This window comes from Streptomyces sp. NPDC002088, from assembly GCF_040296605.1.
Taxonomy (GTDB): Bacteria; Actinomycetota; Actinomycetes; order Streptomycetales; family Streptomycetaceae; genus Streptomyces.
The window spans coordinates 1-48,791 of record NZ_JBEOXO010000046.1 but is presented as its reverse complement, the minus strand read 5'-3'; the positions used below and the strand labels follow the sequence as shown (position 1 = coordinate 48,791).

The 48,791-nt window shown below is 69.8% G+C and carries 40 protein-coding genes and 7 pseudogenes; 28 read left to right on the top strand and 19 right to left on the bottom strand.

Translation table 11 applies throughout. The features are described 5' to 3' along the window. Positions 1-1,351 (bottom strand): transposase (locus tag ABT114_RS47360; protein ID WP_351152731.1); only part of this gene is annotated, 1,351 nt, incomplete at its 3' end. Positions 1,352-1,889: 538 nt separating this feature from the next. Here ABT114_RS47360 and ABT114_RS47355 point away from each other — a divergent pair. The 4 genes and pseudogenes from ABT114_RS47355 (at position 1,890) to ABT114_RS47340 (ending at position 5,646) form a co-directional block, all read left to right on the top strand. Beyond that, positions 1,890-2,411 carry an SMI1/KNR4 family protein gene (locus ABT114_RS47355; protein ID WP_351152729.1) on the top strand — a complete coding sequence of 174 codons (522 nt, stop codon included), beginning with the start codon at positions 1,890-1,892 and terminating at the stop codon, positions 2,409-2,411. Beyond that, a pseudogene (locus tag ABT114_RS47350) lies at positions 2,380-2,945 on the top strand (hypothetical protein). Before ABT114_RS47355 ends, ABT114_RS47350 begins: the two are co-directional and overlap by 32 nt. A gap of 238 nt (positions 2,946-3,183) precedes the next feature. After that, a complete protein-coding gene (locus tag ABT114_RS47345) occupies positions 3,184-3,621 on the top strand; it encodes a VOC family protein (RefSeq protein WP_351152727.1) in 438 nt (145 codons plus the stop codon). A gap of 660 nt (positions 3,622-4,281) precedes the next feature. After that, positions 4,282-5,646 carry a glycoside hydrolase family 26 protein gene (locus ABT114_RS47340; protein WP_351152725.1) on the top strand — a complete coding sequence of 455 codons (1,365 nt, stop codon included), beginning with the start codon at positions 4,282-4,284 and terminating at the stop codon, positions 5,644-5,646. 600 nt (positions 5,647-6,246) lie between these two features. Here ABT114_RS47340 and ABT114_RS47330 read toward each other — a convergent pair. Next, positions 6,247-6,932 (bottom strand): annotated as a pseudogene (locus tag ABT114_RS47330) (CoA transferase). 192 nt (positions 6,933-7,124) lie between these two features. Between ABT114_RS47330 and ABT114_RS47325 the strand changes: the two are divergent. The 4 genes and pseudogenes from ABT114_RS47325 to ABT114_RS47310 form a co-directional block, all read left to right on the top strand. Further along, positions 7,125-7,355, top strand: a pseudogene (locus ABT114_RS47325) (acetate--CoA ligase family protein); the annotation flags it as partial. Between the two features lie 110 nt (positions 7,356-7,465). Further along, positions 7,466-7,951: a hypothetical protein gene (locus ABT114_RS47320; protein WP_351152745.1), complete on the top strand. Its 486-nt coding sequence runs from the start codon at positions 7,466-7,468 to the stop codon at positions 7,949-7,951. A gap of 97 nt (positions 7,952-8,048) precedes the next feature. Next, positions 8,049-10,430, top strand: a complete 2,382-nt coding sequence (locus ABT114_RS47315) for a tetratricopeptide repeat protein (RefSeq protein WP_351152722.1) — start codon at positions 8,049-8,051, stop codon at positions 10,428-10,430. A gap of 578 nt (positions 10,431-11,008) precedes the next feature. After that, on the top strand, positions 11,009-11,362 hold the full coding sequence (locus ABT114_RS47310; RefSeq protein WP_351152720.1) for a hypothetical protein: 354 nt from the start codon (positions 11,009-11,011) through the stop codon (positions 11,360-11,362). 349 nt (positions 11,363-11,711) lie between these two features. Here ABT114_RS47310 and ABT114_RS47305 read toward each other — a convergent pair. Continuing rightward, positions 11,712-11,840, bottom strand: a pseudogene (locus ABT114_RS47305) (IS3-like element ISMyma3 family transposase); the annotation flags it as partial. 217 nt (positions 11,841-12,057) lie between these two features. Between ABT114_RS47305 and ABT114_RS47300 the strand changes: the two are divergent. After that, the gene (locus tag ABT114_RS47300; protein ID WP_351152739.1) at positions 12,058-13,146 is read left to right on the top strand and encodes a MerR family transcriptional regulator; all 1,089 of its coding nucleotides are present in this window, start codon (positions 12,058-12,060) and stop codon (positions 13,144-13,146) included. 175 nt (positions 13,147-13,321) lie between these two features. On the opposite strand, the gene ABT114_RS47295 is transcribed toward ABT114_RS47300, so the two are convergent. The 4 genes from ABT114_RS47295 to ABT114_RS47280 all read right to left on the bottom strand — a co-directional run bounded on the left by ABT114_RS47295 (position 13,322) and on the right by ABT114_RS47280 (position 15,904). Next, positions 13,322-13,501, bottom strand: coding sequence for a hypothetical protein (locus ABT114_RS47295; protein ID WP_351152717.1), 180 nt, complete (start codon positions 13,499-13,501; stop codon positions 13,322-13,324). Positions 13,502-13,635: 134 nt separating this feature from the next. Next, positions 13,636-13,824, bottom strand: a complete 189-nt coding sequence (locus tag ABT114_RS47290; protein ID WP_351152714.1) for a hypothetical protein — start codon at positions 13,822-13,824, stop codon at positions 13,636-13,638. A gap of 316 nt (positions 13,825-14,140) precedes the next feature. Next, positions 14,141-15,052, bottom strand: a complete 912-nt coding sequence (locus ABT114_RS47285) for an SDR family oxidoreductase (protein ID WP_351152712.1) — start codon at positions 15,050-15,052, stop codon at positions 14,141-14,143. 75 nt (positions 15,053-15,127) lie between these two features. Beyond that, complete coding sequence (locus tag ABT114_RS47280) at positions 15,128-15,904, bottom strand: SDR family oxidoreductase (protein WP_351152709.1); 777 nt, start codon at positions 15,902-15,904, stop codon at positions 15,128-15,130. Positions 15,905-15,982: 78 nt separating this feature from the next. On the opposite strand from ABT114_RS47280, the gene ABT114_RS47275 reads away from it, so the two are divergent. Genes ABT114_RS47275 through ABT114_RS47260 form a run of 4 tightly spaced genes read left to right on the top strand, consistent with a single transcriptional unit; the run spans position 15,983 to position 19,456 of the window. After that, complete coding sequence (locus ABT114_RS47275; protein WP_351152706.1) at positions 15,983-16,756, top strand: enoyl-CoA hydratase family protein; 774 nt, start codon at positions 15,983-15,985, stop codon at positions 16,754-16,756. Positions 16,757-16,770: 14 nt separating this feature from the next. Then, the gene (locus ABT114_RS47270; protein ID WP_351152737.1) at positions 16,771-17,625 is read left to right on the top strand and encodes a CoA transferase subunit A; all 855 of its coding nucleotides are present in this window, start codon (positions 16,771-16,773) and stop codon (positions 17,623-17,625) included. Beyond that, complete coding sequence (locus tag ABT114_RS47265) at positions 17,622-18,395, top strand: CoA-transferase subunit beta (protein WP_351152703.1); 774 nt, start codon at positions 17,622-17,624, stop codon at positions 18,393-18,395. The genes ABT114_RS47270 and ABT114_RS47265 overlap by 4 nt, the downstream gene beginning before the upstream one ends. Then, positions 18,392-19,456 carry an NAD(P)H-dependent flavin oxidoreductase gene (locus ABT114_RS47260; RefSeq protein ID WP_351152700.1) on the top strand — a complete coding sequence of 355 codons (1,065 nt, stop codon included), beginning with the start codon at positions 18,392-18,394 and terminating at the stop codon, positions 19,454-19,456. The genes ABT114_RS47265 and ABT114_RS47260 overlap by 4 nt, the downstream gene beginning before the upstream one ends. Positions 19,457-19,879: 423 nt before the next feature. Here ABT114_RS47260 and ABT114_RS47255 read toward each other — a convergent pair whose 3' ends face one another. From ABT114_RS47255 to ABT114_RS47240, 4 genes and pseudogenes are all read right to left on the bottom strand, one after another. Continuing rightward, positions 19,880-21,037 (bottom strand): acetyl-CoA C-acetyltransferase, encoded by a 1,158-nt coding sequence (locus ABT114_RS47255; protein WP_351152697.1) that lies wholly within the window; start codon positions 21,035-21,037, stop codon positions 19,880-19,882. Between the two features lie 33 nt (positions 21,038-21,070). Next, positions 21,071-21,658, bottom strand: coding sequence for a TetR/AcrR family transcriptional regulator (locus tag ABT114_RS47250; RefSeq protein WP_351152734.1), 588 nt, complete (start codon positions 21,656-21,658; stop codon positions 21,071-21,073). Positions 21,659-21,715: 57 nt separating this feature from the next. Continuing rightward, entirely contained in the window at positions 21,716-22,504 is a 789-nt protein-coding gene (locus ABT114_RS47245) for an SDR family oxidoreductase (protein WP_502988521.1), read from the bottom strand. Between the two features lie 2 nt (positions 22,505-22,506). After that, positions 22,507-22,827: pseudogene (locus ABT114_RS47240) on the bottom strand (acyl-CoA dehydrogenase family protein); the annotation flags it as partial. A 139-nt stretch (positions 22,828-22,966) separates the two neighbouring features. Between ABT114_RS47240 and ABT114_RS47235 the strand changes: the two are divergent. The 4 genes from ABT114_RS47235 to ABT114_RS47220 are packed head-to-tail and all read left to right on the top strand — an operon-like array spanning position 22,967 to position 26,731. Further along, complete coding sequence (locus ABT114_RS47235) at positions 22,967-23,848, top strand: enoyl-CoA hydratase (protein ID WP_351152691.1); 882 nt, start codon at positions 22,967-22,969, stop codon at positions 23,846-23,848. Next, positions 23,848-25,017, top strand: coding sequence for an acyl-CoA dehydrogenase family protein (locus ABT114_RS47230; protein WP_351152688.1), 1,170 nt, complete (start codon positions 23,848-23,850; stop codon positions 25,015-25,017). The genes ABT114_RS47235 and ABT114_RS47230 overlap by 1 nt, the downstream gene beginning before the upstream one ends. Then, positions 25,017-26,006, top strand: a complete 990-nt coding sequence (locus ABT114_RS47225) for an acyl-CoA dehydrogenase family protein (protein ID WP_351152685.1) — start codon at positions 25,017-25,019, stop codon at positions 26,004-26,006. The genes ABT114_RS47230 and ABT114_RS47225 overlap by 1 nt, the downstream gene beginning before the upstream one ends. Beyond that, positions 26,003-26,731 (top strand): acyl-CoA dehydrogenase family protein, encoded by a 729-nt coding sequence (locus tag ABT114_RS47220; RefSeq protein ID WP_351152682.1) that lies wholly within the window; start codon positions 26,003-26,005, stop codon positions 26,729-26,731. The genes ABT114_RS47225 and ABT114_RS47220 overlap by 4 nt, the downstream gene beginning before the upstream one ends. Here the strand turns inward: ABT114_RS47220 and ABT114_RS47215 are convergent. Next, positions 26,685-28,196 (bottom strand): glycoside hydrolase family 71 protein, encoded by a 1,512-nt coding sequence (locus ABT114_RS47215; RefSeq protein ID WP_351152680.1) that lies wholly within the window; start codon positions 28,194-28,196, stop codon positions 26,685-26,687. The two genes, ABT114_RS47220 and ABT114_RS47215, sit on opposite strands and share 47 nt — an antisense overlap. Before the next feature lie 569 nt (positions 28,197-28,765). After that, entirely contained in the window at positions 28,766-29,770 is a 1,005-nt protein-coding gene (locus ABT114_RS47210) for an LCP family protein (protein ID WP_351152678.1), read from the bottom strand. 525 nt (positions 29,771-30,295) lie between these two features. Between ABT114_RS47210 and ABT114_RS47205 the strand changes: the two genes are divergently transcribed. Then, on the top strand, positions 30,296-31,699 hold the full coding sequence (locus tag ABT114_RS47205) for an exopolysaccharide biosynthesis polyprenyl glycosylphosphotransferase (protein WP_351152675.1): 1,404 nt from the start codon (positions 30,296-30,298) through the stop codon (positions 31,697-31,699). Positions 31,700-31,773: 74 nt separating this feature from the next. Here the strand turns inward: ABT114_RS47205 and ABT114_RS47200 are convergent. Continuing rightward, positions 31,774-32,618 (bottom strand): annotated as a pseudogene (locus tag ABT114_RS47200) (GDP-L-fucose synthase family protein). Positions 32,619-32,758: 140 nt separating this feature from the next. On the opposite strand from ABT114_RS47200, the gene gmd reads away from it, so the two are divergent. From gmd to ABT114_RS47185, 3 genes are all read left to right on the top strand, one after another. Beyond that, a complete protein-coding gene (gene gmd, locus ABT114_RS47195) occupies positions 32,759-33,772 on the top strand; it encodes a GDP-mannose 4,6-dehydratase (protein ID WP_351152672.1) in 1,014 nt (337 codons plus the stop codon). Between the two features lie 235 nt (positions 33,773-34,007). Then, positions 34,008-36,731, top strand: a complete 2,724-nt coding sequence (locus ABT114_RS47190; RefSeq protein WP_351152669.1) for a LamG-like jellyroll fold domain-containing protein — start codon at positions 34,008-34,010, stop codon at positions 36,729-36,731. Positions 36,732-36,857: 126 nt separating this feature from the next. Continuing rightward, positions 36,858-37,547, top strand: coding sequence for a hypothetical protein (locus ABT114_RS47185; protein ID WP_351152666.1), 690 nt, complete (start codon positions 36,858-36,860; stop codon positions 37,545-37,547). A 65-nt stretch (positions 37,548-37,612) separates the two neighbouring features. Here the strand turns inward: ABT114_RS47185 and ABT114_RS47180 are convergent. Beyond that, positions 37,613-37,810 (bottom strand): annotated as a pseudogene (locus ABT114_RS47180) (transposase); the annotation flags it as partial. A gap of 196 nt (positions 37,811-38,006) precedes the next feature. Between ABT114_RS47180 and ABT114_RS47175 the strand changes: the two are divergent. The 5 genes from ABT114_RS47175 to ABT114_RS47155 all read left to right on the top strand — a co-directional run bounded on the left by ABT114_RS47175 (position 38,007) and on the right by ABT114_RS47155 (position 43,872). Beyond that, positions 38,007-38,987: a threonine ammonia-lyase gene (locus ABT114_RS47175; protein WP_351152664.1), complete on the top strand. Its 981-nt coding sequence runs from the start codon at positions 38,007-38,009 to the stop codon at positions 38,985-38,987. Between the two features lie 84 nt (positions 38,988-39,071). After that, positions 39,072-40,094: an IS110 family RNA-guided transposase gene (locus ABT114_RS47170; protein WP_351152661.1), complete on the top strand. Its 1,023-nt coding sequence runs from the start codon at positions 39,072-39,074 to the stop codon at positions 40,092-40,094. Positions 40,095-41,256: 1,162 nt separating this feature from the next. After that, the gene (locus ABT114_RS47165; protein ID WP_351152659.1) at positions 41,257-41,379 is read left to right on the top strand and encodes a hypothetical protein; all 123 of its coding nucleotides are present in this window, start codon (positions 41,257-41,259) and stop codon (positions 41,377-41,379) included. Positions 41,380-41,587: 208 nt separating this feature from the next. Continuing rightward, on the top strand, positions 41,588-43,084 hold the full coding sequence (locus ABT114_RS47160) for an IMP dehydrogenase (protein WP_351152656.1): 1,497 nt from the start codon (positions 41,588-41,590) through the stop codon (positions 43,082-43,084). Positions 43,085-43,206: 122 nt separating this feature from the next. Further along, entirely contained in the window at positions 43,207-43,872 is a 666-nt protein-coding gene (locus ABT114_RS47155) for a hypothetical protein (protein WP_351152654.1), read from the top strand. A 59-nt stretch (positions 43,873-43,931) separates the two neighbouring features. Here the strand turns inward: ABT114_RS47155 and ABT114_RS47150 are convergent, their stop codons facing one another. After that, positions 43,932-44,633, bottom strand: a complete 702-nt coding sequence (locus tag ABT114_RS47150) for a 2-phosphosulfolactate phosphatase (protein WP_351152653.1) — start codon at positions 44,631-44,633, stop codon at positions 43,932-43,934. Between the two features lie 434 nt (positions 44,634-45,067). Here ABT114_RS47150 and ABT114_RS47145 point away from each other — a divergent pair, with 434 nt between their 5' ends. Then, positions 45,068-45,406: a helix-turn-helix domain-containing protein gene (locus ABT114_RS47145; RefSeq protein ID WP_502988520.1), complete on the top strand. Its 339-nt coding sequence runs from the start codon at positions 45,068-45,070 to the stop codon at positions 45,404-45,406. Between the two features lie 334 nt (positions 45,407-45,740). Here the strand turns inward: ABT114_RS47145 and ABT114_RS47140 are convergent, their stop codons facing one another. Genes ABT114_RS47140 through ABT114_RS47130 form a run of 3 tightly spaced genes read right to left on the bottom strand, consistent with a single transcriptional unit; the run spans position 45,741 to position 48,190 of the window. Next, on the bottom strand, positions 45,741-46,313 hold the full coding sequence (locus tag ABT114_RS47140; protein ID WP_351152650.1) for a transcriptional regulator: 573 nt from the start codon (positions 46,311-46,313) through the stop codon (positions 45,741-45,743). 45 nt (positions 46,314-46,358) lie between these two features. Then, positions 46,359-47,879: a helix-turn-helix domain-containing protein gene (locus ABT114_RS47135; RefSeq protein ID WP_351152647.1), complete on the bottom strand. Its 1,521-nt coding sequence runs from the start codon at positions 47,877-47,879 to the stop codon at positions 46,359-46,361. Further along, on the bottom strand, positions 47,876-48,190 hold the full coding sequence (locus ABT114_RS47130) for a helix-turn-helix domain-containing protein (protein WP_351152645.1): 315 nt from the start codon (positions 48,188-48,190) through the stop codon (positions 47,876-47,878). The genes ABT114_RS47135 and ABT114_RS47130 overlap by 4 nt, the downstream gene beginning before the upstream one ends. Before the next feature lie 308 nt (positions 48,191-48,498). On the opposite strand from ABT114_RS47130, the gene ABT114_RS47125 reads away from it, so the two are divergent. Continuing rightward, positions 48,499-48,714, top strand: coding sequence for a hypothetical protein (locus ABT114_RS47125; protein ID WP_351152642.1), 216 nt, complete (start codon positions 48,499-48,501; stop codon positions 48,712-48,714). The last annotated feature ends 77 nt before the right edge of the window (positions 48,715-48,791 follow it).

The following is a 48,791-nucleotide window of genomic DNA, read 5'->3' as shown; positions in this document are numbered from 1 at the left end:
CCGCGATACCCGCCCGCGCACCCAGATGCCCGATCGCCTCGGCCACCATGCCGCGCACCTGCCCCGACAGGCGGGCATTACCGCGCCGGTGGCCATGCGCCTCCAGGGTGGTGAGGTCTTCCAGGTAGATGACACTCGCGCCGAGCGCTGCTGCCTGGTCGACGGCCCAGCCGGCCGCCGCCCAGGCCAACGCATGGTTCAGATGCCGGATCCGGGCACACACCCGCCCATGCTCGACCTCCAACACCCGCGCCCGGTCGAGGTACTCACCCCAGCGAAGGTGCGGGGAGCCGAGCCCGTCCGCGAGCGCCCAGTGGTGATCACGTTTGGCGGCGAGGTGCTCACGCACGCCGCGCAGCCGGTGCAGGGCGGCACTGACCGTGGTGGCATCGAAGACCAGCGGCCGCCCGTCGGTGACCACCCGCTTGCTCTGTCCCTTGCCGGTCAGGCGGCCGAGGACGCCGGTGAGCAGGGTGTTGACGCCCCAGTCGAAGCCGAGTGCCACGGCATGCCCGCTCGCCTTGACGGGCGGGGCGGGCCGGGAGTCCGGCAGATCCACCGCGATCCGGCCCTGTGGAGTGGGGCGCAGGGTCGGGGTGTGCAGCACCGCGTCCGTGGTGACGGTGCCGGGCAGCCGGATGTCGATCACGTGCCAGGCCCAGTCCCGGCCCGTGGCAGGGACAGCGTTCAGCGGAAGCTTGAGACGCAGCCGGGCGGTGGTCTCGTCCACCCGCACAAGGGTGACCTGCTGACGGTCCATCGCCGCAAGGAGCACCTGCGGTGCCACCTGCGGCGGGCCCTCCAGCACGCACAACCCGGCGGGAAGCTTCCCGTGCCCGGCCGCGTACGCGCGGATCTGGCGGGTGCGGTTGCGGATCTCGGCACCGCTCACCCCGGCGGGCAGGAGTTTCCGCAGCGCCGACCATTCCGCCTCACTGCGCCGACGGGGGTCGGCGGGCCAGGTGGCCAGGACCGCGGTCACGATGGCGCGGCGGTGCAGGGCCAGCCGCAGAGTCCGGGCCGCGTACTCCTCGGCCCCCCGCCGCACTCGGTCCGACACATACACCCCGGCCGGGGGTGTGACGTCCTGCGGCCAGTTGAGGCGGCGCATCGCCATCCACCCCTTGGACGGCAGCACCTCACCCCGCTCATCCACCCCGGCAGCCAGCACGTCCAGCGAGGCCTCATCCCACCGGGAAGCCACCAGAGCACCCGTCAGCCCCCGGCTCAACTCGGCCAGAAAACCCACCCGTTCGAACAACACGCCCTGCCCGACCCGCTCACCACTGCTCTCCAGGACACCACCAAAGGCGGTACAGGTCGCCGTCGCCATCAACCCGGCCACACCCATCACCCCCCTTCCTTTCCGCACGATCCCGGTCAGTCTCCCGGAGCGGCCCGCCCCCGGCGCTTTGATCGGACTAACGAACGACCCTCACACAAGGACACGGCCTCGCCGTGTCCCGTCGATCCGCCCGAGCCCCCCAACCCCGAGCGGCACCGCAACGCACGGGAAACCACGACCGTCGCCATCCCGCGACGCAGCGAAGGAGCAACACCTCCACTCGCAAAAACAGCGGAAGCCGTTACCAGGCAGGAGGAAACGGGTGGCAGAGTCCAAGGAACCGTCCCGATGACTCGAAGCAGCATCAACCAGCCTACTTAAGCCAAACCCCAACAGTTGAAGACCCTGCCTCCTTGACCCGTCAGTGACTCGTGGCGGGGCTGGTTCGGTCGTGCTCGTATACGGAGACCCTCACTCGCCCGTTCCTGCCACCGTTACGGTGGGGATGGCCATGTACGGACCCCGGGGGAGCGAGGTGACTTTCTCCTGTACTGCGGTCAACTCCAAGACAGGCATCCGCTCGACGTGCTAGAAGGACCTAGTGGTGGCAACGCTTCCAGAGATCACAGCCCTGTTGGGCGAACCCCGGTTCAACTGGTCGGATCCGGCTCCATGGATCGAACTGGAGCAGGAACTCGGTATCGAATTACCGGCAGACTTCCGTGAGATCGTGGACGCCTACGGTTCGATCGAGATCAACAGGCAGTTGTATCTGAAGCACCCCGCCGGCCATCTTCTGCACAGTCTGGGAGAAAACATCAGGGGGGATCTCGAGCTCTGGCGCGAGGAGGACATGGCGGAGTTCCTGCCGAGTCCGGTGGGGGCGAACCCCGGGGAACTGATGCCGGTGGCGTCGGCCACGACGGGCGAGGCGGTTTTCCTTCGCATTCCCGACAACCCCTCGTCGCCCTGGCGCATCGTGGTCCAGGAGTTCGACAGTCCGGCCTGGACTCTCTACGAGATGACGTTCAGTGAGTGGTTGCTGGCTTATCTCAAGGGCAGGGACGTGACGTTGTGTTCTCGCAACTTCGCGCTTGACGGCCCGGTTTACGAATTCCTGCCCTGAAAATAAACGCGAACTACTGTGGAGCAGCTCCGCGGTGAACACCTGGAACGCCCGGCGTGCGTCGGTGCTCTCGTGGCTGGGCTGGTGCGATGAGCGCGGGTACGACGGCCCGGCGGACCCGGCCTGGGCGAATCGGCTTCCCCTGCCGGACTCCGAGACCATGCTGCCCCGCCTTCTCAAGGGCCGTACTCGCGGCCCGGTGTTCGTCACCCACCGCAAGCCAGGTCCCGGCAAGGTCGTCAGCCCGCGCGACATCTGCCCGGACACCGGGCTCGCCCGCCTCTCCTACGGGCAGGCCCGGATGCTTTTGGACGAGCACACGGCCCTGGGCGGCGAGCCGGGCACGGGTGGGATCTGCATGAGTGGCGACACTCCGGCCTGACCCACCTCGGCGAGGGTGGGACGAGCCTGCTCATGCTGACGGCGAAGTCCCGGCACAAGAAGGCGGAGAACGCGCGGAAGTATTTCCACCCCTCCCCGGAGGCGATCGCCAACGTGACCAGCCTGCTCGCGCTGGGCGACCGCCGACGCTGAGCACGGGCGGGTTGCCTCCCATACGCTCCTTCGTTGCACTGGGGCATAACTACAACTCGCCTGCGCGCATGCAACGTTCCCGAAGTCCGCCAGGACCTCCTCCAGCGGGGACACTGTCAGGATCGTCATCGACGGCTCAAGGTCCCACTCAGTGCCAAGAGTTGGCCGCAGGCGCCGCAACCTGGCCAGGAGCCGGGCCCATGGAGTCGACGAAAGACCCCGCCTCTACGATGGACCGATGGCGTCGATCAAGCAGATCCAAGTCACCTTCGACTGCGCAGAACCTGAGCGCGTCGCTCGTTTCTGGTCCGAGGTGTTGGGGTACGTCGTACCGCCGCCACCGGAGGGGTTTGCTACTTGGGACGACTTCGATCGCGCAATGCCGCCTGAGCATCAGGGTCCAGCGTTCGCATCGTGCACTGATCCCTCAGGTGCGGGCCCCCGACTGTTCTTCCAGCGAGTCCCCGAAAGCAAGGTCGTCAAGAATCGGGTGCACCTTGACGTGCGGGTCGGCACCGGGCTCGTGGGTGAAGAGCGCCTGGCCGCACTTGAGGCCGAATGCACACGACTGGTCGCGCTCGGCGCGGTACGCGTGCGACTACTGCTTGCCGATGGCGTCAACGAGTCGTGCCTCCTCATGCAGGACATCGAGGGCAACGAGTTCTGTCTCGACTGAGTGGCCGCGAACGTGGCACCTTCGCGAGTCGACTGGTGCAGTTCGCCATCACGAGGGTCGCCGTCCCGCGGCACGCCAACGGTCCTGATCCAGAACACCCTTCGGTGTCCACGAGCAGGGACCGGTGCGGGGTGGGCGCCGACCGCGTCAACGACATCAACGACGACCAGCTGAGGGTGATCCGGACACTGCTGGGCACCCTGCTGCTGATCCGCCGGCCCGCCGACGCCCGGCGCGGCCTGTGGCGGTCCGAGGAGGTCCGGCCCGCCCCCGACGACGACGGTGGGGCCCGGGACACCACTGGCCGCGTCTACCGCCACCAGTGGTTCGTACGCCCCCCACCGGCGCACGTATCCCGGCCAGGACGACCCGAGTGGCTACTCCCGCAAGTGGGTGGGCCCCTAGCTGGTCACCCCCGCCGGGTGCGAGGATGCCCCCCATCCTGGTCAGGGAGTGGGTCGTCAGCGTCCTGCGCCACTGACGACCCGTCGCCGGGCCTCATCCCTCGTCGGTGGCGTCCGGATCGCGCAGCGGACGCAGCGCCGGATCCTGCCCGTCATCGCCCGCAAAGGCGCCCCAAGGGCGAAGATCGCGGACTGTTCCAGAAGCCGACCCAGCCGTAACCTGGCGAAGTTCCACCCCTTTCTTGGAGGTTGAGTCTTGCGAAGACGTACGTTCGTCACTGCCCTCGGCGCCACAGCCGCCGCGTCCGTCGTACCGGGGGTGGCACGGGCCGCCGCGTCGCTCATCGCACCCACGCTGACGGACCGGGACCTGGCGGCGTCGATGAACGCGCAGGCGGTGTACAAGCACCTGGTGTCGCTGGAGAACGCCGCGCGCTCCGGGAATGGCCCGATGACGATCATCGGGCAGCACATCGAGACCCAGCAGGAGCTGTACAACGCGAGCTACGGGGACACGGGCGGCACGACGTTCTCCGGTTACTACTACAAGAAGGCCGCGGACATCACGGGCAAGCTGTCCGGCTTCATCGAGATCGACCTCGGGCCCGGGTACGGAGCGACCGGCTGGGGGACGTACGCGGATCGGTCCTACAACCGACCGCTGGGGCTGCCGACGGGGCAGCGGGCATGGCAGTACACGGACGACGCCGTCGACCTCGCCTTCGGCGTGTGGAAGGGGCTGCCGCGCGCGGCGGACGGCTCGTACAATCCGGACGGCACCATGACCCGGCTCGACGGCACCACCGCGACCCTCACCAACGGCGGCGCGGCCTCCGGGATCGTGGGCATGAGCTTCCACCAGCCGTACCCCGGCTCCTCGGTGAAGTCCTGGAGCCGGGTCCTCACCCAGGTCGAGGGGGAGCACCCGGGCGGTTACGAGTCCTACCCGGTGGCGACGCTCACCACCGACCAGGCGTGGTTCGACCGTGTGGTCGACTGGGAGTCGGACACCGACGAGTACCGGGCGCTCCTCGCGGACCTGGGCTTTCTCGCGGCCGCGCTCTCGTACTTCGCCGCATGGGACGTGCCCGTACTGCTGCGGCCGTACCACGAGATGAACGGCGACTGGTTCTGGTGGGGAGGGAAGACCCCGGCCTCGTACAAGAAGCTGTGGCGGATCACGTACGACTACCTGGTGAAGACGAAGGGCCTGCACAACCTGATCTTCGTCTGGTCGCCCGGCGCCTGGGACCCGCAGGGGGACGATGTGCCGTGGGACTACTACCCCGGGGCCGACCTCGTCGACGTCGTCGGCGTCGACGACTACAGTCCGTCCGCCTCGGACCTCACGCACGTGTACTACACGGGGCTGGTCGACTACGCGAAGCCGCGGATGCTCGCGGAGACGTACAACGTGCCGATCACGGCGGCCGGTTCCAACGCGCTGACCCGCAGTCCGTGGGTGATCTGGAGTACCTGGGGCTCCGGACTGACCAAGACGGCCATCAACACGAACGCGGATGTGAAGGCGACGTACTACGCCACGGACCAGGTGTACACGGGAGGCTCGGGCACCGGGTTCGGGCAGAACTTCGCCTGGGGCTCGATCCACGCCCACTGACCGGCGGCTCAGGCACAGGCGGCCGTGAGCGGCTCCGGAGAAGTGGACGGTCCGCGATTCACCTCCGCTCACGATCACGGGCCAGTCATCACCAGCGACAAACCGCATCTCAGACGTGAAGATCACGATCTACGGCTGGAGTACTTACTCCAGAGGACTTCGACGCTTTGCCTGCTCAGAGGGCTGTGCGGTGAGTGTAATGGGCTGATGCCACATCAGGGGCGGTCCCATGAGGACCGCCCCTCGATCGTGTGCAGCCCACCACACTCCGTACCGAGGTAGACGTAGCGCGCCGCCGTCTGCTGAGCTCCCGCCGCTTGAACAGCTTCGTGCGTGGGAGTGGCCGAGCTGGGTCACGCCCGTCTTGAACGATGGTGTCGAGGTGTTCGCTCTGCCGGGGCGACTGACCCGGGCATTGGCCAACGCCAGCTCCAGCGAACTGTTCGAGCTTGCCGCTCGCTGGACCACGAGGCTCAGGCGCGCCGATGGAGATGACATGACCGACGACGATCCGCTGGCGATCCTCCAGGGGGTTGCCCGGCTCGCGGCGTCTGCCGTGAGATCGGGCGGCGGCCACGCTCTCCGCCTCCTTACGGTGCGTCAGACGCCCGGGGGCGGTGGCGAGGCCCGGGCGTCCGCGGCCAGGTCCGGGCGATCGATCACGGCGCACAGCCGCTTCCAGACGTCGTCGCCGCGTACCTCGACCGCGCACCACTCGTCGTCGCCGGCGCAGGGGAAGAGGCCCTGCGGGGCGTCCGTGGTGCCGGTGTTGCCGAGGGCGGTGACCGTGCCGGGGCGAGGGACTCCTGGAGGAACAGCTGGGCCATGGCCGTCAGACCGATCTCCGCCTGGGACATGCCGACGGTGCCGCCGCGTCCGGTGCGGCGCCGCTCGACGAGGCGGGCGAGGACCGCGGTGGCGCCGACCCGGCCGACGAGGTGGTCCGGGAAGATCGTGATGGCGTCGCTGAAGCTGTCCTCGCGATCCGGGTAGCGCCACAGGCCGGTCAGTCCGGCACAGGCGCGCACCAGTGGGCCGTAGCCCATGCGGTTGCTCCAGGGGCCGGTGGAGCCGAGGGCGCTGCTCTCCGCCATGACGAGGCCGGGGTTGACCTCGGCGAGGACGTCGGGGCCGAGGCCGAGGGATTCGAGGGTGCCGGGCTTGAAGTTGGACAGGACGACGTCCGACTGGGCGGCCAGGCGCTTGAACAGGTCGACGCCGCGCGGGTCGCGCAGGTTCAGGCCCAGGCTGCGCTTGTTGCGGTGACCCCAGGCGAAGGAGCACACGCGGGCCTCTCCTATGTACTGCCCGGCCTCAAGCAGGCCGCGACCGCACTCGCGGGCCTCACCCACTGGTCCCAGGTTCACCGCCGACTCGCCGAGAGCCCCCGGCCGACGGAGCCCGAATCGGCGACCCCGTTCCCGGTGCCGGACCGAGCCGAACGGCGCGGGGCGTGGTCCGAGCACGCCGCGCGCCGCATGCTCCAGGACGCGGGCGTTCCCCTCGTCCCCACCGTCCTCGCCACCTCGGCCGATCAAGCCGTCGAAGCGGCAGCCGAGTTCGGCGGCCCGGTCGCCCTGAAGATCGTCTCCGTCGGCATCCTGCACAAGAGCGACATCGGGGGCGTACGCCTGGGAGTGAGCGGAGCCGACGCCGTGCGGGAAGCCTACGAGGCAGTGCGGGCCGGCGCTGACCGGGTGCCCGGGGCCGCGGTCGAGGGAGTGCTCGTCTCCCCCATGCGGCCAGGCGGCACGGAACTTCCCGTGGTGTCGTACGCGACGACCAGTGAGGGCCGGTACTCGCCGTCACCCTCGGCGGGGTGTACGCGGAGGTTCTCCAGGCCCGCGGAGAGCGAGGCCGCCACTCCAAAGGCGGCGAGCGCCGGGCTGGAGGCGACGCGCGACGCATACGCCTTTCACGGCCGGCGGCCCGGACCCCGCCCACCGCGGCCGGCCCGATCGCCCTGGGCATCGCCATCAGTTCCACCCCGACCGTCATCCGCGCGGCCTCCGACCAAGCCCACCGCCGCGTCTGCAACTGGCTCACCTACTGGGTGGACGACACCATCGACTGGCTGTCCGGCGACCCGGTCGATCTGTCCACGGGCCTGCTCACCGACTCCCCCACCGAACTGGCCGTCGACGACGCCCTCACCCCCGTCGACGTCACCCGGACGAGAGGGGCCGCCAGAGGCGTACGGACAGCCGCAGCAGGCGGCGGCGCAGGGCCGTGGTGCGCGGGCACGAGGCGCGGCGAGCGCTGCGTAGGTGGCATCAGTCGGCTGAAGGTGGCGTTGGGCCGTTGAGGCTGCGTGGATGACCGTGGATCCGGCACAGTGGCGCAGGGCTTGGAGGAGGCTCGTTTCACGGAACGGACAGGGGGCCGGTGCTGTGGGGTGGGGGATGCGCGCCCAGGTGGGGCGGGGCCGGTGGCGTTGGATTCTGGCGCGGCTGTTGCTGGCGCCGGTGGCGGCCGCGGTGGCGGGGCTGGTCGTGTGGGCGGTTGCTCACTTCGGGTTGGACAAGGCCGATCAGACCTCAAGTGTCGTGGGTGGCTTCGTCGGTCTGGTCGGCCTGCTGGTCTCCCTGTATGCACTGCGCTCCCCCTCCTCCGCAGACGGCTCCGGCGGAGGGGCCGGTGATGGAAGTCGGGACTGGGTGGGCTCTGCGGCCTCTCACCCTTCCTATCGGGCGCCGGTGCCACAGGTTCCCGTCCGGGGCCGGGAGGAGGAACTGGCCGTACTGCGCCGCCTCGCCTCCGGCCGGGAGAGCGGACTGGCGGTCGTCTGCGGCACGGGCGGGCTGGGCAAGACCACTCTGGCTGCCGAGACCGCCCGTCAGGCGAGAGCAGCCGGCCGAGCGGTGTTCTGGGTGCGCTGGCAGGACGATCCCAGCCGGCTCGCCGACGATCTGACCCGCGTGGCCCAGGCCCTCGGACTGCCGGATGGCCGTCTCGGCGAGGCCCAGGCCGGCTGTGCCGCCCTGGTCGACGTCGTGTGGGAGCATCTGATGGCGACGCGCGGCTGGGTCATCGTCGTGGACAACGTCGACACGCCCCGGCGTATAGGTCCGGGCAGCGATCCCCTGGCCGCCTACCGCGGGTGGCTCCGTCCGGACGGAGCCGGCCTGCTCCTGATCACCAGTCGCGACACCTCCCCCGTCACCTGGGGACCACGCGCCCGTCTCCTTCACCTGAGCCCGCTGGGCAGCCGCGCCGCCGGGACCGTCCTGCTCGACAGCGCGCCCACAGCGGGAAGTGCCGCGGAAGCCGATGCCCTCGGAGCCCGGCTGGGCGGCCTTCCTCTCGCGCTGGACGCCGCCGGTCTCTACCTCGCCTCCCCCACCAGCCGCTACACCACCTTCACCGCCTACCACCAGGCCCTGGACGGCGAGTTCGGCGACCTCCTGGGTGCCGAGCACCCCCAGGCCGCTGACCCCGACATCGCGCGCACCATGGTTCGCCACACCTTCGACCTGTCCCTGGACCAGCTCCACACCGACGGCTACACCCTCGCCCGGCCCCTCCTGCATCTCCTCGCCCTCCTCGAAGCCGCCCCCGTCCCTCGCTCCCTGGTCACCCCCGCCCTCCTCACCGACGCCACCGGACAACCGGTCACCGCCGCCGAACTCGACGCCGCCCTCGCCGGACTCCACCAATACGGACTCCTCACCGCCCCCAGCACACCTTCAGGCGGCGCCGGCGGGACCGTCCGGGTGGGGCAGGTGGTACTGCATCCACTGGTCCGGGAGGTCATGGCCCTCACCCCGCCCAGCTCCGACCCGGCCACCGCGATCACCGCTCTCGACACCCACCTCACCCGCGCCGTGAACGACACCGTCGCCGCCGCACGCGCCGGATGGCCCACCGCACGCCTCCTCGCGCCCCACCTCCCACCCCTCCTGGACCACGCACCGGACACCACCTTCATCACTGCACGCAACACCCTCGACGATCTGGCAAGGACCCTGCAGGACGCCGGTGCAGCCGCCGAAACACACCTCCTGCACCAGTGCCTCCTGGCCGCTGAAACCCACCGCCTCGGACCCGACCACCCGGACACCCTGACCACCCGTGACAGCCTCGCCGGCGCCGTACGTGAGCTCGGTCGTCGTCGCGAAGCCGCCGACCTCTACCAGCGGGCCCTCGCCGACCGCATACGCGTCCTCGGCCCCGAACACCCAGACGCCTTCGCCAGCCGCAACAACCTCGCTCTCGCCCTGCATGAACTCGGTCAGTACCAGGAAGCCGCCGACCTCCATCAGCAAGTCCTCACCGCCGCCGAGCGCAACCTCGGGTCCCAGCACATCGACACCCTCACCAGCCGCAACAACCTCGCTCTCGCCCTGAACAGACTCGGCCGCCACCAGGAGGCCGCCGACCTCCATCGACAACTCCTCACCGACCGCGAACGCATCCTCGGCCCCGAACACCCCCACACACTCACCACTCGCGACAACCTTGCCGGTGCCCTACGTGAGCTCGGCCATCGTCGCGAAGCCGCCGACCTCTACCAGCAAGTCCTGGCCGACCGCGTACGCATCCTCGGCCCCGAACACCCCGAAACTCTCACCAGCCGCAACAACCTCGCTCACGCCTTGAGCGGACTCGGCCGCCACCGGGAAGCCGCCGACCTCCACCAACAAGTCCTCACCGCACGCGAACGCATCCTCGGCCCCGAACACCCCGACACCCTCATCAGCCACAACAACCTCGCCGCAGCACAAGACGCAACCAGGCGCATCCGCCGAATTCGGCGACATCTGTGGCGGCGTGCACGGTCGTAATCCATCGACGGCTGAACGACAACGTGCCTTATCACGAGCTCGGCGGCAGCTACTTCCCCAACGGGATCCCGAGCGGGCCGCACGCCGAGCCGTGTCCCGGCTGAACCAACTCGGCTACCGCGTCACCCTCGACCCGATGGACGCCGCTGGATGAACGAGCGTGGCCGAAGCCCGCGGAGACGACTCCGACCGGGCCGGCACCCCTGCCCGAAAGAGCGCCTGCCTGCAGTTATTTGCGCGTCAGAGTCAAGCTCGGAGCCTGTGTCTGGTCCCTGCATGACAAGTTGACGGTGGCCGGATTTCTCTCCCGCCACGGGCATGTGTAGTAACGGTGGAGGGGTGCCCTATAGCCGGTCTTTTACACGGCGCGCCCATGTAGCCTGCCGCCGGGTGATGAGCTAGGTGTGGGGGCGGCCTGTCTCCGCTGGCGTAGCTCGCCGACAGGGATTGCAGGGGGGATCTTGCTTAAACTGAACGCTCCGTCTGGCCACTTTTCTGAGTCTGTGATTTCCAACCACGATTACCCGGAATCAGAATCTCTTTATGGGGGTTCCGGCCCGGGGTGGAGCTGGATGTGGGTGCCCTACCCCTTCAGCTCGCAGCACGTGCAGGGGCGGTTCACTCGCCATGTTTTCAAGCGCTACCAGACGTCACATAGCGACCTCCGGGCCTTCATCGGTGAAAACCTCGCTGGAAATGATCAGCGTTGGTCCAAAGCCGCCGTTGCCGCTCTTCGAGACGTAACCGCGCAGGAGTTTGTCCTGGTCTGCTCGACCGTCTGGGCGTTTGCGTCGTTCGAGGTCCGCTCGGGCCGGAGTGCGGAAGCAGGTACGGCCTTCTATAACGGATGGGTCGGAGCAATGAACGCCGATCCACGGGCCCCGTACGAGCTGATGGCTTCCGAGAAGCCGACAGTCATGATCATGGGCTAAGAAGCTATGCCGGGTCCTTACATGACAAGCAATTGAGCGAGCGCGGCATCGAGGACGTTCATGCGGTCGGCGGCGGTGTTGGCTGCGGCGTTGCAGGGCCTCGCCGGTGTTGTCGAAGAAGCACAGCAACGGGTGGTAGCCGCAGCCGTGCTTGCAGGTCGGGGCTGCTTGCTCCTACTCGGAGGGCCGGCCTCGCCCGCACAAGGGCCGGCCCAGGCCCCGTGGTCCGCGATGCCGACATGGCACGTCGGCCTCCGGCGCGGTGAGCGTCCCTCGCCCGTCCCCACGCGGCAACGAAGAGACAGCAGGTGACAGCCAAGAGGCGGGGACGGGCGGGCAGCCGCTAGAGACCGGTGGCGACATCCCGTGCCACCGCCTTGATCGCGGCGGACTCGGTCGGGTAGTCACCGAGCACCTCGGCGACCATGCGCACCGCGCGCTTGCGCAGCTCAGGAGGGTAGGAAGAAGGTCGTGCCATGACTCTGGCCCTTACACGGAATCGAGTCTCCATTCGAACCGGGGCGGTTCAGCGCCAGGTGGACCAGTTCAAGGCGTGAGTGCGGGGCGAGCATCGTGGCGGATGCGGAGCCTGGTCATGGTCGGCCACGCGTGGTACCAGGAGTGAAGCGCTTGACCCTCACGTGGCGTCATGCCGCATTGTCGGTGGCGTGGAAGAGCACCTGACTGTGGGACGTGTGGCCGAGCTGGCCGGCGTGAGCATCCGCACGCTGCATCACTATGACGAGATCGGCCTCGTGCACCCGTCCGCGCGGACCGCGGCCGGGTACCGGGCCTACTCGGCGGGTGACGTGGAGCGGCTGCGGGAGGTGCTCGCCTATCGGCGGCTGGGCTTCGGATTGCGCGAGATCGCGGATCTGGTCGACGACCCGACGACCGACGCGGTCGCGCACCTGCACCGGTTGCGCGGCCTGCTGCTGGAACAGCGCGACCGCGCTGCTGCCATGGTGACGGCCATAGACAGGGAACTGGAGGCACGGGCAATGGGGATCAGGACGACGCCAGAGGAACAACTGAAAGTGATCGGTGCGCAGTTGTACGAAGCCATCGGATCCGCTTACCCAGCGACGCGGCGCACCGAGCCGCGGATCGCCGCGAGGATCTGGGATGCGCTCGGGGACGCACGGACGGTACTGAACGTCGGGGCCGGGACCGGCTCCTACGAGCCCCCCGACCGCGACGTCACGGCGGTGGAACCGTCGGCGGTCATGCGGGCACATCGTCCCGCGGGCGCGGCGCCGTGCGTGGCCGCCAGTGCGGAGAGCCTCCCCTTCGAGGACCAGTCCTTCGACGCGGCGATGGCGGTCAGCACCGTTCATCACTGGCCGGACCCGGTCGCCGGGTTGCGCGAGATGCGGCGCGTGGCCCGCCGCGTGGTGGTGGTCACCTACGACGCCAGTGTCACCGGCTGGCGTGAGCGGTTCTGGCTCACCCGCGACTACCTGCCTGAATTCGCTGACCTTCTCGTCGGCTGGCCTTCACTGGCCGACCTGACCCGCGCGATCGGGGGCCGCGCGGAGCCGGTGCTCATCCCGTGGGACTGCGCTGACGGCTTCTTCGAGGCCTACTGGCGCCGGCCCGAAGCGTACCTGGACGAACATGTGCGCCGCGCGGTATCGGTATGGACCAGAGTCGGGCCGGAGGCCGAGCAGCGGGCAGTAAGCAGACTCCGCGACGACCTTTCCTCAGGCCGGTGGGTCGAACGCAACCGCGACCTCGTCGCCCTCGACGCGGCAGAGCTCGGCCTCCGCCTTCTCGTAGCCTGAACCATCGTGCGTGAGAACGCCGCAAGGAGCCGACCCGCCGGAATCAGTAGACGTCGCCGCGGCGTCACTTGGCCTCGATGGCGAACTCAACCTGGGGGTTCTCGCCGTACAGGTCGCATGGACCGGTCGGCCCAGCCCATCAGCCACATCAGGGCACCCTCGGAGCGCGCTACGTCTACTTCGATCGTGTGCAGCGGTCGTTGGTAGTGAGCGCGAGTCGGCTCCGTCTCTTCGCCAGGGCCGCTCCGGGCAGCTTCAGCGTGAGGAACTGCCCGGGGCGGTAGGTGAAACGGTCCGCGGCCTCCGGCGGCGGCTGGAGCACCAGGGAATGTGCGTCGGCCGTCTCGGCGATCACCTCGATGACGCGCAGCCGGTGCGTACGCGATCCCGACGCCGGCCCCGGCGTTGACCCCGAGGCCCGCCCGGACGACGGACCCCGCCACCGGTCCTGACGTCGGCTCAGACATCGGCGACCTCCAGGGTGCCCTCCTAGACCGCGCGGTCGATGCTCATCCGCAGGGCGCGGCAGGTGCGTATCCGGGCGCTGGTCGCTCCCTCAGCCACCCTGCCGCGGAACTCCGCGCAGACGACGGCCGCGTCGGCGGTCCACTGCACCGAGGTGTGGGCCATGCTGAACTTGTCGCACAGAACCTGGTTGCCGCAGGTCGCGCACTCCACCGGCTGTGTGTCAGGCCCCGGTCCCCGTCGCCGCCTCGGCCTTGATACGGGCCAGACTCTCCTCGACCTCCGCCCGCCAGGCCGCATTGGCCCGCTGGGTGTCGATCTCGAACTCGAACCGGCGCGTCATCTCGGGGCCTTGGGCTGTTCGGGGCGGCTGAGCGGGGTGCCCTCCGGCGGGGAGCGCGAATTCCCGCTGACCGGGAAAGGTGCTGCGAGTGACCGGGAAAGGTGCGGTGAGAAGACGCTGAACGGCCCGGAGGACGTGGACCGCGGCCTCCGGGCCGTCGACAGAGCTCTCCACCCTGGCGGTTCGCTACCGCGCTCCGTACACCGGCTGCGGGGGCTCGGACTCGGCGAGCAGCTTCAGGGCCGCCTCGCCCGCCTCCGCAGGGGTCCAGCGGGCGCCCTTGTCGGCCGTCGGCCCGGGACGCCAGCCCTCCATGACGGTGATCCGTCCGGCCTCGGCCTCGAAGACCCGGCCGGTCACCCCGGCGGAGGCGGCGGAGCCCAGCCAGACGACGAGGGGGGAGACGTTCTGCGGGGCCATGGCGTCGAAGCCGCCGTCCTCGGGGGCGGCCATGGTCTCGGCGAAGGTCCGCTCGGTCATCCGAGTGCGGGCGGCGGGAGCGATGGCGTTGACCTGGACGCCGTAGCGGGCCGTCTCGGCGGCGGCGACAAGGGTCAGGCCGACGATCCCGGCCTTGGCAGCGGAGTAGCTGCCCTGACCGACGCTGCCCAGCAGACCGGCCCCGGAGCTGGTGTTGATCACGCGGGCTTCGGGCATGCGGCCAGCCTTCGCCTCGGCGCGCCAGTGTGCGGCGGCGTGCTTGAACGGGAGGAAGTGGCCCTTGAGGTGGACGCGCATGACGGCATCCCAGTCGTCCTCGTCGAGGTTGACGAGCATGCGGTCGCGCAGGAACCCGGCGTTGTTGACAAGGGTGTCGAGGCGGCCGAAGGTGTCCAGGGCGGTGGCGATGAGCGAGGCCGCGCCATCGGGGGTGGCGATGTCACCGCCGTGGGCGACCGCCTCGCCGCCGAGCGCTTGGATCTCGTCGACGACCTGCTGGGCGGGTCCGGCGGCCTCTCGGGTGCCGTCGAGGCCGACGCCGAGGTCGTTGACGACGACCTTGGCGCCCTCGGCGGCGAAGGCGAGGGCGTGCGCGCGGCCGAGCCCGCGGCCCGCCCCGGTGACGACGGCGACGCGTCCGGTGCACAGTCCGGTCATGGTGCGTGTCCTTTCAGTGAGCTGACGAATGGCTTGCGACAGGCAGTCCGGCGGGCGAGTCGACACCTGAGCCGGTCACTTGTTGGCGGTGGCGGCGTCGAGGAAGGCGGGGCGCTCCCCTCCGCCGTGGACGAGCAAACTGGCGCCGCTGATGTACGCGGCACGGTCGGAGGCGAGGAAGACGCAGGCGTCGCCGACCTCGGCGGGGTCGGCGAGCCGGCCGAGCGGTACGGTGCGGCCGACGGCCGCGATGCCGTCCTCGTCCCCGTAGTGCAAGTGGGACAGTTCGGTGCGGACCATGCCGAGGACGAGCGTGTTGACCCGCACCAGCGGCGCCCACTCCACGGCCATGGAACGGGCGAGGTTCTCCAGGCCCGCCTTGGCGGCTCCGTACGCCGCGCTGCCCGGTGACGGGCGGGTCCCGCTGACGCTGCCGATCATCACGATGGACCCGCCACCGCTCTGACGGCGCATCACCTCGTACGCGGCGAGCGAGGCGGTCAGCGGGGCGAGGAGGTTCAGTTCGACGACGCGGGCGTGCCGCTCGGCTCCACCGTCGCCGAGCATTCGGAAGGGGCCACCCCCGGCGTTGTTGACCAGGGTGTCCAGCCGCCCGCACTCGCTCCGCACCTGTTCGAAGAACCCGCTGACCGCCTCCGGGTCGCGCAGGTCGACGGGAAGGAAGCGAGCGGTGCGCCCGGCCGCTGCGATGGGCTTGTCCGGCGCCCGACGCGCGCAGGTCACCACCTGCGCGCCGGCCTCCAGGAACGCACGGGTGATCCCTGCTCCGACGCCTCTGGTGCCGCCGGTGACGACGGCGACGCGTTCCGACAGATCGATGACGGCTGCCAATGCACACCTCCCGCAGTGCGAAGACCGCTGCTATCTTCCACCTAACAAATGTTTGGTGGAAAGGTAGCTGATCTGCTCATGGGTGTCTCCACCTCCGCCCCCGAACAGGGCGTCGCCGTCGTCACCGTGGACTTCCCTCCGGTCAACGCCCTGCCCGTACAGGGCTGGTACGACCTGGCCACCGCCGTGCGAGCCGCCGGGGCCGACCCGAAGGTGCACTGTGTGGTGCTTACCGCCGCGGGCCGCGGCTTCAACGCCGGCGTCGACATCAAGGAGATGCAGCGCACGGCCGGACACGACGCCCTCATCGGCGCCAACCGCGGCTGCGCCGAGGCGTTCGCCGCGGTCTACGACTGCGAGGTCCCGGTGATCGCCGCCGTGCACGGCTTCTGCCTGGGCGGCGGCATCGGCCTGGTCGGCAACGCCGACGCCGTCGTCGCCGCCGACGACGCGACCTTCGGCCTGCCCGAGCTGGACCGGGGCGCGCTCGGCGCGGCCACCCACCTCGCCCGCCTGGTCCCCCAGCACCTGATGCGGGCGCTGTACTACACCTCGCGCACCGTCACCGCCGAGGAGCTGCACCGGCACGGCTCGGTGTGGCGGGTGGTCCCGCGCGCGCAACTCATCGAAGCGGCAATGGAGCTGGCCCGGGAGATCGCCGCCAAGGACGGCTACCTCATCCGCCTCGCCAAGGCCGCGATCAACGGCATCGACCCGGTGGACGTCCGCCGCAGCTACCGCTTCGAGCAGGGCTTCACCTTCGAGGCCAACCTCAGCGGCGTCGCCGACCGCGTCCGCGAGACCTTCGGCACGGACAAGGAGCACACGGGCAAGGAGGCGCAGCAGTCGTGAGCAGGGACAAGACGATGACCGTTGATGAGGTGGTCGGCCGCCTGACCAGCGGCATGACGATCGGCATCGGCGGCTGGGGCTCGCGGCGCAAGCCGATGGCGCTGGTGCGCGCGCTGCTGCGCTCGGACGTCACCGACCTGACCGTCGTCTCCTACGGCGGTCCGGACGTCGGGCTGCTCGCCGCCGCCGGGAAGATCCGCAAGCTGGTCGCGGCCTTCGCCACCCTCGACTCCGTCCCGCTCGAGCCGCACTTCCAAGCCGCCCGGCAGCGTGCCGCGTTCGAGATGGTGGAGTTGGACGAGGCGATGTTCATGTGGGGCCTGACCGCGGCCGCGCACCGGCTGCCGTTCATGCCGATCCGGGCCGGTCTCGCCTCGGACGTGATGACCGTCAACCCGCAACTGCGCACGGTGACTTCGCCGTACGAGGACGGTGAGGAACTCGTCGCCGTCCCGGCCCTGCGGCTGGACGCCGCGCTCGTCCACCTCAACCGGGCCGATGTGCACGGCAACGGCCAGTACCTTGGCCCCGACCCGTACTTCGACGACCTGTTCTGCGAGGCCGCCGACGCCGCGTACGTCTCCTGCGAGCGGATCGTGGACACCGCGGATCTGCTCAAGGACAGCGGACCGCAGTCGCTGCTGGTCAAGCGCGCCTTCGTGAACGGCGTCGTGGAGACCCCGAACGGCGCGCACTTCACCTCCTGCGCCCCGGACCACGACCGCGACGAGGCGTTCCAGCGCGCCTACGTCCAGGCCGCCCGCGACGCCGAGGCCTGGCTGGCCTTCACCGAGCGGTTCCTGTCCGGCGACGAGGACGCGTACCAGGCCGCGGTGGCGGCGTTCCACGAGGAGGAGGCAGCAGCATGAGCGATGTCGCTACGACATCGGCGACGCGGGCCGAGTACTGCGTGGTGGCCTGCGCCGAGGCCTGGCGGGGCGCGGGCGAGGTACTGGCCAGCCCGATGGGCACCGTCCCGACGATCGGGGCCCGGCTGGCGAAGCTCACCTTCTCCCCGGACCTGCTGCTGACCGACGGCGAGGCCCTGCTCATCGGCGACGTCCCGGCGGTCGGCGCGACGGCCGAGGTCGTGGAGGGCTGGTTGCCGTACCGGCAGCACCTGGCCCTGGTCGCCACCGGGCGGCGGCACGTGATGATGGGCGCCAGCCAGCTCGACCGGTACGGCAACCAGAACATCTCCTGCATCGGTGACTGGGCCCGGCCCAAGCGGCAACTGCTGGGCGTGCGCGGCGCTCCCGTGAACACCCTCAACAACCCGACGAGTTACTGGGTGCCGCGGCACTCGACGCGGGTTTTCGTCGAGCGGGTCGACATGGTGTCCGGCGTCGGCCACGACCGCGCCGCCGCGGCCGGCCCCTCCGCGACCCGCTACCACTGCATCCCGGACGTCATCAGCGACCTGGGCGTCTTCGACTTCGCCACCCCGGACCGGACGATGCGGCTGCGCTCGCTGCACCCCGGTGTCACGGTCGAGCAGGTCGTCGAGGCCACCGGCTTTGCGCTCACCGTCCCCGACGAGGTGCCGTACACCCGCGAGCCCACCGCCGAGGAGCTGCGGCTGATCCGAGAGGTCATCGACCCGAAGGGGCTGCGCGAACGCGAGGTGCCGGCGGCATGACGGACCTCCGGATCAGCACCCCGTTGACGAAGCTCGTCGGGGTGCGGCACCCCCTTGTGCAGACCGGCATGGGCTGGGTGGCCGGCCCCCGTCTGGTCTCGGCCACCGCAGAGGCGGGCGCGCTCGGGATCCTCGCCTCGGCCACCATGACGGTCGAGCAGCTGCGCTCCGCCGTCCGCGAGGTCAAGTCCCGTACGGACGCGCCCTTCGGCGTCAACCTGCGGGCGGATGCGGGAGACTCGGCCGAGCGCGTACGGATCATCATCGACGAGGGCGTGAAGGTCGCCTCGTTCGCGCTCGCGCCCTCCCGCGAGCTGATCGCGCGGCTGAAGGACGCCGGGGTGATCGTCATCCCGTCCATCGGCGCCAGGCGGCACGCCGAGAAGGTCGCGGCGTGGGGCGCCGACGCGGTGGTGGTGCAGGGCGGCGAGGGCGGCGGCCACACCGGCAACGTCGCCACCACCGTCCTGCTTCCCCAGGTCGTGGACGCCCTGGACATCCCGGTCATCGCGGCCGGCGGCTTCCACGACGGCCGCGGTCTGGTCGCGGCGCTCGCCTACGGCGCCGCCGGGATCGCCATGGGCACCCGCTTCCTGCTCACCTCCGACAGCACCGTTCCCGACGCGGTCAAGGCGAAGTACCTGGCCGCGACGGTCAAGGACATCACCGTCACCACCAAGGTGGATGGCCTCCCGCACCGGATGCTGCGCACCGAGCTGGTCGACACACTGGAGCGCTCGGGCCGGGCCGCCTCGCTGCTGCGAGCGGTCCGCCACGCGGCGGCCTTCAGACGTGACTCCGGCATGAGCTGGACACAGATGATCCGCGACGGCCTGGCGATGAAGCACGGCAAGGAACTGACATGGAGCCAGGTCCTGCTCGCCGCCAACACCCCGATGCTGCTCAAGGCCTCCATGGTGGAGGGCCGCACCGATCTCGGCGTGATGGCCTCCGGCCAGGTCGCGGGAGTGATCGACGATCTGCCGTCCTGCGCCGAACTCGTCGACCGGATCATGGCCGAGGCGCACACCACGCTCCGGGGCCTGCCCCGCTGCGGCTGAAAGCCCTCAAGCATCATCCGCCTCATCGTCGTTCCTCTTCTCCACTCCAGAGAACGCCGCATCCCACCTTTGGAGTCAATCCGACGCGTACCACGCGCATCCCTCGTGTCGCCCGAGTGGTGATCTCCTCTCTCGCCCTCGGCAAGCTGACCGACGCGGACGTCGCGACGCTCTCCGCGCTGGACCTGCGCACCGTGATGGAGGCCGTCGCTTCCAAAGACCCATTCCCTCGCGGACCTTGCGGTCGGCCTCGGCGCGGAAGTCGTTGGACTGCGGGCAGTCCTCTGCGGCGGTGTCGGCCGGGACGCCGACGGCGCGCAGCAGGAGGTAACCCGGCCCGACGACTGCCGTCCGGCGCCCCGCTGACGGTCCATGCCCGTCCACGGCCCGCTTGGCAGGCAGGCCGTGGACGGGCATCGCGTCTCAGAGACGCTCGATGATGGTGACGTTGGCCTGGCCGCCGCCCTCGCACATCGTCTGCAGGCCGAACCGCCCGCCGGTTCGCTCCAGTTCGTGCAGGAGCGTGGTCATGAGCTTGGTGCCGGTGGCGCCCAGCGGGTGGCCGAGAGCGATGGCGCCGCCGTTGACGTTGACCTTCTCCGGGTCGGCGCCGGTCTCCTTCAGCCAGGCGAGCACCACAGAGGCGAAGGCCTCGTTGATCTCGACCAGGTCGATGTCGTCGAGCGTCATCCCGGTCTTCTTCAGCGCGTACGCGGTGGCCGAGATCGGCGCGGACAGCATCCGGATCGGGTCCTCACCGCGCACCGAGAGGTGGTGAATGCGGGCCCGCGGAGTCAGCCCGTGCTCCTGTACGGCCCGTTCGCTCGCGAGCAGCATGGCGGAGGCACCGTCGGATACCTGCGAGGCGACGGCGGCGGTCAGCCGGCCGCCCTCCCTCAGCGGCTTCAGGCCCGCCATCTTCTCCAGCGAGGTGTCGCGGCGCGGGCCCTCGTCGGTGGTCACGTCCCCGTACGCGACGAGCTCACGGTCGAAGCGGCCCTCGTTGATGGCCCGGATCGCCCGCTGGTGCGAGCGCAGCGCGAACTCCTCCATGTCCCGGCGGGAGATGTCCCACTTCTCGGCGATGAGCTCGGCGCCGTGGAACTGGTTGACCGGCCGGTCGCCGTAGCGGGCCCGCCAGCCCTCGGAACCGGCGTACGGGCCTTCGGTCAGACCGAGCGGCTCAGCGGCCTGGCGGCTGGCGAAGGCGATCGGCACCTGGGACATGTTCTGCACGCCGCCCGCGACCACCAGGTCCTGGGTGCCCGAGAGCACCCCCTGCGCCGCGAAGTGCACGGCCTGCTGCGAGGAACCGCACTGCCGGTCCACCGTGACGCCCGGCACCTCCTCCGGCAGCCCGGCCGCCAGCCAGCAGGTGCGGGCGATGTCGCCGGCCTGCGGGCCGACGGTGTCCAGGCAGCCGAAGACGACGTCCTCGACGGCGGCCGGGTCGGCGCCCGAGCGTTCCATCAGTGCCTTGAGCACATGGGCGCCGAGGTCGGCCGGGTGCGCGGCGGACAGGCCGCCGTTCCGCCTGCCGACCGGGGTGCGGACCGCTTCGACGATGTATGCCTCGGCCATGGCCACTCCTTCTTGATGTCTACACTCTCGCTGTCATTCACGGAGGGCGATACCTTCCAGCACCATCGACAGGTACTGGCGGGCGATCTCCTCCGGACTGTGCTGTCCGCCCGGCCGGTACCAGGACGCTGCGACCCAGACGGTGTCGCGCACGAAGCGGTAGGTGAGCCGGATGTCGAGGTCGGCGCGGAAGACCTTGGCGGCCACTCCGCGCTCGAGGGCGCCCAGCCACGCCTTCTCGAACTTCACCTGCGAGTCGGCGAGATAGCCGAAGCCCGGCTGGGTCTGGAGGTGCCTGGACTCCTTCTGGTAGATGGCGACCGCGGCACGGTGCCGGTCGATCTCGCGGAAGGACTCCGTCACGAGGGCCACGATCGTCTCCCTGGGTCCGAGCCCGGCGGCGAGCACCGTGTCGTACCTGGCCCACAGCTCGTCCAGGAAGGTGGAGAGGATCTCGTCGAGCATCGACTCCTTGGAGTCGAAGTGGTAGTAGAGACTCCCCGCGAGCATCCCGGCGGCGTCCGCGATCTTGCGGACGGTGGTGGCGTTGTAACCCTGCGCGGCGAACACCTCGGCGGCGGTGGCCAGGATTTCCCCACGCCGCTCGGGCGACGGGCTCATCGTGGTCTTCTGACTGTTACTGCTGCTCTTGCTATTCGGCACCTGGCCATTGTTGCCTCACGGGTGCTGGCTGCTGACGGACAGGACCTCGCCCGTCATGTACGAGGAGTAGCCGCTGGCCAGGAAGACGATGACGTTGGCCACCTCCCATGGCTCGGCGTAGCGGCCGAAGGCCTCGCGGGAGGTCAGCTCCGCCAGCAGCTCGGGGGTGGTGACCTTCACCAGGTGCGGGTGCATGGCGAGGCTGGGCGAGACGGCGTTGACCCGCACGCCGTACTCGGCGGCCTCCAGCGCGGCGCAGCGAGTGAGGGCCATGACCCCGGCCTTGGCGGCGGCGTAGTGCGACTGGCCCTTCTGGGCCCGCCAGCCGATCACCGAGGCGTTGTTGACGATGACGCCGCCGCTGCCCGCGGCCTTCATGCGGCGCAGCGCGGCGCGGGTGCAGCGGAAGGTGCCGTTCAGGGTGACGTCGAGGACCTTGTCCCACTGCTCGTCGGCCATGTCGACGAGGTCGGCCGTACCACCGAGACCAGCGTTGTTGACGACGATGTCGAGGCGGCCGTGGCTCCTCTCGGCGAGGTCGAACAGCGCGGCGACCTGAACCTCGTCGGTCACGTCGCAGGGCAGCGACGCGACGCGGTCCGCACCGAACTCCGCGGCCAGCTCCGCCTCGGACGCCTTGAGCCTGCGGGCGTGGGCGTCGGAGATGACGACGCGCGCGCCTTCCTCCAGCAGGCGCCTGGCGGTCGCGCCGCCGATCCCCGCCCCGGCGGCAGCGGTGACGACGGCGGTGCGGCCCTCCAGCAGGGCATGGCCCGGCACGTACGGTGGATGCGCGTTCGGCACGGTCACGAGCGGACCTCCTTGGGCAGGCCGAGGACGCGCTCGGCGATGATGTTCCGCTGGATCTCGTTGGAACCGGCGTAGAGGATGTCGGAGCGGGAGAAGAGGAACAGCCGCTGCCAGTCGGTGAGGTCGTACGGCTCGCCGGCCGACGGCATGCCGTCGGCGCCGCAGACGTCCATGGCGAGCTCGCCCAGCTCCCGGTGCCAGGTGGCCCAGAAGATCTTTCCGATGGACGCCTCGGGAGCCGGCGCCCCGGCCGCGACTCCATCGAGCATGCGCAGCGCGTTGAACCGTATGGTCTCCAGGCCGGGGCCCGCACCCGCGCCGGGAACCCGGCGTCCGGCTCGCTGTAGCCCTGGCACCACAGCTCCTCGACGCTGCTCATGGGCGGCTCCGGACGACACTCGACGGCTGACGGTTCGCACGTTAACCTACCAAACACTTGTTAGGGAAGGAGGGCGGATGTCCGCTGCCCGCACGGCACCCACCGCACCCACGGAGCCCGTCCGCTACGAGCGCCACGGCCCCGTCGCCGTCGTCACGATGGACCGGCCCGATTACCGCAACGCCCAGCACTCCGCGATGACCTACGCACTGGACCGGGCCTTCTACCGCGCGGCCGACGACGACGAGGTCAAGGTCGTCGTGCTCGCAGGAGCGGGGAAGCACTTCTCCGCCGGCCACGACATCGGCACCCTGGAGCGGGACGCGCACCTGCCGTTCGACCGCAAGGCCGGGCTGTGGTGGGACCACTCGGACAAGACGGGCGCGGAGAGCCGCTTCGCCCGCGAGTCCGAGGTCTACCTGGGCATGTGCCGGCGCTGGCGCGAGCTGCCCAAGCCGGTGATCGCCTCGGTGCAGGGGGCGTGCGTCGCGGGCGGGCTGATGCTCGCCTGGGTGTGTGACCTGATCGTCGCCTCCGACGACGCGTTCTTCGCCGACCCGGTGGTCCGCATGGGCATCCCGGGGGTGGAGTACTTCGCCCACCCGTGGGTGATGCCGCCGCGGATCGCGAAGGAGTTCCTCTACACCGGCGACCGGATGAGCGCCCAGCGCGCGTACGAGGTCGGCATGGTCAACCGGGTCGTGCCGCGTGGCGAACTCGCTGACCACACGATGGAGTTGGCGACCCGTATCGCCGAGATGCCGCGCATGGGCCTGGCGCTGACCAAGCGCGCCGTCAATCAGGCCGAGGACCTGCAGGGCCTGCACACCGGGATGGACTCCGTCTTCGGGCTGCACCACCTGGCGCACGCGCACAACGCGGAGACGGCGAAGGACTCGCTCGGCGGCATGGACGCCCGCGCGATGAAGGCGGCTGGTGCGAAGGAGGCCGGTGCCTGATGGACCTCGACTTCTCCGCCGCGGAGGACGCTTTCCGGGCCGAGGCCCGCGCCTGGCTCGCCGCCCATGTGCCCGACACCCCGCTGCCCTCCCTGGAGACGGCGGAGGGGTTCGCGGCCCACCGGGAGTGGGAGCGCACCCTGTTCGCCGACCGCTGGTCGGTGGTCTCCTGGCCCGAGGAGTTCGGTGGCCGGGCGGCCACCACCTTCGAGTGGCTGGTCTTCGAGGAGGAGTACTACGCCGCCGGCGCGCCCGGCCGGGTCAGCCAGAACGGCATCAACCTGCTGGCCCCGACACTGTTCGAGCACGGGACGGCCGAGCAGCGCACCCGCATCCTTCCGCCCATGGCGAGCGGCGAGGTGCTCTGGGCCCAGGCCTGGTCCGAGCCGGAAGCCGGCTCGGACCTTGCCTCGCTGCGCTCCACGGCCGTACGGACCGACGGCGGCTGGCGCTTGAGCGGCCAGAAGACCTGGTCGTCGCGGGCCGCGTTCGCCGACCGCGCCTTCGGCCTCTTCCGCAGCGACCCGAACGCTCCCAAGCCCCACCAGGGCCTGACGTACCTGATGTTCCCGCTGGACGCGGACGGGGTGACCGTACGGCCCATCGGGCGGCTGGACGGCAAGCCCGCCTTCGCCGAGCTGTTCCTGGACGAGGTCTTCGTGCCCGACGAGGACGTCATCGGCGAGCCCGGACAGGGCTGGCGGGTCGCGATGAGCACGGCGGGCAACGAGCGCGGACTCACCCTGCGCAGCCCGGGGCGCTTCACCGCGGCCGCCGACCGGCTGACCCGGCTGTGGCGCGAGCGGGGCGACCCGGCCGACACCGCGCTGCGCGACCGGGTCGCCGACGCGGTGATCGGCGCCCGCGCCTACCAGCTGTTCGCCTATGCCAAGGCCTCGCATCTGGCCGCTGGAGGGTCGATCGGCGCGGAGTCGAGCCTCAACAAGGTCTTCTGGTCCGAGCTGGACATCGCCCTCCACGAGACGGCGCTCGACCTGCTGGGCCCGTACGGCGAGCTGTCGGACGAGGCCGAGGAGGCGCCTGAACACGGGAGTTGGGCCGAGGGCTACACCTTCTCCCTCGCCGGGCCGATCTACGCCGGCACCAACGAGATCCAGCGCGACCTCATCGCCGAGCGGCTGCTCGGCCTGCCGAAGGGACGTCGGTGATGCGGTTTCTCCTCGATGACGAGCAGCGGGAGTTCGCCCGCTCGCTGGACGGCATGCTGGCGGCGGCCGGCACCCCCGCGGTCGTACGGGCCTGGGCCGCCGGGGACCACGGCCCCGGACGCGTCATGTGGGCCCGGCTGGCGGAGGCCGGGGTCTTCGGCCTCGCCGTCCCGGAGGAGCACGGTGGCCTGGGCCTGCTGCCGGTCGAGCTGTCCGTCGCCTTCACCGAACTGGGCCGCTACGCGATGCCGGGCCCGCTGGTGGAGACGGTGGCCACGGCCGCCCTCCTCGACCGCCTGGGTGACGAGGCGGCGGCCGCCGCCTGGCTGCCCGGCATCGCCTCCGGCAAGACCGCCGCCTCCCTCTGTCTGCTCTCCCCCGACAGCCCCTTCGCCCTGGACGCCGACGCCGCCGACGCGGTCCTCGTCGTGGACGGCGACACCGTACGCCTGGCGGAGACGGCCGGACCCGTCCAGCCGTCGGCCGACCCGGCCCGCCGGCTGGCCCGGCCGCTCGGCGGAACCGTCCTGGCGAAGGGGCCCGAGGTGGCCACCGCGGCCGCGCACGCCGCCGATGTCGCCGCCCTGGTCACGGCGGCCCAGGCCCTTGGGCTGGGCCGCACCCTGTTGGCCCGGACGGTCGAATACGTCAAGCAGCGCACCCAGTTCGGGGTTGCCATCGGCTCGTTCCAGGCGATGAAGCACCGGCTCGCGGACGTCTCGATCGCCCTGGAGTTCGCCCAGCCGCTCGTCCACGCCGCCGCCCTTGCCCTCGCCTCGAGCAATCCGGACACGGGCCGCCAGATCGCCGCGGCGAAGGTGTCCGCCGGCGAGGCGGCGTACGCCTCGGCCCGCACGGCCCTCCAACTCCACGGCGCCCTCGGCTACACCGAGGAACTGGACCTGTCCCTGTGGATCCGTAAGGCCCGAGCCCTGCGTGATGCCTGGGGCACCCCGGCCGTGTGCCGCGCCCGCGTACTCACCCCTTGACCCCACCCGTGGCGGGTGTGCGACGCGAGGCCGTGGCCGCCATGGACTCCACCCGGTCCCAGGCGCGCGTGGTGCTCGACGGTGCCGAGAGCCGCCTCGTCGGCGCGGACTGCGGAGGCGGCCGGGTCCTGGGGCGCGTGCCGGACCTGGCCTACACGGCGCTGGCCGCCGAGCAGGTCGGCGCGGCCGAGCGCTGCCTGGAGCTCACGGTCGCCTACGCCCAGGACCGGGTCCAATTCGGGCGGCCCATCGGCTCCTTCCAGGCCGTGAAGCACCGGCTCGCGGACGCGTACGTGCTGGTGGAGTCGGCGCGTTCGGCGGCGCTGGGAGCGGCCTTCGCCGCCGCCGAGGGCTCGCCTGAGACGACCCGCTTGGCAGCCGTCGCCAAGTCCGCCTACTCGGACGCCTTTTCGGCGGTGGCGAGCGAGATGATCCAGCTGCACGGCGGCATCGGCATCACCTGGGAACACGACGCCCGCCACTACTTCAAGCGCGCACACGGCTCGGGCCGGCTCTTCGGCCCCCCGGCATGGCACCGGGGCCGGCCGGCCGCCGAACGCACCCGCGTAATCAACCGGTTGCGCTGGCCCCTACACGAACTGGACCCGGCACTCGACCCTCCAGCGCGCAGTCTCACCCAGCCCAAGCAGGTACTCACCGTGACAGACTTCGAGGAGTTCACCGGCCGCTGGAGACCGCGTAGTACTGAAGGTCCTGCACGGTGACCGTACGCCGCGCCGGCCAGCGGGTCGTGACGGCGGCGACGGCATCCCCCGCGCGGCGGACCACGGCTTCGGTGCGGCCAGGTCTCAGCGGCAGGTCCTGGGCATACCCGCCGGCGGGAGCACGATAGGTGTGGGGCACGGTGCCCACGCGCGCGGAGACCGTGGCAGGCGCGGTCAGGAAGGTAAGCAGTTCCACCTGGTCGCGCGGGGACGCGGTGCCCGGACGCGGGCGCATCAGCCGGGGCTGAAGCGAGGCACTGCCGACATCCGTGAACTGGACCCGGGAGGTGACGTACACGGTGTCGCGGACGATCCGCGGCCAAGCCCCGGTCTTGAAACGGGTGAGGTAGTAAGAGGAGATGTCCAGGTACGTGTGGCCGTTGTGCAGTGAGGGGGCGAACTGGCTACCTTCCGAGTAGTCGTTCCAGGTGGTGAGCTGCACCCAGTCCGCACCGTCGGAGATCGCGTGGTTCCAGGTCGACCGCAGGGTGGCGGTGTTGCCCGCCTCGTCGTAGACGCCCTGGTTGGGCCGGGCGTCCTGCACGGACACGGCCTGCATCCACTTCTTTCCCAGCGAATGGGCAAGCTGGATGTCGCCGGGAACGTTGTTCTGGCGGGTGTAGCTGCGATTGCCCCAGGACGAGAAGGCATGGCTGATCGGCGCGAACCTCTCGGCGTTGGCGCGAAAGTCCAGAAAGACCGGGACGAGCGCGGTGCCGATGCCGTGGTCGCTCAGCCGCGCGATAACTTGACCCCACCAGGCGGGTTCCTGGGCCTCGGCCTTGAACGGGGAGATCACGAGGCGCCCGTCGGCCAACCGGTATGCGGACGGGGACGCGGCAAGCCGGGCCAACTGATCGGCGAGGGTGAGCGGGTCGGTGTGCAGGGACGTCATGTCCGGCATCAGCACGATCCGGAAGCCCGGGTCGACGCGCTGCGCCGCGCGCAGCAGCATGTCGACGCGCTCACGGTTGCTGCCGGTCAGGGAGAGGATATCGACGGTGAATCCGTCAAGCCCGGCGTCACGGGCGGTCCTCACCTCCGTTTCCAGGTTGGCGAGTTGCCAGTCACCGCTGGACGGCGGCACGGGCAGGGGCCGGTCGCGCAGCAGTCCCCCGTAGGCCGCGTGCTTGCCCTGCTCGCCTTGGGGCGTGAGGTAGTTGCGAGCGTAGTAGTCGTACTCGGCGGGCTGGTTGTCGAGGGAGAGCGGATACGGCGGAAAGTAGTGCGCGAAGACCAGATGCGGGCTGTCGCGCAGCACATCGGCGGCCGGCAGATCGAAGGGAAGCGCCGCGGCGTTCGTTCGCTCGACGCGGGGCGCGGCGTCCTCCTGGTCGCGGGCCAGTCCGGTGCCGGCGATCAGTCCGATCAGGAGCAGACCGAACAGGGCACCGAGTGCGGTACGCCGCCGCCGGCCTGACGGTCTTTGGTGCCGGTGCGTTGGACGAGCGGGCTGATCCGTCATGGGTGTCCTCCGCGGACGCCGATGGGCCACCGGGGCGAACTCTACCTCTGGTCTTGCGCAGTGCTCCCCCGTTTACGGGAGAGGTGAAGTGCCTCCTTGGTCGCCCGGCGCGGAGCGCCGGGGCATCACTGCGAAGCAGGAAAGCTGCTCACACGGGGCGCTGCTGGTGCCCGGAAGCGGGCCAGTGGCGAGCATCGCCAGCGCGCCAGGCGAGGCAGCCGGCCGCCCATCGGACGGAAACGCCTCTGCGAACAACGCGTCGTCGAAGACGTGCCCCAGACTGTCGCGCAGCCGGATGGCTGACGACCCCTTCGGGAGAGCCGCACGAACCACCCGCCGCGTCAACTCCGGGATCTCTCCCCCCGACCATGACTCCCACGACACTGGAACATCACCGCCAACCAATTCGATCCTGCTTTCCGCCCTTCCGCACTCGCACCCGGCATGAGGGCAGATTCGAGAGATCAGCAACGGGGTCCTTCAGCCGAGAGAGCACTTCAATGTGCGTGCGGCCCGTTGCATGACGAACCGTCACCAGACGGTCGTTCGGGGCGGTCGCCGCGGTCCCGTCAGGAAGTCGTGGCGCCGAGCAGGTCGGCGTCGTGCGACTGCAGATAGATGTCGAGGGCGTCCTCGCGCATGGCCCGCCACAGATCAGTGCCGGCGCCGGAATCCAGGAGGACCACAGACTGACCGGAGATCGTGTCGGTTCCCTTCGCGGGAGCGTTCATGAACACCATGTTCCCCGGGCGGACCTTCTTGTTGTCCCACAGCAGGGCACGCAGGTCGCCGTCGTCGAGCCGGTCGTCGACGCTCACGGCGGCGGTGAGGTCGTCCAGCACCCTGGCAGCCCTGACGGGGTTGGAGAAGGTCGAAGGACGCATGACCTTCGCCAGCAGCGTCCGCAGGAAGTACTGCTGCCGGTGTGTGCGATCGAAGTCGCCGCGCGCGAGGTGATGACGCTCACGCACGTAGGTCAGGGCCTGCGTGCCGTTCATGTGACGGCTGGCGCCGTCCACGACAAGGTCCACTCCGCCCACGGAGTCGGTGAGTTTCTTGAAACCGTCCCAGTCGATGACGGCCAGATGGTCGACGCGCACCTTGGTCAACCGTTGCACGGTGTCGATGAGCAGCGGCGGTCCGCCCCAGGAGAAGGCGGCGTTGAGCTTGGCCTTGCCGTGTCCGGGGATGTCCACCCACGCGTCTCGGGGCAGCGAGACGACGTACGCGCCGGAATGGTCGGCCGGGAGGTGCACCAGCATCATCGTGTCACTGCGCTGGGCCCCGTACTTCCACTCGGGGGCCTTGGCGTCGCGGCCCGTGGTCGGCAGCTCGGAGCGGCTGTCGACGCCGACGAGGAGGAAGGTCTGCCCGCCGTCGGAGGGCGCCGGCTGCGCCGCCGCGGGGACCTTCGTCGGGAAGACACCGGAGATGCGGTCGACCGCCCCGGTGTAGTGCTCGACGGCCCACCAGGCGACCCCGCCCACCATGAGCAGGCCCACGGCGAGTAGTACGAGCGCCCCGAGGAGCACCCGCCGCGCGCGGCTCTTGCGGCGCCGGGGCCGCGCCTGCATGGTTCCGGAGGCGTCAACCCCCTTTTGTGAAACATCGGTTGAGGAATCGCGAACGTCACCAACCGGGTCGGATGCCATCGAACCGGCTCCGCCCGCCCCTTCCTCCCGGTCTGCCGCTTCGTCCCGGCCCGTCGCTTCGGCCTCAGCCGTGTTCTTGTCCCCCACCATGCATCCCCCACATCGACGCGGTGCGGCCCCTTCCGCACCGGGCGCACACTGTAGCCAGCACGTTCGATGTTCGTACCGCTTTCCGCAAGACCATGGCGCCCACGGGGTCAACCGGCGTGCACGGCGCGGCATTTCGTACGGCTCGGTGCTTCTCGGTGACGTTCACGTAAACGCCCCCATGCGCACACAAGTTTGCCGTACTGTTCACCATCGTGCCGCATGTTCGACGAACGATTGTTCGCGACATTCGGCAAGTCGTGCCGCAGAACGTGCCTGGGGGGGTACATGTGGGATGTTCAGGCCACTGAATCCGACAGATCACGCAAGGCGCGCTCACAAGCGCGCTCCTCACTGTGGATGGGACGCAAGTCCCGCTGGTATCTTCCCGCGTCGCTGATCACCGACCTCGTCGGCGCCGGGGTGCCGGTGGCGCTGGTGCTCTTCGCCACACACCAGCCGTGGGCAGTGCCGAGCGGCATCGTCGCAGGGCACGCCTGGGCGGGAGTCCAGCTGTTCCGCTCGCGCTACGCGGCCCGGGTCATCGGCGAGAGCCGGGGCACGCTGCCGGTGCTCCACGACTGGTTCATCCTGCTGGGTGTGCTCGCGGTGGGGCACACCACGGCGGGGGTGCGACTGCGCGCGCCGCTGTGCCTGGCGGCGCTGCTGCCCGCCCTGGTGCTGACCCTGGTGTGCCGCAAGGCGGTGCACCGTCACCTCGCGACGGTGCGCCGCAGGGCGCAGGCGGTGATCAAGGTCCTGGTGGTTGGCGAGCCCGCCGCGGCGGACGGTGTCACCGCGCACCTCGCCGCGCGCACCGACCACCCGTATGTGGCGGTGGGTGCCGTCCCCGTGGGATGGGGCCCGTTCGCCTCGGGGATCCGGACCGGGGAACGGCTTGCCGCCACCGCGCCGGAGTCCCCCGGAGAGGATGCCAACCTGGTCATCAGCGCAGTGCACCGGCTCGGCGCCGATCTGGTGCTGGTCGTCCCGGGCGCCGCGACCTCCGGGGAGCGGCTGCGCCGCCTCTCCTGGGGCCTGCACGACGCCGGCATCGAGTTGTTCGTCGCGCCCGGCCTGGTGGACGTGTCCGTCAAGCGCCTGGAGACCGGATCCGCCGGCGGGATGTCGCTGCTGCGCGTGGCCCCGCCGGTGCGGGAGGGCTTTCAGCCGCTCATCAAGGAGGTCCTGGACCGCAGCGCCGCCCTGCTGGGCCTGCTCGTGCTGGCGCCGGTGCTGCTGGTGGTCGCAGCCGCGGTGAAACTGTCCTCGCGGGGGCCGGTGCTCTATCTGCACGAGCGCATCGGCCGGGCTGGACGCCCCTTCGTGATGTGGAAGTTCCGCACCATGCGGGTGGGTGCCGACCGCCAGAAAGCCGAACTGGCCCAAAACAACGAGCACGACGGCCCGATGTTCAAGATGCGCCGAGATCCGCGGGTCACCCGGGTCGGCCACTGGCTGCGCCGCGCTTCGCTGGACGAATTGCCACAGCTGGTCAACGTCCTCAAGGGTGACATGTCCCTGGTTGGTCCGCGTCCGCCACTCGCCGACGAGGTGGCGCACTACACGCCCGTCGAGTGGCGGCGGCTGAGCGTACGGCCGGGCATGACCGGGCTGTGGCAGATCAGCGGACGCTCCGACCTGTCCTGGGACGAGACCGTCCAGCTCGATCTCAGCTACGTCGACAACTGGTCGATCACCAGTGATGTGGACGTCATGGCCCGCACGTTCCGCGCCGTCGTCGACGGCCGCGGGGCGTACTGAGAGCGCCGCTCATGGCCGCACAGTTCCCCGGCGCGCGCAGCGCGCCGCCGAAGTCCGTGCGCAAGCGGGGCCCGTCAGCCGTCGAGGCCGCTGCGCCAGTGGGCGTAGGTGGCGGCGATGCCGTCACGCAGCGGGATCGCCGGCTTCCAGCCGGGCTGCGCGATCCGGGAGATGTCGAGCAGCTTGCGCGGGGTGCCGTCGGGCCGGGTCGTGTCCCAGGCGATCGGGCCGCCGAAACCCGTGACCTCGGCGACCGTCGCGGCCGGCTCGCTGATGGTGAGGTCGTTGCCGCAGCCGACGTTGACCGGCTCGTCGCCGTCGTAGGAGCGCAGCAGCACGGCGCAGGCGGCGGCGAGGTCGTCCACGTGCAGGAACTCCCGGCGCGGGGTGCCGCTGCCCCACAGGACGATCTCCTCGCGCCCCTCGGCCACGGCCTCGTGGAAGCGGCGGATCAGGGCGGGCAGAACGTGCGACGTCTCCAGGTCGAAGTTGTCGCCGGGACCGTAGAGATTGGTCGGCATGGCGCTGATGTACGAGGCGCCGTACTGGCGCCGCTTGGGGTAGATGCACGACGGTCCCAGGAGGAGCAGCCGACCCACACCGGCGGCGTGGGCCCCGGCTATGACGCTGAGCTGGATCTGGAGGTTCTCCTCCAGGAACTGAACCGGTTGAGTGCTGTTGGCCATGATCCCGCCGACCTTCGCGGCGGCGGCACCACCGCGTCGGGGCGCAGGGCGATCAGTTCGGCCGCGGTGCGCGCGGCGTCACTGAGGTCCAGTTCGGCGCGGGTACGGGTGAGCACCTCGTGCCCGTCGGCGGCGAGCCGGCGGGCCACGGCAGAGCCCACCAGGCCACGGTGGCCGGCGACGAAGACACGGGCGCGTTCGGGCAGCAGCAATGCGGTCATGAGCCGGATCATGCCAGGAGCCGCGTGACCAGCATGCCCGTACCAGCAACTCTCGTGACATTTCCTGTAGTTGGCGACATGCGACCCGCGCACGGCGGGTGTACGGACCGGATCCGCCCCGGGGGCGGGTCCGGCGGGGAGGGGAACACCACATGACCAAGACCGCGCTGATCACCGGCGTGACCGGGCAGGACGGCTCGTACCTGGCGGAGCTTCTGCTGTCGAAGGGATACCGCGTGCACGGCCTGGTGCGGCGGTCGTCCAGCTTCAACACCGAGCGGATCGACCACATCTACCAGGGTCCCCAGGAGGCCGAGCGCCGCTTCGTGCTGCATCACGCCGACCTCTCCGACGGGGTGGCGCTGGTGAACCTGCTGCGCGACATACAGCCTGACGAGGTGTACAACCTGGGTGCCCAGTCGCATGTGCGGGTCTCCTTCGACGCGCCGCTCTACACCGGCGACGTGACCGGCCTGAGCACCCTGCGCCTGCTGGAGGCCATCCGGGCGAGCGGGATAGAGACTCGTATCTACCAGGCGTCGTCCTCGGAGATGTTCGGTTCCACGCCGCCCCCGCAGAACGAGGACACCCCCTTCCACCCGCGCAGCCCCTACGGCGCCGCGAAGGTCTTCGCGTACTGGACCACCGTCAACTATCGTGAGGCGTACGGGATGTTCGCGGTCAACGGCATCCTGTTCAACCACGAGTCCCCGCGCCGCGGCGAGACCTTCGTGACCCGCAAGATCACCCGCGCCGTCGCCCGGATCAAGGCCGGCCTCCAGGACCGTCTCTACCTCGGCAACCTCGACGCGGTCCGCGACTGGGGATACGCGCCCGAGTACGTCGAGGCGATGTGGCGGATGCTCCAGCACGACGAGCCGACGGACTACGTGGTCGCGACCGGAGTCCCGGCCACCGTGCGGCAGTTCCTGGAGACGGCGTTCACCCATGCCGGCCTCGACTGGAACGAGCACGTGCGCTACGACCCCAAGTACGAGCGTCCCAGCGAGGTCGACGCACTGATCGGTGACGCGTCCAAGGCGCGCGAGACGCTGGACTGGCGGCCCACCGTCCTGGTGGACGAGCTGGCACGGATCATGGTCGACGCCGATGTGCGGCAGGTGGAGAAGGAGCTCGCGGGCGCCGTCGTGCGCATCGACCACTGACGCCTGTCACATGCGGAAAGGCGGACGCGCGCCCGTGTGCGGACGCCTGATGCCGTGGGGCCACCGTGAACACATTGAAATTTCCTGCTAGATGAGTCACATGTGTTCCATAACGTGTCATGTACTCGTATGGTTCGCGAGCAAACAGTTCATACGGCCCGTTCGGATCCAGGGGGATTCCGGCGGGCTCGTCGAGGCAGAGGACCCGCGACCGGGTCCAGAAGCCGGGGGGTTCATGCACAGATCCAGAGGGCTCAGCGCCGCCCTCGTCCTGTCCACCGCGGCGGGCCTGGGCCTGGTGGCCCTGCCGCAACCGGCCGCCGCGCTCACCGCGCCGGTCGCCTTCACCGCCGACGACCTGCCGACCTGGCAGACCAACGGCGTCGTGTGGGCGCTGGCGGAGGCGGGCGGCACGGTCTTCGCGGGCGGTACCTTCTCACAGGTGCGCCCGCCCGAAGGAGGAAGCGGCACCGCGCAGAGCGCAGTGAACTTCGTCGCGCTGGACGCGGCGACCGGCTCTCCCACCTCCTGCACTCTGTCCTTCACCATCGGCAGCGGCACCGCGACGGTGCGGGCGCTCGCCGTCTCACCGGACAAGAAGACGCTTTACGCGGGTGGTTACTTCGGCGCGGTCAACGGCACGCAGGTCAGCAGCCTCGCCGCCATCGACATCGCCACCTGTACGCCCAAGGCCAACTTCCGTCCCAGCGTCTCGGCCACCGTGCGTGCCCTCGCGGTCACCGACAACACCGTGTACATGGGCGGCGACTTCACCTCTGTCGGCGGCAGCGCGCATGCGCGGTACGCGGCCGTGGACGCCACCAGCGGCGCGGTCAAGACGTTCCAGGCCGACGTCGACGAGCCCGGCCGGGCCGTCGCGGTCACCCCGGACGGCCAGAACGTGATCCTCGGCGGTGACTTCTTCACCGTCAACGGCGCGAACTCGCACGCCTTGGCCGTCGTCGACGCCACCACGGGCGACAACGTCCGCACCTACCCGGACTTCATCGAGACCAACTCGGTGGTCAAGGCGCTCGACACGGACGCCACCGGCTTCTACACCGGCAACGAGGGAACCGGCGGCGGCGTCTTCGACGGCCGTATCGCACTCGACCTGTCCACGCTCGACCAGCGCTGGCGCGACACCTGCCTGGGCGCCACCCAGGCCGTCGAGTCGTACGAGGGCGTGCTGTACAGCGCCTCGCACGCGCACGACTGCTCCAGCGTCGGCGAGTTCCCCGACGGACGCCGGCATCACCTGCTCGCGGAGCCGACCACCGGCACCAACAAGCTGGGCTGGTTCCCGGACACCAACGACGGTCTGGGCGAGGGCATCGGCCCGCGCGCCATGGCGGTCTCCGAGACCTCCGGCAACAAGTACATGTGGGTCGGTGGCGAGTTCACCACCGTCAATGGCTCCGCGGCCCAGGGCCTCACTCACTTCGCGGCCTCTCCCGACACCGGCGCGCCGGGGGTCCCGCAGGTCGGCGCCGAGTCGGTGACGCCGGCCGAGGCCCATGTGCGCTGGCGCTCCAGCACCGACCTGGACGACACCAAGCTGACGTACAAGGTCTACCGCAACGGTGGCTCCACGCCGGTGTACACCGTGGACGGCGACTCGGTGGAGTGGTCGCGTCCACAGCTGTCGTTCACCGACACCAACGTCACCCCCGGCTCCACCTACAGCTATCGGGTGACCGCCACCGACAGCGCGGGCAACGCCTCCGCGCTGTCCACCGCGGCAACGGTGACCGTGCCGATCTCCGCCCAGAAATACCCGGCGAAGGTGCTCGAGGACGGCGCGAACCTGTACTGGCGCTACGACGAGTCCGTCACTCCGTTCGTCGGCGACACCTCACCCGGCGACCAGAGCGGCATCCACGTCAACGGACCCTCGCTGCGCCAGACCCCGGCCGCCGTGACCGGTCCGTCCACCGCCATCGGTTTCAACGGCAGCGACCAGCAGATCTACAGCGACAAGCGCACCACCGTGCCGAGTCAGTACTCGATCGAGACCTGGTTCAGGACGACCACCACCCAGGGCGGCAAGCTCGTCGGGTTCGGCAACAACACCACGCAGGCCAGCGGGAATTACGACAAGCACGTCTACATGCGCAACGACGGCAGGCTGGTCTTCGGCGTGTGGACGGGCACGGCCCGCACCATCACCTCGTCGGCCGGCTACAACGACGGCGCCTGGCACCACGTAGTCGCCACCCAGGGCTCCTCCGGGATGCGGCTGTACGTGGACGGCAACGAGGTCGGCACGCTGGCCGAGACCAACAGCCAGAGCTACAGCGGCTACTGGCACGTCGGCGGCGACAACCTCAACGGCTGGCCGGACCAGCCCTCCAGCAACTACCTCGCCGGGCAGATCGACGAGACCGCGATCTACCCGTCGGTGCTGAGCGCGTCCCAGGTGCAGAGCCACTACACGCTGGCCTCGGCCCCGGCCGACAGCGTGCAGACCGTCCGGGCGTCGGGCGACACGTACGTCAACGCCGGTGCCTCGGGCAGCAACTACGGCACCTCCACCTCGCTGGCGGTGCGCGGCAGCTCGGCGTACGAGACGTATCTGCGCTTCGATCTGCCGTCGGCCCCGGCCGGGACGGTACTCAAGAGCGCGCGGCTCGCGGTGAAGACGACCACGTTGAGCAGCGCGGGCAGTACGGACGACATCTCCGTGCGGCCGGTCACCGGAAGCTGGACGCAGGCGGGGACCACCTATGCCTCCAAGCCCGCCGTGTCCTCGACCGTGGTGGGCACCCTGAGCGGGGCCACCGGCATTTCGGCGGTCTACTCGGCGACGCTCGACACCTCGGCGCTGTCTCCCGCCCTGGGAGGCACCTACGACCTGGCGCTCACGAGCACCGGGACGGACGCGCTGTGGCTGTGGTCCAGTGAGGCAGCGGCCGCGGAGAACACCCCGCAGCTGGTGCTGACCTTCGGGGCGCCGTAACCCTCACCGCGTCCCCGTGTGCGGGGCGCCTGACCGCGGTCCGGCGCCCCGCACACCCCGTTCGGGCCCGCACCTTCGTGTGGGCCCACCTCCATACCCAGGCCCACCGGGGCCGCAGGAGCCACCATGCACACTCGTACTCTTCGGTCTCTTCGGCGCGGCGCCGCCGCCAGCGCTCTCACCGCGCTTCTCGCGCTCGCCGGCTGCAGCTCGGGCGGCGGCACGCAGGCAGTGCCGAAGTCCCCGCAGCGCATCTCCGACGACCAGGCCGCCGCCGTGCCCGGCGACCAGGCGAGCCCCGCCCCCGAAGGCTCGTCGGCGTCCCCCAAGGGACCGGTCCTGCCCGACGCGGAACTCACCCCGGCGACCGGTTCCTTCACCGCCAAGGAGAAGAAGTACCTGCACGGCCGCGTACCCGAGAACATGGACCCGGCCGCCGTGCTCCAGGCCGGCCAGGAAACCTGCCAGCGCATCGAGCGCACCGCCGCCCACGACAAGGACGCCGCGATCGGCGCGATCATCGCCGGGGAGGTGCCGTCCGCCGTCGACGCGATCACCCAGCTGTGCCCGAAGCAGAAGCCCCTGCTGGACGCCGCAGAGACCGGCTTCACCGACGGCACGCACACGAAGCCGGAGCCGGGCACGTACCGGGCGCTGACCACCGCCGAGGGCTGCACCTGGAAGGCGCTGGGCGCAGGCGCCAAGGTGCTGGCGTCCGGGCCCGGCCCGGACGGCCCGAAGAAGGTGACCGCGAAGATCCCGGCCGGGACCCGTACATTCGTCTCGTCGGGCTGCTACGCCTGGCTTCCCGCGTAGGGGCTGCCGTCTGGCCGTGTCGTCGTCCTTGGTCTGCTGCACCCCGGCGACCGGGGCTCAAGCCAGACGCGAGGAGCCCTGACCTCGACCGGGCCGGCAGCAGTGACCACGGTGCGGGGCCGGTGGTGCCCGTTGCGGATGACCAGCCGGCGTCCGACTGCATCTGCCTCTGCCGCCAACTCGGCTATGTACTGGTTGGCTTCAGCCTCCAGTGCGGCGGCCGGCATCCCGCGGGCACCCTCGCGCACGATCTCGTCGATCAGGTAGCCGGACTCGGTGGAGCCGTCAACGGTGACAGGCGTGCCTTCCCGACCCGCACTGCAACGCAGATCTACTCCGTGACTTCTCGATCCATCACCCGGGAAGGTACGCCCTTCGCGCGCTCCCCAGAGAGCTGATCCACAAGTCCTGAGCATTGCTCGGATTTTTGAGCTACTACTCGCGCTACGCTGCTGTGTCGTGCAGAAGACGCGCCTCGACACTGCTCGGATCCGGGCGGCCCGCCGGGTGATCGACCCGGTTTTCCTCGACACTCCGCTGTACCGCTGCGAGGCACTGAAGCCCGGCCTCGGGTGCACGGTGAGCATCAAGCTCGAAACGGCGAACCCGGTGCGCAGCTTCAAGGCCCGCGGCACCGAGGTCGTCGCGAGCCTGCTCGCCGAGAATGGCTCGCGAGACGTGGTGTGCGCCAGCGCGGGCAATCTTGGCCAGGCCCTCGCTTGGTCCGGTCGCGGCCGGGGGCTTGAGGTGACCGTCGTGGCGTCCCGCTTTGCGACTGTGGCCAAGCTTGACCGCATCCGCGCGTTGGGCGCCAAGCTGGAACTGGTGGACGGCGACCACGAGATGGCCCGCGAGCGGGCGGCGGCCATCGCGCGGTACGACGGCATCCGGCTGCTCGAGGACAGCCTGGACATCGAGACCTGCGAGGGCGCGGCGACCATCGGCCTGGAACTGGTGGACACCGTGCCGTCGTTCGACGCCGTCCTGATTGCTCTCGGCGGCGGTGCGCTGGCCACCGGTGTGGGTCATGTGGTCAAGGCCTGGGCGCCCGAAGTCGAGGTGATCTGCGTCCAGCCGCTGGGCGCACCGGCAATGACCCACTCGTGGCGCGGGCGACGCGTCGTCACCACCGACTCGACCAACACCATCGCTGACGGCGTCGCCGGCCGGCGACCCATCCCGGCCGTCCTGGACGACCTCCTCCTGGTCGCTGACGACGCCGTCCTGGTCCAGGAGGCGTCGATCACCGCCGGTATGCGGATGCTCCTCGACCACGCCGGCCTCGTCGTCGAACCGTCGGCCGCGCTCGGCATCGCAGCGATCCTCGAAGACCGCGACCGCTTCGCCGGCCGGCACGTAGTCACCATCGTGTGCGGGAGCAACGTCGACGTAGACGCCTATCACCACTGGGTCGGTGCGGCTCCCATCCGCAGGTCTTGATGCGATGAAGGGGCGGGGCCTCCGCCCCCGCGGGGCCGGGTATATACCCGGTGTTCACGTTCGTCATGGCGAAGGAGGTCCCTGATGAGCGAGTACGACGGACATCAGTACGTCGGCATCGACCTGCATCGCAGGCGCTCCGTGATCGTGCGTCAGACCGCGGACGGCACGCAGCTGAGCGCAGTACGTATCGCCAACGACCCGGTCGCGCTGGGCCTGCAGATCGAGCAGGCCGGCAGCAGCCCGGACGTGGTCGTGGAGGCTACCTACGGCTGGTACTGGGCAATTGACGTGCTTCAGGCCGCCGGGGCCGAGGTCCACCTGGCCCACCCGCTGGGCGTGAAGGGCTTCGCCTACCGGCGCGTCAAGAACGACATCAAGGACGCCTCGGACCTCGCCGACCTGCTGCGCATGGGGCGTCTTCCGGAGTCCTGGATCGCCCCGCCCGACCTGCGGGAGTTACGCGAACTCGTCCGCTACCAGGCCAAACTGGTGGCCCTGCGCAGTGGGCTGAAGGCCCAGGTGCACGCGGTACTCGCGAAGGCCGGGGTCCTCATCGCCGTCTCCGACTTGTTCGGGACCGACGGCCGCCGCCAGTTGGGGCAGACCACGCTGTCCGGCGCCTACGCCCAGCGCGTGGCCTCTCTGCTGAAGCTGATCGACAACCTCGACGCCGAGGAAGCCGTCTTCAACATCCGGATCGCCGAGCGGCTTCGCGGCCACACCGGCTGTGGGGCCATCCGGTGTCTGCCCGGCATCGGACCGGTTCTGGCCGCCGTGCTGGTCGCCGAGATCGGCGACGTGCACCGGTTCCCCTCCGCCGACCGGTTGTGCTCCTGGGCCGGGCTGACTCCGCGCCACTACGAATACGACACCGTCGTGCGCCGCGGGCACGTCACCAAGCAGGGCAGCAAGCTCGTGCGCTGGGCCGTCGTGGAGGCCATCCAACGCGGCACCACACCCAAGATCGCCGAAGACCGGGCACGGATCGAGGCCCGCCGCGGCAGGAACATCGCGAAGGTCGCCGCGGCCCGCAAACTGCTCACGCTGGTCTACTACGGGCTGCGCGACGGACACATCCGCGCCCTGGCCCGCCAGGCGGCGTGAGCAGCTTGGTGGCGGCACTGCCGGCCTTGCCGTAGGTGACCGAAGAGCTCCGGAGCCATGGACCCAATGCAGGAGACCGTGCTGAACGCTGTCGTCGGTGAGGCCAGCGCGGGCGCAGCGGCTGGCTCCGCGCATCATCGCTGGCGGCACTGACATCGACCCGCCCAATCAGTTTCAGCCTCGATCTATACCGATGGCTGATTTATGGTGCATGGTGTGCATGCGGGATCTCCCCACCCCCCAGGCGGAGAATCCCTCTGCCGGGCCCTGCCGTCTGCTGCGGATGGCAGGGCCCGCCGCGCCTCCCGGCTCCCCACGGGAGGCATGCGGCTGCCCGCAGTCGTCCGTTGAGGTGGCTGTTGCCGCCTGCCTCCGCCACACCTTGGCCTTCTCCGTCGAGAGCAGCGGTGCGTGCCCCCTCGCCCGTTGAGCCCGTACTTGATGAGCCACTCCGGGACGGCTGGCCTGGACACACCCGCGCTCACCGACATCCTGGGCGGCTGCCCGAACACCGCCAATTGCCCGAGTACCGCGTACCGACCGAGTGGACGCCACGGCGGACCTCGGTGATGGGCGGCCGCAGCCGGTACACCCGGGACCTTGTCCCCTCCACCAGGGACCGCACCCCGCTGCCATTCGGCCTGCCCCCACTGCGACCCGCGCGTGACAGCCGCCCGCGGGCGACCTCCGCGAACTGCGAAGTGATCCGGGTGTTCTGCTGGCCGAGGCGCTTGCGTGGACCTCGCCAGTGAGGCGTCTCATGGTCCTGGCAGGCGTCACCGTTGGAAGCGGATGTGCAGAGGTTCGGGTAGTTCTGCCAAGGGCGTCGTGTAGGAGAAAAGACCCAGGCCGAGGCTTCGGTGGCGGATCAAGGCGCCCGCCTCGATCGTTCCTTCTGCGAATTGGCCGGCGGTGATGCGGACGATGAGACAGAGGCGCTGGATTCCGTGGAGTGCCTCGCCGAACAGCCCCAGCTGCGACCGCAGCTCTCGCGAGCCCACCCAGGACCTCGATGGCTCTTCCCGGGCATGGTCCCGGGCAAGCCGATCTCCACGCACAGCATGACCCAGAAGCTGGGCCGCCACGGCATCCCGTTGGCGCCGCCCGCAAGGCGGCACTGACCGCTCTCTCTGCTGATCTCCCCAGCCCGATCCTCACCGACGTGACCGGGATGCACCGCCACACCGCACTCCGCTGGGTCGCCTACGCGAGACGCGACTGGGCCGCGTACCTCGCGGTGCGGGCCGAGGACCTGAAGGAACCGTCCGGTGGCGATCGCCGATGAGGGCCACGATTCGTGCAACGGCCGGGCAATCGATAAGGTGCCAGGTCACTGCCGCACCCGTTTCATCCACGGGCCGGTCAGGGCTCTGCCGCAGCTTGTGGCACCTCCACGGCTGCCTTGCCGACCCCTGCCTGGCTGGGCCCTGGGACACGGGGGCGATCTTCGCGGCGGGGCAGTCGGGCCCCGGCCGGCGGGTCAGGAGGAACGAGTGGCACAGATCATCGCCGAGGTCTCACGAACGTTCAACGAGTTTCTGCTCTTGCCGAACCGGACCCGGACCGACTGCTCCCCTGCGACAGTCGACCTGCGCACGCCCCTGGTGCGGCACGTCGTGGGCGAGCAGTCGGCGATCGAACTCGGCTCCCCGTTCACGTCCGCGATCATGCAGGCTGTCAGCACGCCGGAACTCGCGATCGCGGTCGCGCGCAACGGCGGTCTGAGTTTCCTGCACCACAACCAGTCGATCCAGGACCAGGCCTCAGCCGTGCGTCAGGTGAAGAACTTCAAGGCCGGGTTCGTCACCAGCGACACCAACGTCCGCCCGGACGACAGCCTGAGCCACCTGGTCTCCGTCATGCAACGCACCGGTCACAGCACCGCCGCGGTCACCCACGACGGCACCGCCACCGGCCGCCTGCTCGGCCTGGTGACCTCCCGCGACTTCCACCCCCAACGCCACGACCTCGACGGACCGGTGGGCGGCCGCATGACCGCCATCGCCGACCTGCCCCATGCCGGGGCCGACACCACGCTCTCCGAGGCCAACGCGCGGCTGTGGGACCAGCGGCTGGACTGCCTCCCCGTGCTGGGCGCCGAGGGCCACCTGCAGTATCTGGTGTTCCGGTCCGACTACGCGGACAACAAGCGCTTCCCGAACCAGGCCGTGGACGCCGACAAGCGCCTGCGCGTGGGCGCGGGCGTCAACACCCACGACTACCAAGAGCGCGTCCCCGCCCTGTTGGAGGCGGGCGCCGACGCCTTGTGCTTCGACTCCTCCGACGGCTACAGCGACTGGCAGGCGCAGGCGCTGATCTGGGTGAAGAAGCATTATCCGGAGATCCCGATCGGCGGCGGCAACGTGGTCGACGGTGAGGCGTTCACTTTCCTCGCCGAGGCCGGTGCGGACTTCGTCAAGGTCGGCGTCGGCGGCGGCTCCATCTGCATCACCCGCGATCAGAAGGGCATCGGGCGCGGCCAGGCCAGCGCCGTCCTGGACGTCGCCGCGGCCAGGGACGCTTTCCGCGAGCGCACCGGCGAGTACGTGCCGATCTGCTCCGACGGCGGCCTGGTGCATGACTACCACGTGGCCCTGGCGCTGGCGATGGGAGCCGACTTCGTCATGATGGGGCGTTACTTCGCCCGTTTCGACCAGGCGGCGGGCGCGAAGCTCCCAACCCGGGACGGCTTCGTGAAGGAGTACTGGGGCGAGGGATCGAACCGGGCCCGCAACTGGCAGCGCTACGGACAGGGCAGCCAGGGGCTGATCTTCGAGGAGGGCGTTGACGGCTACGTCCCCTACGCCGGCGACCTCAGCGAAGGGCTCGCCCTGACCATCGCCAAGCTCAAGACCACGATGGTGTCCTGCGGCTCCGTCACTCTTCCGGAGTTCCAGTCCACGGCCCGGCTGACCCTGGTATCCGACCAAAGCTTCCAGGAGAGTCACGCAAACGTCACCTTGCGGGACACACCGGCAACCATCGCCTGAGAGGCTGCCAAGAGCCACCGACTACGGGCCGGAGGGGATTAGCGCACAGTCGGAATAACCCCCTCCCGCCAGTAGTCCGCGACATTCTCACGGACTCGGTCGTCGAGCACTACGGCAGCCCTGTGGTGAAGGCGACCAAGCACAAGCTGGACCCGGACCTGCCGAGCCGGCACTGGTGGATCATCGAGCCCGTGGCCAAGGCGATCATCACAGCGGCCGAGCTGTCGATCGATGATGCGTACACCACCGCGTCCTTGCAGGCCAAGTCGCCCATCAGCCACTTCGACAGCGGCGACGCGATCAACAGTTTCGTCAGGCACGCCAACAACAACCGGCACGTCGCCGGGCTTACGCACATTGTCGGCGTACGTTCAGGTGTACGCCGACACCTCCTGCGCGGCGAGATCCCGCCCGGCGGAAAGTGCGACGTAAAGACCCTCGCCCGCAAAGCAGCCGTCGACCGCACCGCCTTCTACGGCACCCGCCCCTACGCACACCTCCGCGCCGAATTCGAGCGACGTCTCCAGGCCCTGCAGCAGGCCGGAGACATCCCCGACCCCCGCGAAGCCAACATCACCCGCCTCAAAGCACAGAACACCAAGCTCAAGGAGCGGCTGGCCCAGTCGAAGCGGACGATCGACGAGCTCACGGGCTTCCGCACCCAGGCCCTGGCCCGCCTCGCCGCCCAACACGAGGAGATCATTCGACTCCGCGAAGCCGCCGCCGGCACCACTCGGGTCAGCCGCCTGCCACCACCCCGAACCACCGTCATCGGGACATGCAGCTGACGCCGCATACCCGACCGGATGCTGGCCCTCGCATGGCGAGAGTCGGACCTCACCAGCGATCAGATCGAAACCTCGTCGGTCAGCGAAGGCACGGCGCATGGACGGAGGAGCATGAGCGAGTCTTCCAAGGTCGCCACCATGGCAAAAGGGAACCGGTCGAGCTCAAGACAGAGTGCGACGTCATCAGGATGGACTCCTTGACGCACACCCTCCGCCAGCTCGGCGGCGGCGCGCGACTCGCCAGCGCGGCGGAGGAACTCAGCTGCATCCGTCCCAGCCTCGGTGGCCCTCCGAGCGATGTATTGAGCGCACGCCAGATCTTCATCGGCGTGCCCATCGTCGCCAGTGACCACGAACGTGACACTGTCACACTCGCGCGTCCGCAAGAGACGAGCCGTTGCCTCCGCCACCACGAAGCCGGCACACAGCACCAGCGACGCCTCCTTGACCGCAAGGGCGCCGACCGTCCCTGCCGTGGTTTTCTGCACAACGGTCCGTCCGCCAAGGTCAATCGACCGCAGCAGGCCCGGTGAGTTGACGGTGTCGAACCCGGGTGCGGGCGGACCGTCTTTGAGCGCCACCCAATCCGGGTGGCGAGCCTTGAGCGCCAGGGCTTCGTCCAGCGATTCAGCAAGAACGATCTTTTCCGCCCCCTGGGCAAAGGCCCAAGCAGCCACCGTGAAAGCACGCATGACGTCGACCACGACCGCCACGGACGGGGCTTCGACCAGCTCAGCGATGCCAAGGAAACGAGCGTCCATCCGGTCATGATCGCGCATGCCCGACCCGAAGCACCCAGACAGTGATACGCATCACATCGAAGGTCTAGGAATGCAACACCTCCGGTGCCTGCGCCGTGAAAGCAGTGCGCAACGACACGCCTGCTCAATCGCCACATGGGGTCACCCGCACACGTTCTCGCGGGCACAAGCCACACCATGGCAATGCTCACCCGGAAGTTTCCCGGCTCGGAGATCGCCGTCGGGATGCAGCTCAAGCACGTCGCCACGCGCACGCTCGCGAACACCACCGTCCAGGGCTGCACCGAGCCCTCGCCCACCTGGGCCCAGCACCTCAGGACCGCCATCAGCGAGCGCCGCTTCGAGCGGCTGGCCGAGCTCTTCAGGCGCAGTTGGTCGCGCGCCTCCAGGCTCTCGGTGCGCCGCCCGCCCACGTGGGCCAGGGCAAAGGTGCCGTGGACGGTCCTCGCCCGGACACCACTCCCCCTGGCGGCCGGCTCGCCTTCCACGTCTTCCCCGCCCTGGCGGGGTTCATCCGTGAACTCATCGTCATCGGCACCAACGAGTGCCTGGCCGCCGCCCGCGCCCGCGGCCGCATTGGTGGGCGCCCCAGCGTCGCCACCGAAGAAGTCATCCGCGCGGCCCGCGACCTGCTGCCCGACCCCGGCCGCTCGATCACCGCAATCGCCAAGCTACTCGGCGTCTCCCCGGGCACGCTCTACAACCTCATCCCCGACCTCCAGGAACTCCGGTCGGGCACGGTGCCCCGCCAGCTCGAAGCCCCTACGAAGTAGCCAAGTCCCAGCAAGATCATCCTCATCGCCGCACCCCGGATAGATCACGCGCCGTGATTGAAATTGCTGCGGGAAGGCAGTTGCGCCGGAGGCGGTTGGTGCAGAGAACCTCGGTCCACTCGATCGAACTGCGATCACTCACGGCCGGCCCTCCATCCCCTCGAACCGTGCCTGTCCGCCGTTACCACCGCGGCCCGTTGTCTGCCCAACGAGGCGCCGCATGACCGGACACCGGCATCCAACCACTCGGCTGCCACGCAGCGCCCGCCACCCCGAATTTCGAACATGTGTGCCCAGCCTGCGAGTTGGCGTGAGTGTTGTAAACAGGGCGCCGTCATGCGGCGAAGCCGACGTTGGTGACGTACTCGTACTGCCCCCACTGCGAGCCGAGGTCGACGACCTGGTCCACCCACGCGTCGTCCAACTCTTGGTCGTCGCCGACCGCCCAGGCGGCGACGATGCGGTCCCAGCGGCGCACGTTGAGGGTGCGGAACTCCACCACCCGCCGGCGGGGCCCGTCAACCTGGGACTGGTTGATGGGGTGGATCTCGACACGGGTGCCGCGGCCTTCGTGGTTGAGGCGGGCCAGCAGATAGCGGGCGACGTTCTCGCGCCGCACCGTCCGGTAGGCCTGCTCGATGCGGTCCAGGTTCTTCCTCGAGGGCGAGCGGGTGCCCTCCAGCCAGGCGCGCAGGGTGCGGTCGGTGACGGTCAGGCCCGCCGCGCGGGCGGCGGCGCGGGCGTGGTCGGTGCGGGTGAGGTAGTGCAGGCGGGCGAGCAGGCCGCGGCGGGCCGTGGTGGGGGTGGCGATGTAGCCGGCGAGCGCGTCCAACTGGCGCGCGACCGCTTCGTGGCCCTTGATGCCGCGGGCGCCGTACTTGCCGAACTCGATGTTCCGCTCAGGCATGTTCTCTTCCGGTTTTCGAGCTTGCGGATCACTGTACGGGCTTCGTCACGTGCCCGAGGAACGGTGGTCGGCCTCGTCGGGTTTCGAACCGACGGTGTACACGTCTTTGATCTTCACCTCGGCGACGCCGCGTCCCTCGGGGAACACCGCCCGCCAGTCGCCGATGACGTGCAGTTCGTCGGTGCCCATCGCACGCACGACCATCAGGCCCTCATCGTAGGACCGGTGCGCCTTCCACCACAGGTTCGCGAAGGCCTGTGAGCGGATCAGGTGCATCCAGTCAGTGCGGTACAGCTCCCGGTTGTAGTTGGACTCCCCCATCGTGGAGACGAACTTGGAGTACATCGCCTTGATGTACTCCAGCGTGACCTCGTCGTCCTCGGCGATCGCCCGGTCCCGGGCGTCTTTGAGGGCGACCCGGAACTTCTCCAGCAGGCCCTCCGTGGCTCCGGAGGTCCAGGACTCGTGGATCTCCGGCCGGTCGCATAGTCCGTACTTCGGGCCGGACAGGCGCAGCAGCAGGCGCAGGGTGGGTTCGGTGACCCACAGCGGGCCGGGTTCGTCGCGGCTGCCGATCGGGTTGGGCAGGTAGGTGTCATGGGCCCATTCCGGCGGGGTGATGAGGTGGACGCCGGCGCGGCGGCGGTCGTGGTGATTTCCGGTGGAGTGCTCCAGCTGGCCGAGCGGGAGGTGCGTCTTCAGCGCGGAGAGGTAGGCGCCGTTGATGTCGAGAGCGGTCACTTCGAGTTTGCCTGCGGGCAGTTCGGGTCTGCTCCACTTGGGGCGGGCTTCCCAGACCTGGTCGGCGCCGCGGGAGGTCTGCTTGCGCAGGATGTCCGGCAGCCAGGGGTGGGCCACGATGTCGTACCGTCCACCTTTGCGGGTTTCGTCGAGCAGTGCCATCGCGTCTGGGATGGCCCGCTTCACCAGCGCGGCGGTCGCGGCCTCTACGTCCCCGGCGTGCGCCGCGAGTGCGGCCGCGACGGCGGAGCCGATCAGGTCCGGGGTGTCGGCCGTCTGCACACGACGCCCAACGGGCACGATCTTGACCCCGCGTGCCGACAGGGCCTGGCTGCCGGCGGATGCCGGCTGCCGCGGCTCGGCCTGCGGGGCGGGCTTGTCCTGTGGTGGGGGTTCGACCGTGCCGCACTCGGCGGGGTCCAGGTGCTGGGGGAATCCCGCGACCTGGTGGCGGGCAGGTTGTCCGCACAGTACACATGGCTGCGGCGCGTGGAGGACTTCGACGTCGTCCTGGTCGACGGTCTGTTCAGCTTCCGCCGCGCCGTCACCGACGGGCTCCTCGGCGGGTGCTTCCTCAGCTGCGGCGGCCAGCTTGGTCCGCGCACCCTCGAGGAAGTAGGCGTACTTCTCCCGCACTTCTCCGCTGGGGTCGCGTCCGGACTCCCAGCCTCCGACGGTGGACGGACTGACGCTCAACGCCTTCGCAAGCTGCGCGCGTGAGAGGTTCAGCCCGTCACGCAGTGCCCGGCGCTCGTCGGCGGACGGCAGCGGGGCTTCCTGCTTGGCTCCGGCGAGCAGCGCGTCAATCGCGTCGAAGCCCGTCATCGCGTTTCCCCGTCCTGCACGACTGCGACGCGTGCCGCGTTGGCGTGACGGCCGGGAGCTCGTCGGCGGTCCGCGGACAGCGACTCCGTGGCGCGAGTGGGCCCCGCCAGGAGGTCGAGGACGTCGATGCCGTAGTGCGCGGCTACCGCGTCGCAGTCGGACAGGCTCCATGTGGCGGTGGCCGACTGACGGCGGCTCACCTGGGCCTGGCTCACCCCCAGGGCGGCAGCGAGATCGGTCTGCGACTCGCCTGTCGCGTACAGGAGGGCGGCCATCGTGGCCCGTACTCGCTCATCGAGACTCATACCCATGGCATCTACCCTACACCTAAACCTTATACTGTATGCGTAAATCGCATTACTGACGCGTTCGTGAAGTAGCCAGACCCGGTCAGGTGAGTCCGGTGCGGGCGCAGAACCCCGCCGTGGATACGCGCGCGCAGACAGGCCTGGAAGCGTCGGTTCGGGCCTGGACACCGGGGCCGATGTCGACCCCATCGAAGCGAGCAACCTGAACGACCGTCCATCTCCGTGGACAGGCCGCTGGGCGTACGAACCGTCACCCGCACGCTGACCACGGATCGCCACAGGACGGGCGGCCCGCGGACATCCTGAGCGAGGTGAGCACGTATGCCCATCAAGCCCACGTCAGCCTGTCGCGGTTGTGTCCGGGCGAGTACGACGCCTACCTACTGGCCTGCGACTACCTGACAGGGGCGGCGTCCACGGAGTTCACCCTGTCGGTCACCGTGGTCCGGCGTGAACTTGCCACTGGCGAACCGCTGCTGGAAATTCCGCCCCTGCCGCTCCCGGCGGAACTAGGGTGCGTTTCATAAGCGGCCGCCCGCTGATCTCCGCAGCATGATCGGCCAGTACAGTCGCCCTCGTGGCAACACCGGCACTGCGGGCGATT

Coding starts and splice junctions, on each gene's coding strand:
- ABT114_RS47345 (WP_351152727.1), top strand. CDS start 3,184: ATGGCGTCGATCAAGCAGATCCAAGTCACCTTCGACTGCGCAGAACCT.
- ABT114_RS47315 (WP_351152722.1), top strand. CDS start 8,049: ATGCGCGCCCAGGTGGGGCGGGGCCGGTGGCGTTGGATTCTGGCGCGG.
- ABT114_RS47285 (WP_351152712.1), bottom strand. CDS start 15,052: ATGACCGGACTGTGCACCGGACGCGTCGCCGTCGTCACCGGGGCGGGC.
- ABT114_RS47275 (WP_351152706.1), top strand. CDS start 15,983: ATGGGTGTCTCCACCTCCGCCCCCGAACAGGGCGTCGCCGTCGTCACC.
- ABT114_RS47270 (WP_351152737.1), top strand. CDS start 16,771: ATGACCGTTGATGAGGTGGTCGGCCGCCTGACCAGCGGCATGACGATC.
- ABT114_RS47265 (WP_351152703.1), top strand. CDS start 17,622: ATGAGCGATGTCGCTACGACATCGGCGACGCGGGCCGAGTACTGCGTG.
- ABT114_RS47260 (WP_351152700.1), top strand. CDS start 18,392: ATGACGGACCTCCGGATCAGCACCCCGTTGACGAAGCTCGTCGGGGTG.
- ABT114_RS47255 (WP_351152697.1), bottom strand. CDS start 21,037: ATGGCCGAGGCATACATCGTCGAAGCGGTCCGCACCCCGGTCGGCAGG.
- ABT114_RS47250 (WP_351152734.1), bottom strand. CDS start 21,658: ATGAGCCCGTCGCCCGAGCGGCGTGGGGAAATCCTGGCCACCGCCGCC.
- ABT114_RS47235 (WP_351152691.1), top strand. CDS start 22,967: ATGTCCGCTGCCCGCACGGCACCCACCGCACCCACGGAGCCCGTCCGC.
- ABT114_RS47230 (WP_351152688.1), top strand. CDS start 23,848: ATGGACCTCGACTTCTCCGCCGCGGAGGACGCTTTCCGGGCCGAGGCC.
- ABT114_RS47225 (WP_351152685.1), top strand. CDS start 25,017: ATGCGGTTTCTCCTCGATGACGAGCAGCGGGAGTTCGCCCGCTCGCTG.
- ABT114_RS47215 (WP_351152680.1), bottom strand. CDS start 28,196: ATGACGGATCAGCCCGCTCGTCCAACGCACCGGCACCAAAGACCGTCA.
- ABT114_RS47210 (WP_351152678.1), bottom strand. CDS start 29,770: ATGCAGGCGCGGCCCCGGCGCCGCAAGAGCCGCGCGCGGCGGGTGCTC.
- ABT114_RS47205 (WP_351152675.1), top strand. CDS start 30,296: ATGGGACGCAAGTCCCGCTGGTATCTTCCCGCGTCGCTGATCACCGAC.
- gmd (WP_351152672.1), top strand. CDS start 32,759: ATGACCAAGACCGCGCTGATCACCGGCGTGACCGGGCAGGACGGCTCG.
- ABT114_RS47190 (WP_351152669.1), top strand. CDS start 34,008: ATGCACAGATCCAGAGGGCTCAGCGCCGCCCTCGTCCTGTCCACCGCG.
- ABT114_RS47185 (WP_351152666.1), top strand. CDS start 36,858: ATGCACACTCGTACTCTTCGGTCTCTTCGGCGCGGCGCCGCCGCCAGC.
- ABT114_RS47170 (WP_351152661.1), top strand. CDS start 39,072: ATGAGCGAGTACGACGGACATCAGTACGTCGGCATCGACCTGCATCGC.
- ABT114_RS47150 (WP_351152653.1), bottom strand. CDS start 44,633: ATGGACGCTCGTTTCCTTGGCATCGCTGAGCTGGTCGAAGCCCCGTCC.
- ABT114_RS47140 (WP_351152650.1), bottom strand. CDS start 46,313: ATGCCTGAGCGGAACATCGAGTTCGGCAAGTACGGCGCCCGCGGCATC.
- ABT114_RS47135 (WP_351152647.1), bottom strand. CDS start 47,879: ATGACGGGCTTCGACGCGATTGACGCGCTGCTCGCCGGAGCCAAGCAG.
- ABT114_RS47130 (WP_351152645.1), bottom strand. CDS start 48,190: ATGGGTATGAGTCTCGATGAGCGAGTACGGGCCACGATGGCCGCCCTC.